The organism is Pseudooceanicola sp. DL12 (assembly GCF_056270665.1).
Genome location: NZ_CM149884.1, coordinates 3,630,672 through 3,685,412, shown reverse-complemented (window position 1 = coordinate 3,685,412; position 54,741 = coordinate 3,630,672). Strand labels below are relative to the sequence as shown.

The 54,741-nt window shown below is 63.2% G+C and carries 55 protein-coding genes, 1 tRNA gene and 1 pseudogene (1 of these 57 cut by a window edge); 38 read left to right on the top strand and 19 right to left on the bottom strand.

Annotated elements, in window-relative coordinates; all coding sequences use genetic code 11:
• On the top strand, positions 1-512 hold the 3' portion of the coding sequence (locus tag AC0WR5_RS17210) for a gamma-glutamylcyclotransferase family protein (protein ID WP_475864975.1). 58 nt of this gene lie to the left of the window's left edge; 512 of the gene's 570 nt are visible here — the last part of the coding sequence; its start codon lies beyond the left edge, outside the window; it ends in the stop codon at positions 510-512.
• A gap of 75 nt (positions 513-587) precedes the next feature.
• Here the strand turns inward: AC0WR5_RS17210 and AC0WR5_RS17205 are convergent, their stop codons facing one another.
• The 3 genes from AC0WR5_RS17205 to AC0WR5_RS17195 form a co-directional block, all read right to left on the bottom strand.
• Positions 588-1,592, bottom strand: a complete 1,005-nt coding sequence (locus AC0WR5_RS17205; protein ID WP_475864974.1) for a DUF6976 family protein — start codon at positions 1,590-1,592, stop codon at positions 588-590.
• Between the two features lie 250 nt (positions 1,593-1,842).
• Positions 1,843-4,362: an ABC transporter permease gene (locus AC0WR5_RS17200; RefSeq protein WP_475864972.1), complete on the bottom strand. Its 2,520-nt coding sequence runs from the start codon at positions 4,360-4,362 to the stop codon at positions 1,843-1,845.
• Positions 4,359-5,045, bottom strand: coding sequence for an ABC transporter ATP-binding protein (locus tag AC0WR5_RS17195; protein ID WP_475864970.1), 687 nt, complete (start codon positions 5,043-5,045; stop codon positions 4,359-4,361). The genes AC0WR5_RS17200 and AC0WR5_RS17195 overlap by 4 nt, the downstream gene beginning before the upstream one ends.
• A 76-nt stretch (positions 5,046-5,121) precedes the next feature.
• Between AC0WR5_RS17195 and AC0WR5_RS17190 the strand changes: the two genes are divergently transcribed.
• Positions 5,122-5,754 carry an arylesterase gene (locus AC0WR5_RS17190; RefSeq protein WP_475864968.1) on the top strand — a complete coding sequence of 211 codons (633 nt, stop codon included), beginning with the start codon at positions 5,122-5,124 and terminating at the stop codon, positions 5,752-5,754.
• Positions 5,755-5,765: 11 nt separating this feature from the next.
• Here the strand turns inward: AC0WR5_RS17190 and AC0WR5_RS17185 are convergent, their stop codons facing one another.
• The 3 genes from AC0WR5_RS17185 to AC0WR5_RS17175 form a co-directional block, all read right to left on the bottom strand.
• On the bottom strand, positions 5,766-5,972 hold the full coding sequence (locus tag AC0WR5_RS17185) for a cold-shock protein (RefSeq protein WP_475864966.1): 207 nt from the start codon (positions 5,970-5,972) through the stop codon (positions 5,766-5,768).
• A 174-nt stretch (positions 5,973-6,146) separates the two neighbouring features.
• Positions 6,147-7,340: a geranylgeranyl reductase family protein gene (locus tag AC0WR5_RS17180; protein ID WP_475864965.1), complete on the bottom strand. Its 1,194-nt coding sequence runs from the start codon at positions 7,338-7,340 to the stop codon at positions 6,147-6,149.
• 14 nt (positions 7,341-7,354) lie between these two features.
• Positions 7,355-8,137 (bottom strand): alpha/beta fold hydrolase, encoded by a 783-nt coding sequence (locus AC0WR5_RS17175; RefSeq protein ID WP_475864963.1) that lies wholly within the window; start codon positions 8,135-8,137, stop codon positions 7,355-7,357.
• A gap of 263 nt (positions 8,138-8,400) precedes the next feature.
• On the opposite strand from AC0WR5_RS17175, the gene trxC reads away from it, so the two are divergent.
• Positions 8,401-8,829 carry a thioredoxin TrxC gene (trxC, locus tag AC0WR5_RS17170; protein ID WP_475864961.1) on the top strand — a complete coding sequence of 143 codons (429 nt, stop codon included), beginning with the start codon at positions 8,401-8,403 and terminating at the stop codon, positions 8,827-8,829.
• A 47-nt stretch (positions 8,830-8,876) separates the two neighbouring features.
• Here the strand turns inward: trxC and AC0WR5_RS17165 are convergent, their stop codons facing one another.
• The gene (locus AC0WR5_RS17165) at positions 8,877-9,488 is read right to left on the bottom strand and encodes a L,D-transpeptidase (RefSeq protein ID WP_475864960.1); all 612 of its coding nucleotides are present in this window, start codon (positions 9,486-9,488) and stop codon (positions 8,877-8,879) included.
• A 282-nt stretch (positions 9,489-9,770) separates the two neighbouring features.
• On the opposite strand from AC0WR5_RS17165, the gene rfbC reads away from it, so the two are divergent.
• The 5 genes from rfbC (at position 9,771) to AC0WR5_RS17140 (ending at position 14,357) form a co-directional block, all read left to right on the top strand.
• The gene (gene rfbC, locus AC0WR5_RS17160; protein ID WP_475864959.1) at positions 9,771-10,331 is read left to right on the top strand and encodes a dTDP-4-dehydrorhamnose 3,5-epimerase; all 561 of its coding nucleotides are present in this window, start codon (positions 9,771-9,773) and stop codon (positions 10,329-10,331) included.
• Positions 10,331-11,368: a dTDP-glucose 4,6-dehydratase gene (gene rfbB / locus AC0WR5_RS17155; protein WP_475864958.1), complete on the top strand. Its 1,038-nt coding sequence runs from the start codon at positions 10,331-10,333 to the stop codon at positions 11,366-11,368. The genes rfbC and rfbB overlap by 1 nt, the downstream gene beginning before the upstream one ends.
• Positions 11,365-12,213: a dTDP-4-dehydrorhamnose reductase gene (gene rfbD / locus AC0WR5_RS17150; RefSeq protein ID WP_475864957.1), complete on the top strand. Its 849-nt coding sequence runs from the start codon at positions 11,365-11,367 to the stop codon at positions 12,211-12,213. Before rfbB ends, rfbD begins: the two co-directional genes overlap by 4 nt.
• A complete protein-coding gene (rfbA, locus tag AC0WR5_RS17145; RefSeq protein WP_475864955.1) occupies positions 12,210-13,091 on the top strand; it encodes a glucose-1-phosphate thymidylyltransferase RfbA in 882 nt (293 codons plus the stop codon). The genes rfbD and rfbA overlap by 4 nt, the downstream gene beginning before the upstream one ends.
• A 99-nt stretch (positions 13,092-13,190) precedes the next feature.
• Positions 13,191-14,357 (top strand): DUF2793 domain-containing protein, encoded by a 1,167-nt coding sequence (locus AC0WR5_RS17140; protein ID WP_475864954.1) that lies wholly within the window; start codon positions 13,191-13,193, stop codon positions 14,355-14,357.
• Positions 14,358-14,441: 84 nt separating this feature from the next.
• On the opposite strand, the gene AC0WR5_RS17135 is transcribed toward AC0WR5_RS17140, so the two are convergent.
• On the bottom strand, positions 14,442-15,242 hold the full coding sequence (locus AC0WR5_RS17135) for an ABC transporter permease (protein ID WP_475864952.1): 801 nt from the start codon (positions 15,240-15,242) through the stop codon (positions 14,442-14,444).
• A 24-nt stretch (positions 15,243-15,266) separates the two neighbouring features.
• Between AC0WR5_RS17135 and AC0WR5_RS17130 the strand changes: the two genes are divergently transcribed.
• Positions 15,267-16,559, top strand: coding sequence for a KpsE/RkpR family capsule polysaccharide export protein (locus AC0WR5_RS17130; RefSeq protein ID WP_475864951.1), 1,293 nt, complete (start codon positions 15,267-15,269; stop codon positions 16,557-16,559).
• 1 nt (position 16,560) lies between these two features.
• A complete protein-coding gene (locus AC0WR5_RS17125; protein ID WP_475864950.1) occupies positions 16,561-17,223 on the top strand; it encodes an ABC transporter ATP-binding protein in 663 nt (220 codons plus the stop codon).
• A gap of 61 nt (positions 17,224-17,284) precedes the next feature.
• Here AC0WR5_RS17125 and kdsA read toward each other — a convergent pair whose 3' ends face one another.
• Genes kdsA through AC0WR5_RS17110 form a run of 3 tightly spaced genes read right to left on the bottom strand, consistent with a single transcriptional unit; the run spans position 17,285 to position 19,925 of the window.
• Positions 17,285-18,124, bottom strand: a complete 840-nt coding sequence (kdsA, locus tag AC0WR5_RS17120; protein WP_475864948.1) for a 3-deoxy-8-phosphooctulonate synthase — start codon at positions 18,122-18,124, stop codon at positions 17,285-17,287.
• Positions 18,121-18,918, bottom strand: a complete 798-nt coding sequence (locus AC0WR5_RS17115) for a 3-deoxy-manno-octulosonate cytidylyltransferase (protein ID WP_475864946.1) — start codon at positions 18,916-18,918, stop codon at positions 18,121-18,123. Before AC0WR5_RS17115 ends, kdsA begins: the two co-directional genes overlap by 4 nt.
• 14 nt (positions 18,919-18,932) lie before the next feature.
• A complete protein-coding gene (locus AC0WR5_RS17110; RefSeq protein WP_475864944.1) occupies positions 18,933-19,925 on the bottom strand; it encodes a KpsF/GutQ family sugar-phosphate isomerase in 993 nt (330 codons plus the stop codon).
• A gap of 300 nt (positions 19,926-20,225) precedes the next feature.
• On the opposite strand from AC0WR5_RS17110, the pseudogene AC0WR5_RS17105 reads away from it, so the two are divergent.
• Positions 20,226-20,678 (top strand): annotated as a pseudogene (locus AC0WR5_RS17105) (transposase); the annotation flags it as partial.
• A 301-nt stretch (positions 20,679-20,979) separates the two neighbouring features.
• Here the strand turns inward: AC0WR5_RS17105 and AC0WR5_RS17100 are convergent.
• Both AC0WR5_RS17100 and AC0WR5_RS17095 read right to left on the bottom strand, forming a co-directional pair.
• Positions 20,980-21,056 (bottom strand) — tRNA-Arg (locus tag AC0WR5_RS17100).
• Positions 21,057-21,559: 503 nt separating this feature from the next.
• A complete protein-coding gene (locus tag AC0WR5_RS17095) occupies positions 21,560-21,871 on the bottom strand; it encodes an ETC complex I subunit (RefSeq protein WP_475864942.1) in 312 nt (103 codons plus the stop codon).
• Positions 21,872-22,089: 218 nt separating this feature from the next.
• Between AC0WR5_RS17095 and uvrB the strand changes: the two genes are divergently transcribed.
• The 9 genes from uvrB (at position 22,090) to AC0WR5_RS17050 (ending at position 30,656) form a co-directional block, all read left to right on the top strand.
• A complete protein-coding gene (gene uvrB / locus AC0WR5_RS17090) occupies positions 22,090-24,288 on the top strand; it encodes an excinuclease ABC subunit UvrB (RefSeq protein WP_475864940.1) in 2,199 nt (732 codons plus the stop codon).
• A 6-nt stretch (positions 24,289-24,294) separates the two neighbouring features.
• Positions 24,295-24,477 carry a hypothetical protein gene (locus AC0WR5_RS17085; RefSeq protein ID WP_475864939.1) on the top strand — a complete coding sequence of 61 codons (183 nt, stop codon included), beginning with the start codon at positions 24,295-24,297 and terminating at the stop codon, positions 24,475-24,477.
• Positions 24,478-24,481: 4 nt separating this feature from the next.
• The gene (locus AC0WR5_RS17080) at positions 24,482-24,967 is read left to right on the top strand and encodes a YdcF family protein (protein WP_475864937.1); all 486 of its coding nucleotides are present in this window, start codon (positions 24,482-24,484) and stop codon (positions 24,965-24,967) included.
• Between the two features lie 106 nt (positions 24,968-25,073).
• Positions 25,074-25,262: a PLDc N-terminal domain-containing protein gene (locus tag AC0WR5_RS17075; RefSeq protein ID WP_475864936.1), complete on the top strand. Its 189-nt coding sequence runs from the start codon at positions 25,074-25,076 to the stop codon at positions 25,260-25,262.
• A 264-nt stretch (positions 25,263-25,526) separates the two neighbouring features.
• Positions 25,527-26,456, top strand: coding sequence for a lipid A-modifier LpxR family protein (locus tag AC0WR5_RS17070; RefSeq protein WP_475864934.1), 930 nt, complete (start codon positions 25,527-25,529; stop codon positions 26,454-26,456).
• A 299-nt stretch (positions 26,457-26,755) separates the two neighbouring features.
• A complete protein-coding gene (gene rpsD, locus AC0WR5_RS17065; RefSeq protein WP_475864932.1) occupies positions 26,756-27,376 on the top strand; it encodes a 30S ribosomal protein S4 in 621 nt (206 codons plus the stop codon).
• 462 nt (positions 27,377-27,838) lie between these two features.
• Positions 27,839-28,930 carry a histidinol-phosphate transaminase gene (gene hisC, locus AC0WR5_RS17060; protein ID WP_475864930.1) on the top strand — a complete coding sequence of 364 codons (1,092 nt, stop codon included), beginning with the start codon at positions 27,839-27,841 and terminating at the stop codon, positions 28,928-28,930.
• On the top strand, positions 28,927-29,835 hold the full coding sequence (locus AC0WR5_RS17055; protein ID WP_475864928.1) for a prephenate/arogenate dehydrogenase family protein: 909 nt from the start codon (positions 28,927-28,929) through the stop codon (positions 29,833-29,835). Before hisC ends, AC0WR5_RS17055 begins: the two co-directional genes overlap by 4 nt.
• The gene (locus tag AC0WR5_RS17050) at positions 29,832-30,656 is read left to right on the top strand and encodes an extensin-like domain-containing protein (RefSeq protein WP_475864926.1); all 825 of its coding nucleotides are present in this window, start codon (positions 29,832-29,834) and stop codon (positions 30,654-30,656) included. The genes AC0WR5_RS17055 and AC0WR5_RS17050 overlap by 4 nt, the downstream gene beginning before the upstream one ends.
• A gap of 144 nt (positions 30,657-30,800) precedes the next feature.
• Here AC0WR5_RS17050 and AC0WR5_RS17045 read toward each other — a convergent pair whose 3' ends face one another.
• Positions 30,801-31,796: a DUF2125 domain-containing protein gene (locus AC0WR5_RS17045; RefSeq protein ID WP_475864924.1), complete on the bottom strand. Its 996-nt coding sequence runs from the start codon at positions 31,794-31,796 to the stop codon at positions 30,801-30,803.
• Between the two features lie 70 nt (positions 31,797-31,866).
• Between AC0WR5_RS17045 and AC0WR5_RS17040 the strand changes: the two genes are divergently transcribed.
• The 3 genes from AC0WR5_RS17040 (at position 31,867) to AC0WR5_RS17030 (ending at position 35,464) form a co-directional block, all read left to right on the top strand.
• Positions 31,867-32,391: a gamma-glutamylcyclotransferase gene (locus AC0WR5_RS17040; RefSeq protein ID WP_475869052.1), complete on the top strand. Its 525-nt coding sequence runs from the start codon at positions 31,867-31,869 to the stop codon at positions 32,389-32,391.
• A 67-nt stretch (positions 32,392-32,458) separates the two neighbouring features.
• On the top strand, positions 32,459-33,652 hold the full coding sequence (locus AC0WR5_RS17035) for a biopolymer transporter ExbB (RefSeq protein ID WP_475864922.1): 1,194 nt from the start codon (positions 32,459-32,461) through the stop codon (positions 33,650-33,652).
• A 3-nt stretch (positions 33,653-33,655) separates the two neighbouring features.
• Positions 33,656-35,464 carry a peptidoglycan -binding protein gene (locus AC0WR5_RS17030; protein WP_475864920.1) on the top strand — a complete coding sequence of 603 codons (1,809 nt, stop codon included), beginning with the start codon at positions 33,656-33,658 and terminating at the stop codon, positions 35,462-35,464.
• A gap of 249 nt (positions 35,465-35,713) precedes the next feature.
• Here AC0WR5_RS17030 and clpA read toward each other — a convergent pair whose 3' ends face one another.
• Together clpA and gloB are read right to left on the bottom strand one after the other, a co-directional pair.
• Positions 35,714-38,053, bottom strand: a complete 2,340-nt coding sequence (clpA, locus tag AC0WR5_RS17025; RefSeq protein WP_475864919.1) for an ATP-dependent Clp protease ATP-binding subunit ClpA — start codon at positions 38,051-38,053, stop codon at positions 35,714-35,716.
• A gap of 169 nt (positions 38,054-38,222) precedes the next feature.
• Positions 38,223-38,990 carry a hydroxyacylglutathione hydrolase gene (gene gloB, locus AC0WR5_RS17020; protein WP_475864918.1) on the bottom strand — a complete coding sequence of 256 codons (768 nt, stop codon included), beginning with the start codon at positions 38,988-38,990 and terminating at the stop codon, positions 38,223-38,225.
• A gap of 59 nt (positions 38,991-39,049) precedes the next feature.
• On the opposite strand from gloB, the gene AC0WR5_RS17015 reads away from it, so the two are divergent.
• From AC0WR5_RS17015 to AC0WR5_RS16990, 6 genes are all read left to right on the top strand, one after another.
• The gene (locus tag AC0WR5_RS17015) at positions 39,050-39,838 is read left to right on the top strand and encodes a class I SAM-dependent methyltransferase (RefSeq protein ID WP_475864917.1); all 789 of its coding nucleotides are present in this window, start codon (positions 39,050-39,052) and stop codon (positions 39,836-39,838) included.
• A 555-nt stretch (positions 39,839-40,393) separates the two neighbouring features.
• The gene (locus AC0WR5_RS17010; RefSeq protein ID WP_475864916.1) at positions 40,394-40,954 is read left to right on the top strand and encodes a F0F1 ATP synthase subunit delta; all 561 of its coding nucleotides are present in this window, start codon (positions 40,394-40,396) and stop codon (positions 40,952-40,954) included.
• Positions 40,954-42,492, top strand: coding sequence for a F0F1 ATP synthase subunit alpha (atpA, locus tag AC0WR5_RS17005; RefSeq protein ID WP_475864915.1), 1,539 nt, complete (start codon positions 40,954-40,956; stop codon positions 42,490-42,492). The genes AC0WR5_RS17010 and atpA overlap by 1 nt, the downstream gene beginning before the upstream one ends.
• 18 nt (positions 42,493-42,510) lie before the next feature.
• A complete protein-coding gene (locus tag AC0WR5_RS17000; protein ID WP_475864913.1) occupies positions 42,511-43,386 on the top strand; it encodes a F0F1 ATP synthase subunit gamma in 876 nt (291 codons plus the stop codon).
• Positions 43,387-43,405: 19 nt separating this feature from the next.
• On the top strand, positions 43,406-44,827 hold the full coding sequence (gene atpD / locus AC0WR5_RS16995; protein ID WP_475864911.1) for a F0F1 ATP synthase subunit beta: 1,422 nt from the start codon (positions 43,406-43,408) through the stop codon (positions 44,825-44,827).
• An 11-nt stretch (positions 44,828-44,838) separates the two neighbouring features.
• Positions 44,839-45,267, top strand: coding sequence for a F0F1 ATP synthase subunit epsilon (locus tag AC0WR5_RS16990; protein WP_475864910.1), 429 nt, complete (start codon positions 44,839-44,841; stop codon positions 45,265-45,267).
• 81 nt (positions 45,268-45,348) lie between these two features.
• On the opposite strand, the gene AC0WR5_RS16985 is transcribed toward AC0WR5_RS16990, so the two are convergent.
• Complete coding sequence (locus AC0WR5_RS16985) at positions 45,349-46,044, bottom strand: metal-dependent hydrolase (protein WP_475864908.1); 696 nt, start codon at positions 46,042-46,044, stop codon at positions 45,349-45,351.
• Positions 46,045-46,136: 92 nt separating this feature from the next.
• Here AC0WR5_RS16985 and AC0WR5_RS16980 point away from each other — a divergent pair, with 92 nt between their 5' ends.
• From AC0WR5_RS16980 to AC0WR5_RS16950, 7 genes are all read left to right on the top strand, one after another.
• Positions 46,137-46,811, top strand: a complete 675-nt coding sequence (locus tag AC0WR5_RS16980) for a ceramidase domain-containing protein (protein ID WP_475864906.1) — start codon at positions 46,137-46,139, stop codon at positions 46,809-46,811.
• Between the two features lie 32 nt (positions 46,812-46,843).
• A complete protein-coding gene (gatC, locus tag AC0WR5_RS16975) occupies positions 46,844-47,131 on the top strand; it encodes an Asp-tRNA(Asn)/Glu-tRNA(Gln) amidotransferase subunit GatC (protein ID WP_475864904.1) in 288 nt (95 codons plus the stop codon).
• Positions 47,131-48,618, top strand: a complete 1,488-nt coding sequence (gene gatA / locus AC0WR5_RS16970; protein WP_475864902.1) for an Asp-tRNA(Asn)/Glu-tRNA(Gln) amidotransferase subunit GatA — start codon at positions 47,131-47,133, stop codon at positions 48,616-48,618. Before gatC ends, gatA begins: the two co-directional genes overlap by 1 nt.
• 111 nt (positions 48,619-48,729) lie before the next feature.
• A complete protein-coding gene (locus AC0WR5_RS16965) occupies positions 48,730-49,485 on the top strand; it encodes a hypothetical protein (protein ID WP_475864900.1) in 756 nt (251 codons plus the stop codon).
• 12 nt (positions 49,486-49,497) lie between these two features.
• Positions 49,498-50,193 carry an N-acetylmuramoyl-L-alanine amidase gene (locus AC0WR5_RS16960; RefSeq protein WP_475864899.1) on the top strand — a complete coding sequence of 232 codons (696 nt, stop codon included), beginning with the start codon at positions 49,498-49,500 and terminating at the stop codon, positions 50,191-50,193.
• A gap of 456 nt (positions 50,194-50,649) precedes the next feature.
• A complete protein-coding gene (locus tag AC0WR5_RS16955) occupies positions 50,650-51,120 on the top strand; it encodes an OsmC family protein (RefSeq protein WP_475864898.1) in 471 nt (156 codons plus the stop codon).
• Between the two features lie 69 nt (positions 51,121-51,189).
• Positions 51,190-52,014 carry a TIGR00282 family metallophosphoesterase gene (locus AC0WR5_RS16950; RefSeq protein ID WP_475864897.1) on the top strand — a complete coding sequence of 275 codons (825 nt, stop codon included), beginning with the start codon at positions 51,190-51,192 and terminating at the stop codon, positions 52,012-52,014.
• 59 nt (positions 52,015-52,073) lie between these two features.
• Here the strand turns inward: AC0WR5_RS16950 and AC0WR5_RS16945 are convergent, their stop codons facing one another.
• Complete coding sequence (locus AC0WR5_RS16945; protein WP_475864895.1) at positions 52,074-52,796, bottom strand: M48 family metalloprotease; 723 nt, start codon at positions 52,794-52,796, stop codon at positions 52,074-52,076.
• A gap of 163 nt (positions 52,797-52,959) precedes the next feature.
• Here AC0WR5_RS16945 and AC0WR5_RS16940 point away from each other — a divergent pair, with 163 nt between their 5' ends.
• The gene (locus AC0WR5_RS16940) at positions 52,960-53,202 is read left to right on the top strand and encodes a hypothetical protein (protein ID WP_475864894.1); all 243 of its coding nucleotides are present in this window, start codon (positions 52,960-52,962) and stop codon (positions 53,200-53,202) included.
• 2 nt (positions 53,203-53,204) lie between these two features.
• Here the strand turns inward: AC0WR5_RS16940 and AC0WR5_RS16935 are convergent, their stop codons facing one another.
• Positions 53,205-53,465, bottom strand: a complete 261-nt coding sequence (locus tag AC0WR5_RS16935) for a DUF167 domain-containing protein (protein WP_475864892.1) — start codon at positions 53,463-53,465, stop codon at positions 53,205-53,207.
• 110 nt (positions 53,466-53,575) lie between these two features.
• Here AC0WR5_RS16935 and AC0WR5_RS16930 point away from each other — a divergent pair, with 110 nt between their 5' ends.
• Positions 53,576-54,688, top strand: coding sequence for a class II histone deacetylase (locus AC0WR5_RS16930; RefSeq protein WP_475864890.1), 1,113 nt, complete (start codon positions 53,576-53,578; stop codon positions 54,686-54,688).
• Positions 54,689-54,741 lie beyond the last annotated feature (53 nt).

Sequence of the window (54,741 nt, the reverse complement as noted above, 5' to 3'; positions counted from 1 at the left end):
TCTACGCGCCGGCCCACCGGGCCAAGGCGCGTGGTTGGCGGCGGCTGTGGCGCCATGCCGCGGGCCGGGATTTCGCAATATTGACGGCCGTGCCCAGCCCGGGAACCGATATCGAGGGGCTGATTGCCGCCGTTCCCGGTGCCGACTGGGCCGCGCTTGATCTGCGTGAAGCTGCCTATGACAGGCTGACTGTGGGCGCTGACGTGGCCCATCCGCTGTCATTGGCGGCCGAGATAGCGATCTACTCCATTCCGGAACACAAGCACCCGCCAGCCGAGACGTCGCGCCCGATCCTGCTGTCCTACCTTGATGTGGTGGTTCAGGGGTACCTGTGCGAGTTCGGAGAGGCAGGGGTGGCCCGCTTCTTCGACACGACGGACGGTTGGCAGGCCCCGGTGCTGAATGATCGCGCGGCGCCGCTCTATCCTCGGGCACAGGTCCTGGCCCCCGGCGAGGTCGCTCTTGTTGACGATCACCTGGAAGGACTTGGCTGCAGGATCGTGACGACCTGAGGTAGCCGCCCCGCACGAAAACGGGCGGGGCCTTTTGAGGCCCCGCCGCTGTCACCGTCCGGAGGAGGAGAGTGATCAGGCGGCAACAGAGCTCTTCAGCAGCTTGATTTCCACCCGGGCGAGCGACTGGTTCATCAGCGTATGCGCGATCTCTCCAAAGGTCGCGGGGCTTGTGAAGCTGCCGGTCTTGCGGCCTTCGAGCTCGCCGTAGAAATAATTCAGGATGCAGTTGCAGGAAATCTGCCGGGTGCCGTCGCCGGTGGCCTTCGCGGCAAAGATCGACGCATAGTCGCCAATCGGGCTGGCAAGGTGATAGCGCACGCCGGCCATGACCGGCGCGTAGAAGCAGACCTCGCCTTCGGAGCGGCTGACAGAGCGGAACGCGACGTTGATCCATTTTCCGTCGACCTCGGCCATCAGTGGGAGCTTTGTATCGATGGCCATGTCGTGAATGTAATTGGCGAGATCGACCTTTTTTCCAGCCACCCATGCAGAAGCGACGGCAAATCCGCCCTGGTCGAAGACGAAGGTGCGGGCCGGATCGAAGCGCGGTTCGAAGACGTTCACAACGCCCATTTCCGCATAGCGATCACTGGGCAGTTCGACATGCATCAGAACGACGTTGTCCTTGCTTGCCATACCGCTGCTGCCGTCAAACACCTTTGGCGTCCGGTGATCGATGTCTTCGAGGCGCACCGAGGAGACCCAGCCAATCAACGGTTGATCCGTGAGATTCGGCAGGCGGCTCGCCGAGAAGGCATAGGCGCGATGGGCCTCCGAGAACCCCGGGATCAGAATCACGGAAAAGCCGTTGTCGAAGTAGCCTTCGCTGATCTTGTCGAGATTGTGGGTCGGGACCGTCCGGATCAGGCAATCTGCCGCGCCCTCGATCGTTGTGCAGAGCAGGTCGGGGCTGTCGGAACAACCGCCCTTGTCTGTAAGAAGGTAATGCGACGTGCCGCCGATCCAATTGCCCGGCGGCAGTTGCCGCAGCGAGCGTTCGGCGCCGGCAATCAACATAACGCTCCCTTTGCGGATGCGTTCGGCGGCCTCGGTCGGGCTGAGAAGTTCATTCTTCATTGGCGTAACTCCCATCTTGCGGTGGCAGCTTCCATCGTCCGTTCCCGCTGGTGTCACGCGATCGGCATCGGCCGGTCGAGGGGCTGGAAACGGGCGGGCCCAAGGTTTCTGCTGGGTCTGGTCCGTCCGGGATCTCTTCGGACCCGGCGCGTCAGGCGGCTTTGATCTGATGCCTTAAGATTTCCGCGAAAGAGATTACCGAAAACTTGAATGAAAAGCGCTTTGCTTTTGAGGCAATTGTTTCAAAGCATCACTCGCTCGACCGCAGGATTTGCGCCGGGCGAACCGAAAGAGCCCGCCAGGCAAAGGCAAGGCCTGCGAGCAAGTTTGCCAGCACACCTCCAAGAACCACTGCGACGGCGTTTGGCCATATCACTGAATATTCCGTTTCGAAAACGAAATGGAAGACGGCCCAGCCCCCGGCCATGCCTGCGGCCAGGGCCACCACGCCAGCGCCTGCGCCCAGCAAGGCGCTGCGCAGGGCCAGGCTGGCCAGGATGCGGCCACGACTGGCGCCGAGTGTCTTGAGTACTGCGGCCTCGTAGACGCGGGCCCGTTGGCCCGAAAGCGCCGCTCCGACCAGAACGAGGAACCCGGTAAGCAGAGTGGCGAGCGCGCCATAGGACGTGGCTGCGGCGATGCCCTGCAGCAGCTCGCCGACGCGGTCGATGGCGTCACGGACGCGGATCGCGGTCACGTTCGGAAACGCGCGGCCGATGTCCCGCATGAGGGAGGCTTCGGATTCGGCGTCTGCATAGATCGTGGCGATCCAGCTGTGTGGTGCGCCGGCCAGAGCTGACTGGTTCATCACCAGGATGAAGCCCATGCCGGCGGTCGAGAAATCGACCTCGCGGAAAGAGGTTATCGTGCCAGTGATGTCACGGCCGAGGATGTTCACGGTCATCGTGTCGCCGAGCTGTAGGCCGAGTTCGGCGGCTTCTTCGGCGGCGAAACTGATCTGAGGATCCCCTGCATACCCCTCGGGCCACCACTCTCCGGCCGTCAGCGTGGTATTTTCTGGCATGGTGTCGGCGTAGGAAACGCCTCGGTCGCCACGAAGAACCCAGTGATCGCCGCCTACCTCGGTTGCCGGTCGGTAATTGATACCGGTGATCACGCCCCGCAGCATCGGTGCCCGATCCACCCGTGAAACGCCGGGGTCATTCTCTACTCGCGCCAGGAAGTCAGGCATCTGGTCAGGCTGGATATCGACGACGAAGTAGGAGGGGGCGCGGGTGGGAAGTTGGTCCGAAATGGCCGCGCGCATGTTGCCGTCGATCTGTCCCACTGCGGCGAGAACCGAGAGGCCGAGCCCGAGCGAAAGGACCACTGGCAGCGCTTCGTTCCGTGGTGCCGCTATTGCTGCGACAGCCCAGCGAAGTGCCGGGCGCCCACGGGCAGCCAGGCGCAAGGTCCGGGCCAGCGCCCGGATGCCGAGAGAAGCCAGGGCGAGCAGCAGCAGGGACGCGAGAATCCCGAGGGCCGTCCAGAACGTCAGCAGGGCAGCCCCGGAAAAAAGCGCGGCGGACCCTACCAACAGCGCGAGCAGCGCAGAGATCCCGGCGAGCATGACTGGTCGCGGCAGGCGGTGTCCGGTGGAGAAATCGTCCCGGAAGAGAGCTGCCGCACGAATTTCCGACGTACGGGCCAGGGGCCACAGTGTGAAGATCAGCGCTGTCAGTACCCCGTAGAGTGCCGCTTCTGCCAGTGGGGCGGGATAGATGGTGAAACGCGCCGGAATCGGCAGCTGTGCCTGAAGGATCGGGGCAAGGATCAGCGGCACGATTGCCCCCAGTACCAGTCCGATCAGGATCCCGAGCCCGGCGAGTATACCGATCTGCAGGAAGTATGTGAGGAAGATCAGCTGCCGCTCTGCGCCCAGGGTACGGAGGGTCGCAATGACCGGCGTCTTGGCCCCGAGGTACGCGCGCACGGCCGAAGACACGCCCACGCCACCAACGGCCAGCCCGGAAAGACCGACGAGGATCAGGAAGGCGCCCAGCCTCTCGACGAAGGTTGCAATCCCCGGGGCGCCGTTGCGGCTGTCCCGCCAGCGAATGCCACTGTCGGAAAAATGCCTGCGGGTCGCCTCTTCCAGCTCCTGCAGGCTGGTCTCGGGCATCAGCGTCATGCGATAGCGGCTGTCGAACAGGGTGCCGGGCGCAAGAAGCTGGGTACCCTGCAGGGCCTCGCGCAGGATGATCGTGCGGGGCCCGAGAGAGAAGCCGGAGGCATTTGCATCCGGTTCCTTCTCTAGCGCTCCGGTCAGCAGGAAATCCACACCGCCGAGCTGGAACGTATCCCCGATTGCCAGAGAGAGCCGGTCGATCAGTGCGGGGTCCATCACCGCACCGGGCAGGTCGCCGTTCCCGTCAAGCGCCTTTGCCAGCGGGATGTCCGGTGATAGGGTCACTTGGCCGACCAGGGGGTAGGCGCCATCGACGGCCTTGACCTGCGTCAGGGTCCGGTCATCGGAAACAGAGGCCATGGATCGAAATTCGGCAATCTCGGACAGGCCCGTGGCGCGCGCACCAAGCCAGGCGCGTTCTTCATCCGTTGCAAAACGGTAGGTCAGCGAAACCTCGGCGTCTCCGCCGAGCATCGCGGCGCCTTCAACTGCAAGCCCTGCCTCTATCGCCGAACGGACCGATCCCACACCGGCGATGGCGGCGACGCCGAGGGCCAGGCAGGCAATCAGGATTCGGAAGCCGGAGAGACCACCGCGCAGTTCGCGGGCGGCAAACCGGCTGGCAAGGTGGAGGGATGTCACGCGTCGACCTCTTGGTCGTCGAGCGCACCGTCGCGCAGTCGGATCACGCGGGAACAACGCTCCGCCAGCTCCGGAGCATGTGTGACCATGATCAACGTCGCGCCATGGCGGTCGCGCAGTGAAAAGAGCAGCTCCATGATGGCCTGTCCGTTGACTCCGTCCAGGTTGCCTGTGGGCTCGTCTGCAAGCAGAATCGCGGGGCGGGGAGCAGAGGCCCTGGCCAAGGCAACCCGTTGCTGTTCGCCCCCCGACATTTGGGCGGGGTAGTGATTGCAGCGATGGTCGAGACCGACCGCCTCGAGTTCCTCTCGGGCGCGCTCAAAGGCATCTCCGTGACCGGCAAGTTCGAGAGGGGTGGCGACGTTTTCCAGGGCGGTCATTGTGGGAATGAGGTGGAAGGACTGGAACACCACCCCCATATGATCCCTGCGGAAGCGGGCGAGGGCGTCTTCGGACATTTGTGTCAGGTCCTGCCCAAGCGCCGTGATCCGCCCGGAGGTGGCCCGTTCGAGCCCGCCCAAGAGCATTAGGAGAGACGATTTGCCAGATCCGGAAGGCCCTATGAGCCCCACTGTTTCGCCCTTCTCGACGGACAGATCAATTCCGTGCAGGATCTCGACCCGCCCGGCATTGCCATCAAGGGCCAACCGGACCCCACTCAGTTCCAAGATTGGATCGGTCATTACTCGCCTTCGTTCGGTCTCGCTTTCCCTTCGATATGGGCAGCTTCGCCACAGCGGCAAGGTGGCCGCTACAATCTTGGGTATTCTGGCGGGGTCGGCCAGCACGGCATCGGCTGATCCGGTGCGCTTCCTCGCCTTCGGAGACAGCCTGACCCAAGGCTATGGTCTGCCACAGGGGCAAGGTCTCGTGCCGCAGCTTCAGGCCTGGCTCGCGGCTCATGGCACTGATGTCGAGGTAATCAACGGCGGCGTGTCAGGAGATACCACGGCGGGGGGGCTGGCACGTGTCGACTGGTCGCTGAGCGACGATGTGGATGCGATGATGGTGCTGCTCGGAGGCAACGACCTGCTGCGCGGCACGGATCCCGCCGGAAGTCGCGAAAACCTCGATGGCATCCTCGCCGCGGGGCAGGCGCGGGGCATTCCGATGATGCTCGTCGGAATGCAGGCTTCGACCAACTACGGAGCGGACTACAAGGCCGCTTTCGACGCTATCTATCCCGATCTTTCGGAAAAGTATGATGCCGTTTTCGTGCCCAGCTACTATGGCACGATCACGGGAGGAGAAATGGACCCTGCCGCCTTGCAGGGCTATTTGCAGGCCGACGGGATACATCCGAATTCAGAAGGTGTCGCAAGGGCCGTCGCAACCCTCGGGCCCGCGGTTTTGACCCTTCTGGCCGAGGTGCCTGACAGTCCAAGCAACTGAGGGGTCTTCCTTCAGTCGATTTGCAGGTCGATGGCGGACTCACGCCCGTCACGCCCTTCCTTGATCTCGAAGCGAACACGCTGGTTTTCGGTCAGGCCGCTCAACCCGGATCGCTCCAGGGCAGAGGAATGGACGAATATGTCCTTGGCGCTGCCTTCAGGGGCGATGAAACCGTAGCCCTTGGTCGGATTGAACCACTTCACGACGCCGCTCTTCATAAGCGTAACTCCATAGGGAGGGCTCTGCCCGCGGTAGGCGGCAGACCGGCGCGGTCGGCTGTGCACAATGTGGTAAACACGTTAGAGGGTGGGGGCCCGAAACACATCCGGGCCGGGTCGCGCACGATGACCTTGCGTGATCATTCTGTGACCACGAGTGAGTCGGCGCAAGTGTTAACCTTTTGGGGCCTTACTCTGGCCTCCAGGCCAGACGGAACGCCAGGCAAAACTAGGCAACCGCCTGACAGTTGCTGCCATCATTTCGCCATATGTGACCTCGCCAGCCAGCAGATGCATGTAGAGGCTGCGGATGCTGCGCGAATTCCGAAAGGCACCAATGAAGGCTTTGTGCAGGACCGGCCTGTAAATGATCTGACGCAGCATCCGGGCCTGGAGCAGCGATTTGTGTATGGGACGGAGCGAGGTCTTGTAGTGCTCCAGCGCCGTGACAGATCGATTTGCCTTCAGTGCTTTGGCTGCGGCCAGGGCCGCGAGGTGCCCGCTCTCCATTGCCAGCGCTATGCCTTCTCCTGTGATCGGGTCCACCAGGCCGGCAGCATCTCCCGCCAGCAGGACCGTCCCCCGGCCGGGAACCTTGCGGAAGTCACCGAAGGGCAGGAATTGGCCCTTGCAGGCCATGCTGGGCTCCTGACCGAGCTCGTTCAGATAGTCTCGCATCGCGCCCTTGAAGTCGGGATTGGCGGGGACAAGCCCGCAAATTCCGATAGTAGAAGAGCCGGTTTTCGGGAAGTCCCAGCCATAGCCCCATTGGGCCGCAGCGAAATCGATCCTCAGCGGCGCCTTGGCATTGTTCTCTGAGGGCGGTGCCTCGACTTCGAGGCCAAAGGCTGTGCGGTTTCGGTTGAAACTTGTACCAAAGATTTGTTTTGCGACTTGCGAGTTTACCCCGTCTGCCCCGATCAGGATTTGGCCGGAGATGCGGCGCCCGTCTGCGAGGGTGATCGTGGGGCCCGTCAGGTCGATCTCGCTGACGCGTTGCCCTGTCAAATCGATCGCGCCGGAGGCCAGCGCTCGCGTGCACATCTCCGCGTCTAACTCGCGCCGCATGGTCAGGTGGAAGGGCGGAGTATCGTTGATCGTTCCAAGGTCCTGACCATGCGCGCGGAAGGTGATCGCATGGCGGGTCTCAATCAGGTGGTCCGGTATTCTCTCACCGTAGATCCGGCTGAACATTTGGTAGGATCTGCCAGTGAAACAGCCGCCGCAGAGCTTGTCTCTCGGGAAGCGGGCCTTGTCGACGAGCGCAACGGAAAGCCCCGCCTCTCGTGCGGTTCGCGCGGCGGCTGCCCCAGCAGGGCCGGCGCCCATCACGATTACGTCGAAATCGGCTTGGCAGTTTGCGCGCATGGCTACCTCTGAAATCATTCGAGATCGAAGAACGCCCGGATGTCGTCGAAAAGCCGACCGGATGTTGCGTAGAGCAGGTGGGCCTGTCCTTCGTAAATGTAGAACTTGTCGGCGTGAAGCCGGCTCGCGAAATGCTCCTCTCGGGTCAGCGGAAAGACTGGATCCTCGGAGCCGTGAAAGAAACCGATGCGCACGTTGTCCAGACCGGTCAGCGGCCGATCAAGTGACCACGCGAGCAAGCTGGCGGTGTGCGCCATGGTCAGCCGTGGTGACGGGGTGTTGAAGGCGCCTCCGTCGTGTTCCTTCTCCGCTTCGACGTCCTTGGCACTGACTTCGGCAAGCTCTTTGTTTTTGTAGTGATTTCGGCCATAGAGCAGAGTGCGGAAATTCTCGGCCCAGGCTTCTGCTGGGTTCAGGGAGCGCGCGCGGATCATGGCCTGCACGACATCCACCCCCCCCCGTGCCACGGACCAAAGTGAGGCTGGAAAGTCTCCTGCTGCCGCGACCAGAGCAAGGGAGATGTCCTGCGCCTCGATGCGGCGCGCGGCCTCCAATGCGATGGGTCCCCCAGTGGAGAAGCCGATGAGGTAAACCTGTTCTGCGCCGAGACCGTTGATAGCATCCGCGATCATCTGAGCAGAGCCTTCGATGTCCACGCGGTGATCCAAGGGCAGACCGTCGAGGCCGGGAAAACGATAGGCCACCACGGTGCTGTCCGGCACGTTCCATTCGAAAACCGGTGCGAAAATACCTATCGACGCGAATGCACCAGGCACCACGACAATGGCTTTATCCACGCCTGTTCGAGCATTTCCGTCATGGACCAGCGGAGTACGAGCTGCGCTCTCCGGTCCTGGTAGAGTGGTGCAGGCGGATAGGAACAGCACCAGGAGAAGGGCGTAGAGCGGTCTGAAGGGCGTCATTTTCGTCCTGGCGGGCTTCGGGCACATCGGCCATTTTACCCGCAGGTACGCCACATGCCAGAGACCTTTTCGGGGGGGATCTTTCGCGCACTGCCGTTACTACATATATTTGCTGTTGAATTTATGGAGTGAGGCCGATGGCTGGCAAGAAATTGACATGTTTGGAATGCGGTCAGGTCAACCGGGTACCGGAGGATCGACTTACCCAAGGACCGAAATGCGGCACCTGCGGAGCGGCACTCATGCCGGGCAAGGCCGTCGAGGTGGATTTCGCAACCTTTCAAAAGGCAGCGCGCACGGATGAGGTGCCTCTTGTCGTGGACTTCTGGGCCCCTTGGTGCGGTCCGTGCCGTATGATGGCGCCAGAGTATTCCAAGGCGGCCGGTGACCTGAAGGGGCAGGCGCGGCTGGTGAAGGTCAACACGGAAGAGCACCCGCAGGCCGGCCGTGTTTATGGAATTCGGGGCATTCCCACCATGGTCGGGTTCCTTGGTGGCAAGGAGCGGAAACGCCAAGCAGGCGCCCAGAATGGATCTGCCATCACCTCTTGGGTGAAAGCGATCTGAAAAGGCCCCAATATGCAAGACCGGGGCGCAGCGAGCGCCCCGCAGACTCAGAGCACCGTCACTTTCGTGCCGACAGGCACCTGGTTGTAGAGCGATATGACATCCTCGTTTCGCATCCGGAAACACCCGGAAGATGCGGCATGGCCGATGGAGTTCGGATCGATCGTGCCATGGATGCGGATGTAGGTATCTTTGTCACCCTGATACAGATAGAGGGCGCGGGCTCCGAGCGGGTTGCCGGGCCCTCCCGCCATTCTGTCGTTGTTGCCCTTGAACTTGCCATAGGCCGCCGGATCACGCTCTATCATCTCGGGAGTGGGCCGCCATGTGGGCCATTCCACCTTGCGCCGGATCTGGGCCGATCCGGTGAATCCCAAGCCAGGACGCGCGACGGCGATACCGTATCGCATCGCTTTGCCCGGTGCCGTCACCAGGTAAAGGAAGTAGGCGCGAGGCAGGATGACGATCTCGCCGGGTTGATAGGACGGCGAAATATCCACTTCCGTCGGGCGAAGGATATCAGGGGCGTCCGCCGCCATGACGATAGAGGGAAGGCATGCCGCGGCCGCGGCGCTGGCGAGGAAAGTCCGACGGTTTGGCAATTTACAAGTCTCCGGCAGTAATGGAATCGAGTGGGTACGCGAGCAGGTTTCCAGCATGCCCCTCATTGGAACAGCCAGATCATTTGTAGAGTTCCAGAAACGTCCTGTATAATCAGTAATGTGTTACCATTTTGCAACGTCAGGTGGTGCTGAAAAGTCGAAGACCTCTTCATGCGGCTTTGCATCTTTGAGGAGAACGGTCGAACTTGGAATTGGCGTGTTCAAGTAAAAGAAAAAATAAACTTCTTATCGATTATCACGAAGATCAGATGTCCTGTCCTTGTGGGCAAGTTGAACGAATTGAAGGAGGCGGGCCAGAAGGTCCGGGATGGGCTCTAGATGGAGATTTTGCCGACACAACTCCCAGAAGTCGTTATGTTTGTCCCTGCGCGGCATGGCGACGAACGTGGGTTCTTCAGTGAGAGTTGGAATGCCCAACGTATGGCAGAACAGGGCTTCGATCTTGCTTTTGTGCAAGACAACCACTCCTTCTCGCGGCGTGAAGGCACTTTGCGTGGCCTGCACTACCAGGCACCGCCACATGCACAGGGTAAGCTGGTACGCTGCGGGCGCGGTAGCTTGTTCGATGTTGCGGTCGATTTTCGAGAGGGATCGCCGACATTCGGCAAATGGGTTGGCGTGGAACTTAGTTTCGAGAATGGACGGCAGCTCTGGATACCGCCCGGATTCCTGCACGGATTCGTAACCAGAGAGCCTGATACGGAAATCATCTATAAATGCACGGCTCACTATGTGCCGGACTGCGACGGAGCCGTACGGTGGAACGATCCTACGCTTGCAATCGAGTGGGACGTCGACGCACCGCTCCTGTCGGAGAAGGATGCCAGCGCGCCTCTCTGGCAGGATTTTGCGAGCCCCTTTCGCTGGGAGGCAACGTGATGAAACTTCTCGTGACTGGAGGAGCGGGATTTATCGGTTCTGCGGTGGTGCGGCTTGCAATCAAGAAAGGCCATTCAATTGTCAACGTCGACTCGCTGACCTATGCCGCGTGCCTTGAGAATGTTGCTTCGGTTTCCGGATCAGCCAACTATGCCTTTGAACATGCCGATATTCGCGATGCGTCACGCATGGAAGGAGTGCTGGCCAAGTATCGGCCCGATGCCATAATGCACCTTGCCGCAGAGAGTCACGTCGATCGTTCCATAGATGGCCCCGGTCTATTTGTTGAAACCAACGTAACCGGTACGTTCAATCTGCTGCAGGCTGCGCGCGGGTACTGGCAATCACTCGGACGGCCAGCTTCCTTTCGGTTCCATCATGTTTCGACAGATGAGGTCTTTGGCTCCCTAGGAGCCGCCGGGTACTTCACAGAAAAGACGCCCTATGCCCCAAACAGTCCCTATTCGGCAAGCAAGGCGGCGAGCGATCACCTCGTGCGAGCCTGGTATGCCACCTACGGGCTGCCGGTGGTTCTCTCGAATTGTTCGAACAACTATGGACCTTACCAGTTTCCGGAGAAGCTTATCCCTGTCGTGATCCTGAAGGCGCTGGCTGGAGAGGCCATTCCAGTTTACGGGCACGGTACGAACGTTCGCGACTGGTTGTTCGTAGAGGATCATGCCGAGGCGCTACTCACTGTGGTTGAGCGTGGCGAGGTGGGGCAAAGCTACAATATTGGCGGGAATGCCGAGACGCGCAACATTGATCTGGTTCACAAGATTTGTGGCATCATGGATCGTGTACGACCGCGCCCAGGATCTTACGCAGAGCAGATAACCTTTGTTGGCGACCGGCCGGGGCACGATATGCGCTATGCCATTGATGCTTCCCGGATCCGCGACGAGCTCGGATGGAGGCCGTCTTTCTCTCTCGATGATGGGCTCGAGCATACGGTTGACTGGATGCTGCACAACGAGAGCTGGTGGAGGGCCTTGCAGCAGCGAGATGGGGTGGGCCAGAGGTTGGGCGTGGTATGAAGATTCTGGTCTTTGGGGGGCAAGGGCAGGTGGGGCAGGAGTTATCCCGGCATCCGGGTGTCACGGCACTGGATCGCGCTGGAGCCGACCTGTCACGAAAGGGAGACTGCGCCCATGTTATCGAGTTGTCGTCCCCAGACGTCGTAATAAATGTGGCTGCCTATACGGCAGTAGACAGGGCCGAGCAGGACGAGGCCCTGGCACAAGTCATCAATGGTGAGGCACCTGGAGAAATGGCGCGGACTTGCGCAGCGCTTGATATACCATTTCTGCACGTCTCGACGGACTACGTTTTCGATGGCAAAGGCAAACGGCCCCGGGATGAAACGGTTAGGCCAGCGCCACTGAATGCCTATGGCCGCGGAAAGTTGGCTGGAGAAAATGCCATTGCCCAAGCCGGGGGCAGATGGGCCATCATTAGAACGTCCTGGGTCTTTTCCGCCCGTGGATCAAACTTCGTCAAAACGATGTTGCGCCTCGGCGAGACACGCGAACATCTGCGTGTGGTTGCAGATCAGGTCGGGGGGCCCACTCCGGCAGCCGATATTGCTACGACTCTCTTGGCAATGGGGCGCGCCATGGCAGGCGGTCATCCCGGCGGGTTGTATCACTATGCCGGTCAGCCGGCGGTCAGTTGGGCGGAGTTCGCGAGGACAATTTTCTCGCAGGCAGGACAGAGCGTATCGGTCGAGGATGTTCCGAGCGCGGAATATGCCGTGACCGCCGAACGACCAGGCAATTCTAGGCTGGATTGTCGAAAGCTGACTCAGGATTTCGGCATACATCCGCCCGATTGGAGGGTAGGCCTTTCATTGGTGCTTCAGGAATTGGAGATCAAGGGATGAGCCGCAAAGGGATCATTCTCGCAGGTGGATCCGGCACGCGACTCTATCCCATCACGATGGGTGTTTCAAAGCAACTGCTACCGGTCTTCGACAAACCCATGATCTATTACCCGCTCTCAGTTCTTATGCTGTCAGGAATTCGAGAGATCGCGATCATTACTACGCCGGAGGACCAGTCTCAGTTTCGTCGCTTGTTGGGCGATGGTCAGCAATGGGGCTTGCGCTTTACCTATTTGGTTCAGGAGCGACCTGACGGGTTGGCACAGGCCTACCTGCTGGCCCGAGATTTTCTCCAAGGAGCCCCAAGTGCGATGGTCCTAGGGGATAACCTGTTCTTCGGCCATGGCCTGCCGGAACTGCTGAAAGAGGCTGATCGGAAAGAGATCGGAGGTACAGTTTTTGGGTATCGCGTTGCAGATCCAGAGCGCTACGGGGTCGTGGATTTCGATCCGGATGGACAGGTCAGGCACCTGATCGAAAAGCCCGAGGTCGCTCCATCGCCGTATGCTGTGACGGGGCTCTATTTCCTGGATGGTAGCGCTCCGGATCGGGCGGCGAATGTGCAGAAGTCTTTGCGCGGTGAACTGGAAATAGTCAGTGTCTTAGAGAGCTATCTCGTAGAAGGCTTGCTCTCGGTACAGCAGATGGGGCGGGGGTATGCTTGGCTCGACACCGGTACGCACTCCAGTCTTCTGGACGCAGGGAATTTTGTGCGCACGCTCTCAGAAAGGCAGGGCCAACAGATCGGCAGCCCTGATGAAATAGCGTTCGAGAGTGGTTGGATTGATGCAACCTTGTTGCGGAAGCGCGCAGAAATCTTCGGCAAGAACGCCTATGGAACCTACCTCATGAATTTGATCGAGACTGCGCGCCGGTAGGAGCTGTCTTGCTTCAAAGGCACCGTAACGGTGCCATATGATGAAATTTACGCGCTCCTTGGAAGCTGCATTCATTCAGCAGACTGAGGAGAGGCCCCCATGTCGGAAAAATCCGCCAACTTGTCCATGCCATTTCTGCTTCCGGCTCAGGCTCAGAAGCACCTGACGCACAACGACGCGCTGGAGATCCTGGATGCCATCGTGCAATTGGCCGTAGAGGAGCGAAGCCTCCTCGATCCACCATATTCTCCGCAGGAAGGCGACCGTCATATCGTCGCAGTAGGTGCGTCCGGCGATTGGGATGGGCATGCCGGCGAGATCGCTGTTTTGCAGTCTGGAGCCTGGGTATTCCACTCGCCTGCGGCGGGCTGGCGCGCATTTGTCAAAGATGAAGAGTGCTTTCTGACATATCGGGGTGGCGAATGGCGGGATGATGACGATCTTAAGGTGCTTGCCGGCATGCTGGGCATCAACACTTCGCCGGACGCGGTCAATCGCCTTGCCGTGGCTTCCGAAGCAACCCTGTTTACCCACAATGGCTCGGGGCATCAATTGAAGCTGAACAAGGCCGGTGCTGGTGACACCGTCAGCGTATTGTTTCAGAGTAACTGGCAAGGTCATGCGGAAATGGGGCTGTCAGGCAGTTCGGATTTTGCCATCAAGACATCACCTGACGGATCGGCCTGGACTGTAGCGCTTCAGCTGGATTCCGAAAATGGCCATGCCAGTGGTGCGGCGGTGCAAGGCGATGCGCTCGACAGTACCGGAGGACGTCTCATGAAAACTGGGGCATTCGGCCTAGGGGATCTCGCGACGGGCGCCGTAGCCCCGGGTGATGATGCAGATCTCTGCCTCGCCGCAGGTTTTTACAGCTTCTCCGCTTCCGGCGTCAATTGCCCTGTGCTCGACCCCTCAGGTGGCAGTCTGATTGTGATGCGCGGAGGGACTTCTACCGCTCGCCAGTTATTTGTCTCGGAAGAGGGTGCGCGTATCTGGAGCCGCGGGTACGCCAACGCGAGTTGGCAGCCTTGGGTGGAAATGATGACGCAGGCATCCATGATAGGTATGGTCTCGGAAGCCTCCGGTACTCCTACTGGTGCCGTAATCGAAAGTGGCTCCAATGGAGACGGTGAATATGTTAGGTGGGCGGATGGTACCCAGATTTGCACGAACTCGAATGCTCCTATTAGCTCGGACCCTGCTCCCTTCTCTGGAACGGTCACGAGTATTGATGGAGGCAAGTTGCGTATTGGTCGGTGGTTCTGACGCGTGGACGGACTGCTCCGTCGCCTTAGGCTGCGCGCATTCTTACAAAGGCGGCGCTACTCTCTTGCGTTCCATTTTTGGGGATCAAACTTGATTCAGGATCTTCCGATGAAAGCGTGAAAGGAAAAGCATTCCGACAGCGAGAAGGCTGAGCGAGAGGCCGGCCACGTAGCTCGTGCTGGCGTAGGGGGCGTCGTATTGTGCGTAAAAGCCGCGACGCATGATCCCAATAATATGGACGAGTGGGTTGAACCAGAGCCATTCCCGCCATGGAAGTGGAACGCTTTCGAAGGTAAAGAAGATTGCCGAGATCAGGAACATCGGTCGCATCAGGATTGACCATGCATGTATCCAGAAGCGCAATAGGCCCTGCAGAAGGCAGTTGACGGTGCCAACGCCCAGCCCCAAGAGGGCCATGAGGCCGTAAGCTTGGAATATCGAGGAGAGCTCGACAGTTGCGCGGCTAGGCAAAAAAAGCAGAATGCCCAACAGGATGATCTGCGCGACAATCAACTCGGTGAAGAAATTTACACTGAAGCGCGCAAGTATGGCGTCAAGCCAAGTCACTGCGGGATAGGCGAGCAAAGGGCGAGAGAAATCAATGCTCTGTGAAACCTTACCTGCGATGTGCATGAAGCCGAGGAAGGGTAGCATGCCTGTGGCGTAAAAGAGCGGGAAGCTGATACCCAAGGCTGGTGCGTGAAAGCCTATCGAGAAGATCACTGTCAACAGAGCAATTCCGCCCACTGGTTCGGCAATAGCCCATAGGTAGCCGCCAGGCGAGCGACCATAACTGGTTGCCATCTCGCGTAGCATCAGCGCGAGAATGGTCCGAAAGCTTGCAAAGCGCCTTTTCATCGGTTTTGGAAAGATGGCTGGGTTCATACGTGCTTCCGCGGACGTCGTGTAATGACGTTTACTTTTTGTGCTGATCTACCCTCTAAGTTGGCGCGGAAGAGTGAAAAAAGCGCGAACGAAGCTGTGACCCATCAGATCCGCCAAACAGAAATTACCTCCATGCGAAGGGAACATCCGCTGACATCCCGGCCAGTTGCGCCGCCTGTTTCAGCAAGCCGTGTCTGCAGACGGCATGTCATTTTGGCTTTGTCATTGCTAGGTCTGGTTCTACTGCCGCTCATGGTGTGTGGATGGTATCTTTGGGCGCGAGCCGCGGACCAATATGCGTCGACAGTCGCGTTTTCCGTGCGGAAAGAAGAACAGAGTGCCGCGATTTCCTTTCTTGGAGGGTTCAGCGACCTCGGCGGAACGGATAAGCGCGACGCCGATGTCCTGTACGAATTTCTGCAAAGTCAGGAACTTGTGGCGTCTTTGAACCGGCGTGTCGGAATCGCAAGAATGTGGTCTCTCCCGGGGCAGGATTGGCTTGATCCTGCACAGGATCCCATCTTTTCCTACGGTCCTGATGGAACGGTCGAAGATCTGGTTTCCTATTGGCGGCGGATGGTGCGTGTTGGATATGACGCCGGAACCGGATTGATCGAAATTCGCGTGTTGGCCTTTGCTCCGGACGACGCAACCATGATTGCTCATGCAATCCTGGATGAAAGTTCGAAACTTGTGAATTCGTTGAGCGCAATCGCGCAGGAAGATACGATCCGGGCCGCGCGCGAGGATCTGCGCCTTGCCGAGGCGCGATTGAAATCCGCGCGGCAGGAGGTGACCGCGTTTAGAAACGAGCATAGCCTTGTCGATCCTGGCGCGGACAGCGCAGCCCAGGCCGGCCTTCTCGGGCAATTGCAAGTGCAGTTGGCAGAGGCGATGATTGAGGCCGACATGTTGAAAGCAACCAGCTCCAAGGCCAGCGATCCACGTTTGCTGCAGACCCAGCTACGGATCGAGATGATCGAGCACAGGATCAGCGAAGAACGGGCAAAATTGGGCCTCTCCGGGGCTGGATCCTCGGATGCCTTGATGTCTGAGATTGTCGGGCGATACGAAGCCCTTGTCGTGGACCGCGAATTCGCGGAAGCGAGCTATACTGCTGCACTGGCCGCCTTTGATGCAGCTCAAGCTGAGGCGCGGCGGAAAAGCCGCTACCTCGCAGCCCATATTCAGCCAACCCGAGCAGAGAGTTCAAGATTTCCAGAACGAGGATTGCTCCTCGTCTATGTCGGTCTTTTCCTTTCATTCGGTTGGGGAATTCTGGTGCTGGGGGGCTATGCCATCAGGGATAGGCGGTAAGATGATCCAGCTGGAAGATTTAACCAAGGTCTTTCGCGAAGGCGACAAGCGCAAGGTTGTTACGGAGCGGGCTAACGTGACCTTTCCCACCGGGCGTTCGGTGGCCTTGCTCGGACGGAACGGATCAGGCAAGTCGACGCTCTTGAAGATCATTGCAGGCACGATGGAGCCAACGAGCGGTCGCGTTCGGTCTACCGGGTCGATCTCATGGCCTGTTGGCTTTGCTGGCTCTTTCCACCCTCAACTGACAGGAGCGCAAAATACTCGTTTCATTGCGCGGATCTATGGGGCAGACAGTGACGCGTTGCTTGATTTTGTTGAGGATTTTGCCAAGCTGGGTATGCATTTCAGAATGCCCTTTGGCACATATTCATCGGGCATGCGCTCCAGGCTAGCGTTCGGGGTCTCCATGGGGCTCAAGTTCGACACCTACCTTGTCGACGAGGTGACATCCGTCGGGGATGCAGCGTTTCGCGCAAGAAGTGCAGAAGTATTCAGGGACAGGTGTCGCAATTCCGGCGCGATCGTCGTGACCCACTCCATGGCGCAGGTCAGAGCTCTCTGCGACATGGGAGCTGTCCTTGAGAACGGTGAACTATCCATGTTCGAAGATCTTGAAGAGGCCATCGCACTTCACGAACAAAACATGGCAGCCGCCGCCTGAAATTGGTCATGGCTGCCAGCGGGGTCTGGGTTGGCCAAGCCCGCAGCCTTTCCAAGCGATTCTAGCTCAGCAGATGAAGCGACTGCTTGGTCATATCGTCATAGGCTCTCAATTGGCCGATCAGAGTTTCCATCTCCTCGATCGGAATCATGTTCGGGCCGTCTGACGGAGCATTGTTCGGGTCCTGATGTGTCTCAATGAACAGTGCTGAGACTCCTACGGCGACGGCCGCGCGGGCCAGGACGGGAGCAAACTCGCGTTGGCCGCCGGTGGTTGTTCCCTGCCCCCCCGGTTGCTGAACCGAGTGGGTGGCGTCAAAGACGACGGGATAGCCCGTTTGTGCCATGATCGGCAGACCACGGAAGTCAGACACCAGGGTGTTGTACCCGAAAGAGGTGCCGCGGTCGCAGAGCATGATCTTCTCGTTACCGGTACTTGCGATCTTGGCCGCAACATTGCCCATGTCCCAGGGTGCTAGGAATTGTCCCTTTTTCACGTTGATCGCACAGCCGGTTTCGCCGGCCGCCAGCAGAAGGTCCGTTTGACGGCACAGGAAAGCCGGAATCTGGATTACATCGACCACTTCGCCGGTCGGTGCGCATTGGTGCGCGTCGTGCACGTCGGTGATCACCGGGCAGCCGAACTCGCTGCGGATCTTGTCTAGGATTGTCAGACCTTCTTCGATCCCGATGCCGCGCTGGCTTGAAAGCGACGAGCGGTTCGCCTTGTCGTAACTGGCCTTGAAGATGAAGCGTGTGCCCGTTGGTTCACAGGCTTCGCCGATTCTGCCGGCCATCATGCGCGCATGATCGAGGCTTTCAAGCTGGCAGGGCCCTGCGATCAGGGCAAAGGGTTCGCTGCCGCCAATGCGGATATCTGCGACGTCTACGATCTTGGTCATTCGGTTTCCCATCCTTTCAGCGCCGCTTCGATGCGGGGGATATCGGTCGGGTTGTTCAGTTCCCAGAAAACGTGTCCGCGCGCTTCAACCTCGACACAGGTCACAGGTGTTCCGGTCTCGAGGAAGCGCAATTGCTCGAGACCTTCGAGCAATTCGAGCGGTGTCGAGGGCTGCGCCACATATGAAGAAAGGGCCTCGGGGCGATAGGCGTAGACGCCGACGTGGTGAAAGACGGGGACCGGATCCGGCATTTTTGCGGGGTCGACGTAAGGGATGACTTCCTTCGAGAAGTAGAGCGCGCGGTTGTCAGTGCCGAAAACGGCGGTCGTGCCGCCGACACGGCCATTGCGGCGGTCCTCGACGAAATTGTTGTAGGTCGTCGGGTCGCAGCGCAGAACCGGGGTCGCCATCGGAATCGTGGGGTCGGCCTTCATCGCCGCGATCAGGTCCTCAACGAACCATGGTGGTGTCAGCGGCGCATCGCCCTGAAAATTTACCACGAGATCGGCGGTTTCGCCGCACTTCGCGAGCGCATCGGCACAGCGTTCAGTGCCGTTCGCGCAATCTTCCGATGTCATGACGACCTCGGCGCCGAAAGCGCGGGCGTGACCGGCAATCCGGTCGTCGTCCGTTGCAACAAACACGGCGTCAACGCCTGCGATCCTGCTGGCTGCTTCCCAGCTCATCCGGATCAGTGTCTTCTGGCTGCCGTCCGGTTGTATCAGATTGGCCAGCGGCTTGCCGGGATAGCGGGTAGAGGCGTAACGGGCGGGGATGAAGACAATAGTTTTCATATGGTTGGTCCGGTTTACATGACGCCTGCGCGCAGCAGATCCTGGATGTGGAGTACGCCTTGAGGCACATCGTTCTCGTCCACGACCAGCAGCACGTTAAGCTTCCGCGCGTTCAGCAGGGCCATGACTTCGGGGGCCAGCATCTCTGGCGGTGCGGTCAGCGGATTGCGGGTGGCCACATCCATCGGGCGTTTCTGCATCAGCCCGTCGAGGTTGCGGCGAAGGTCACCATCGGTGATCACCCCGACCAGCTTTCCGCCGGTCGTCAGCCCGGCAATGCCGAAACCACCCTTGGACGTCATGGTTAGGACCACGTCTTCCATGCTGCTGTCGGCATCTAGCACGGGGAGGTCCTCGCCGGTGTGCATCAGATCGCGCACCTTGCTCATCTGGGCGCCAAGCCGACCGCCGGGATGGTACACCCGGAAATCCTCCGGCAGGAAATGGCGTTCTTCCATCAGGGCCACGGCCAGGGCATCACCGATCGCCAGCGTGAGCGTCGTGGAAGTTGTGGGGGCCATGCCGATGGAGCAGGCCTCGGGCAGATCGGGCAGGGTTAGCCGGTAATCGGCTGCCTGCATCAGGGTGCTGCCTGGTTTCGACGAAATTGCCGCGAGAGGGATCGAGAACCGCTGCGAGTGGTAGACCAGGTCGCGAAGTTCGGCGGTTTCACCGGAGTTCGAGATCAGCAGGCAGAAATCGGCGCGCGTTACCATGCCCAGATCGCCATGACTTGCCTCGGCGGGGTGCACGAATTGCGCGGGGGTGCCGGTAGAGGCCAGTGTGGCCGCGATCTTGCGGCCGATATGGCCGGACTTCCCGATGCCTGAGACGATGACGCGCCCCTTGGAGGTGAGGATACGCGCGATCGCGGGCGCGAAATCCTCGGGCATGTGATCTGCGAGATGCGCGACGGCGTCGGCCTCGGTGCGGAGCACCCGGCGCGCCGTTTCAAGCATCTTTTCCGTCGAGTCTGGGGAGGACAGCGGCTGCACAATGTCCGGCATTGCTAAATCTCCGATCTGACCGGCCGCCGGCCGGTACAGTATTGCCGTAAGAGCCCGTCAGTTAGCATGCATCCCCGCGTAACGCCATAGACCCGGCATGGCACGCGATGGGGCTGCGCTGCCCGGATGGGTGCAGATACTCCCTTTCCGCCGAATAAGGCCGGGTTGCAAAAAATCTCCGAAGCGAACGTGCCGTGATCACAGTTCTGCTTGACGGCAGATATACACGCAATCAGGCGCTGCCGGGCCTCCACCCTGATGAAGCGCACGGGCATCGAGACGCTGAACCGAAAGTCCAACACCTCGAAACCGGCGCCGTGCCACAAGATCTATCCATACCTGCTGCGAAATCTGGCTGTCACACGTCCCAACTGCGTCTGGGTGATGGATGTCACGTGCATCCCCCTCTCGGGGTCAGGCATGGCGCGGGGCTTCATTTACCTTGTTGCCGTGCTTGACCGGGCCACCCGCCGCATTCAGGCTTGGCCGGGATCGATCACGCTGGACTCCTCCGACTTCATCAAGGCTCTGGCGGATCGGAAGATCCAGATCAGCATGGACGAAAAAAGGCGCATGGCGCGATGACGTCTTCGCCGAAAGGTTGTGGTGGGGCATCAAGTAAGAGGCGGTCTGGCTTCGGGCCTACGCCAGCGTCTCGGAAGTACGAGCCGGTATCAGCCCTTGCATCAGCTTCTGCAACGGGCGCCGCCCCACGCATCGCTTGACGGCAGGAGCCCGGTTCAAGCCTACTTTATTCAGCTGCTGCCCGATCTGGCAGCAGCATTTACCGAGGTGGAAAACCACTCAGAAAACGTCCGTAGCCTGTTCAGGCAAACCGAGCCACCTCTCTCCGCCAATGATCAGGTGGTTGAGCTGACGAGGCTGCAATCGAGCTGTGTCGTGGGGGATCTCTGAGATGATCAGGAAGTTTCCGCGACGTGCCGGCAGCCTGTGCTGGTTTTCGATCCTTTATGCGCTTCTCCCCTTGACAGGGGGTGTGCATGAAAAACGCCAAGTCGTGCAAGCTTATGGTGCATTGGCATTTGTGGCGTGATGGCGACCCCGGAAGGACTCGAACCCTCAACCTGCCGATTAGAAGTCGGCTGCTCTATCCGGTTGAGCTACGGGGCCGCTGGCCTTGCTTTTCAGCGATACGTTCGAGAATAGCAAGGCTTGGGGAGCGTCATAATAGAACTATGAGGGCCAGCAGGATAAGCACAATTGCGGCGGCCAGGATGAGGTACCACGTGGATGGCTTCTGAAAGGTGTTCTTGAGCGCGTAGCATTTACCGCAATAATCGCCGCGGAAGCGCATCTTGTGGCCGCAATCGCTACAAGTGAAAGGTCTGAAAACCATATCAGTTTTAGTCCCCGAACTAACTGATTGTGAAAATTGGATCCCGCTCTCTAAAAAACTGGCGAGTATCCGTAGGGCGAAACTCTGCCAGCGACGTCTGGTCACGACAATGAACGACCGGGACGTTAACGGGCAAAGCCAAAAACGATTACTCGAAAACAGTGAAGCCAAGCCACTTAGATGAAAACCTCGGCAAGGCGTCTATGTACAGAGAAGCTTGCCCCAAAAGGCCGCTGCGCCCTGTGGAGGAGCAGCTGCCTTTCGGGGCTTGGCGATCTCAGTGCGTCCAGGCGCCGCGGCGGCCGGTTGCAAAATTCTCCCCGTATCCGCCAGGACGGATATTGGGCTTTCGTGTATGAGGTTCGGTAACGACAGCCTCGATGGCATGCTCTTTGGCGTATTCAAGAGCGGCTTCTTTGGTGTCGAAACGCAGGCGCACCTGTGTCTGCGTGTCTGCGGAGGAGGTCCACCCCATGAGCGGGTCAACCTCGCGCGCGGTAGCAGGGAAATACTCCAGAACCCAGCTATGGGTCTTGGCAGTGCCTGACTGCATAGCAGTCTTCGCCGGACGATAGATTCGTGCTTGCATGCGCGGCCTCATTTGTAACGATGTTGCTTATCCAAGATTTTATAGCCTTCTGCAAGTCAATGAAGGGTTTCGTGACTTCACGATGGGCGGAGCTGCCGCTTTTGCACAGGCGGTAGTGCCGTTTGCTGCTGACATCTGCTGTCAGCTACCTTGCACGACCGGGGTTGCGCCTGCAGGAAAACGGTCCAAGTCTATGGGGCAGTTCCCCCGGAGGTTCCATGCCCTACGCCCATTCCGACAAGTCGATGCCGATCCTGCACGCACCGGCGCCAGACGTGCGCACGCGCGAGAAGCTGGAAGGCGGCAAGCGACTGGTGATGCAGACCAGTTTCGAGCCCGCGGGCGATCAGCCGACGGCCATTGCCGAGCTGTCGCAGGGGGTCACGGAGGGTGAACGCGACCAGGTGCTGCTCGGGGCGACCGGGACCGGCAAGACCTTTACCATGGCGAAGATCATCGAGCAGACCCAGAGGCCCGCGATCATCCTTGCGCCGAACAAGACGTTGGCGGCCCAGCTCTATGGCGAGTTCAAGGGGTTCTTTCCCGACAACTCTGTAGAGTACTTCGTGTCCTACTACGATTACTACCAGCCCGAGGCCTATGTGCCGCGCAGTGACACGTATATCGAGAAAGAGTCTCAGATAAATGAACAGATCGACCGTATGCGCCACTCGGCCACGCGGGCGCTGCTGGAACGCGATGACGTGATCATCGTGGCCTCGGTCAGCTGCATCTACGGCATCGGCTCGGTCGAGACCTATGGTGCGATGACCCAGGATCTGAAGGTCGGCAAGGAATACGATCAGCGCCAGGTGATCGCCGACCTAGTGGCGCAGCAGTACAAGCGCAACGATCAGGCCTTCCAGCGCGGCAACTTCCGGGTGCGGGGTGACAGCCTTGAAATATTTCCGGCGCACCTGGAAGACCGCGCCTGGAAACTGAGTTTCTTTGGCGAGGAGCTTGAGAGCATCACCGAGTTCGATCCGCTGACCGGCGAGAAGACCGGCAGCTTCGAGCAGATCCGGGTTTATGCCAACAGCCACTACGTGACGCCCAAGCCGACGATGAACCAGGCCATCATCGGCATCAAGAAGGAGTTGCGGCAGCGGCTCGACCAACTGGTGGGCGAGGGCAAGCTGCTGGAGGCGCAGCGGCTGGAACAGCGCACCAACTTCGACATCGAGATGCTGGAGGCCACGGGCGTCTGCAACGGGATCGAGAACTACTCGCGCTACCTGACGGGGCGCGCCCCGGGCGAGCCGCCGCCCACGCTGTTCGAATTCATCCCCGACAACGCGATCGTCTTTGCCGACGAGAGCCACGTGTCGATCCCGCAGATCGGCGGCATGTACAGAGGCGACTACCGGCGCAAGTTCACCCTGGCGGAACACGGGTTCCGCCTGCCCAGCTGCATGGATAACCGGCCGCTGAAGTTCGAGGAATGGGACGCGATGCGGCCCCAGTCGGTCTATGTATCGGCGACGCCGGGCAAGTGGGAGCTCGAGCAGACCGGCGGTGTCTTTACCGAACAGGTCATCCGCCCGACCGGGCTGCTGGATCCGCAGGTCGAGATCCGCCCCGTCGAGATGCAGGTGGACGACCTGCTCGACGAGGTGCGCAAGGTCACGGCGCAGGGCTATCGCACGCTCTGCACGACGCTGACCAAGCGTATGGCCGAGGACCTGACGGAATACATGCACGAGCAGGGCATCAAGGTGCGCTACATGCACTCCGACATCGACACGATCGAGCGGATCGAGATCCTGCGCGATCTGCGGCTGGGCGCCTTTGACGTGCTGATCGGGATCAACCTGCTGCGCGAGGGCCTGGATATTCCGGAATGCGGGCTGGTGGCGATCCTCGATGCGGACAAGGAGGGTTTCCTGCGGTCCGAAACCTCGTTGATCCAGACCATCGGTCGGGCGGCACGGAACGCCGACGGCCGGGTGATCATGTATGCGGACAAGATCACCGGCTCGATGGAGCGGGCGCTGGCCGAGACGGAGCGGCGGCGCGAGAAGCAGATTGCCTATAACGAGGAACACGGGATCACGCCGGCGACGGTCAAGAAGAACGTCGATGACATCCTGGCGGGCCTCTACAAGGGCGACGTGGACATGAACCGCGTGACGGCCAAGGTCGACAAGCCCATGGCCGGTGCCAACCTGCAGGCACACCTGGACGGGCTGCGCGACAAGATGCGCAAGGCGGCCGAGAACCTGGAGTTCGAGGAAGCCGCCAACCTGCGTGACGAGATCAAGCGGCTGGAGGCGGTGGAGCTGGCCGTGGCCGACGATCCGATGGCGCGGCAGAGCGCGATCGACGCGGCCTCGGAGGCGGCAACCAAGACGCGCGGGCGCTCGACGGCAGGGCGTCCGGGACAGCGCGGCGGCAACGTAAAGCGGCGCAAGAGGTAGCGGGCGATGAACCGGGAGTGGCACGAGGCGCATCCGATGCCGCGCAATCCGACCGAGGAAGAGCGCCTGGAATGGCACCTGGCGCATGCGGCCCACTGCGGCTGCCGGGATATTCCGGCATCGATCCTGGCGCTGATGGAGGCGCGCGGGATCGCGCGCCCCGCGCGTGTCGGGCTGTCTGGCAAGTGAACCGGTGACGGTCACGGCAATTGTCCTCGGGGCCGGGGTCTGGCCCGGAGGGGTGGCATCGCCGGCCCTGCGCCGGCGGGCGCTGCACGCGGCGGGCCTGTTGCAGGCGGGCGAGGTGTCGCGTGCGGTGCTCTGCGGCGGGGTGGGGGATCATCCGCCCTCGGAAGCGCGGGTGATGGCCGAGCTGATCGAGGCCCGGGGCGTGCCGGCGGGGCGGCTCGTGCTCGAGGAGCACTCGACCGACACGATCAGCAATATCTCGAACGCGGTCGCGCTGTTGCCGGAGATGCGGCAGGTGGTGCTGGTGACGGATCACTACCATGCCCGCCGTGCGGGGCTGATCGCAAGGCATCTCGGGTTGACCGCGCGGGCCTCCTGCCCGGAGGCCGAGGGGCAGACGGCGCGGCGGATGTTGCGGGCCCGGGCACGGGAGAATTTCGCCATGCTTAAGGTGGGCATCTGGATGGCGACCGGCCACAAGTTGCGCTGAAGGGCCGAGGGGCGGAACCCGGAGCGCCCGCGGGCGTTGTTTTCCCAGAGACAAGACACCCCCGCAGGTCCGAGAGACCTTGAGCGCAAGCATTGGAGCCTGACCCATGGAATATGGACTTCTGGGACTTATCGTCCTGATCGCCGACATCTATGCCATCTACCAGACCGCAACTTCCTCGGCCTCGGCCGGGGCCAAGATCCTCTGGATCCTGCTGATCCTGATCCTGCCGGTTCTCGGGTTCATCATCTGGCTGGTCGCCGGCCCGCGCGGCGGCGGCAGCGTCCGGGTCTGACCGGACGCCGTCCGGCCCGCCGGGTGGCGCGCGCCGTGATGCAAGCTATTTCGAGGTCATCGCCAGAGCGGCGGTGGCCTCTTTTTGTGCATCCTGCGACGATTGGTATCGGCGGTGAGGCACCTGTAATGGATGTTTGGCAACACTTTCAAACCATTAAACTAATAGACCTGCTGGACAGTACGTTTGCACGCTAGTTTCCCCGGGGTGCGTCGCCGCAGAAGCGAGCCGCCCGAGTCCCCAAGAAATAGCAAGGAAACTGGAATGAAAAGCATCGTCTCTGCCGTGGTTGGCGTGATGTATTTTTCCTGTGTCGCGGCGCCGGCCCTGTCGCAGGAAGAGGCAACAGGCGGGCGAGACTGGCTGGGCTATGGCATCCTGGCCACGAATGACCTCTTCGGTGATGGCAAGGACCGCTGGCAGACGGGCTCGGTCGCCTCGAGCCGCGTCTGGGGCCCGGCCTGGACCGGGCATCTGCCCGAGCGGATCGGCGAGGTGCTGGAACTGCGCTTCAACGGCGCCCTGCGCGCCCCGGCCAGCCTGACGAACCCCGCCTCGGGCGACCGGCCCTATGCCGCGTCGCTGTCGCTTGGGGTTCATACCCACTTTGATTACAGCGGGTTCGAGACCGCGCTTGGCGCAGACATGGTCTTTACCGGTCCGGACACCGGTATTCCCTGGCTGCAGACCAAGATTCACGATGTGTTCGGTGAGCCGACTGCCTCGCGGGAAACCCGCGACGGGCAGGTCGGCAACGGCTTCCATCCCACGGCCGTCTTCGAGACCGGGCCGACGCTGGGCAGTGATACGGTGCGGGTGCGGCCCTTCGTTGAAGGACGCTGGGGTGACGAGAGCCTGGTGCGCGCGGGGGTCGACGTGACCTTCGGGCTGCTGGGCCATGACGAACTCTGGGTGCGCGAGCCGATCACCGGGCAGCGCTATCGCGTGGTAAAGGGCAAGGAAACCGGTTTCAACTTCGTGATCGGCGCTGACGTGGCACATGTCTACGATTCGATCTACCTGCCGGGGCCGGACGCCACGCCGCTGGAAACCCGCAAGCGGGCGCGCGCCGGCGTGAACTGGCAGGGCGAAAAATATCATGCGTTCTACGGGCTTACCTGGCTGGGCAAGGAATTCACCGGGCAGCCGGAAGACCAGGTCGTGGGCTCGATCCAGTTCCAGTGGGCGCTGTAGGCCGCGCACCGGAGAGACAGAGGTGAAAAGGGGCAGGGAAACCTGCCCTTTTTCGCGTCATGGGGGCATTGACTCTGCACCGCGGGCCTATATAAGCGCGGCTTCATTGGTGTTGGTGGCCCCCGCAAGGGGATGCCTGTCATGGTCGGAAACGGCCAAGAGGACAACGCCCTTTCAGTCCGCGATCGGACCGGAAGTGACGGAAAGGATTGGTTAACAGGTGGTTTACGCTACCTAAGTGGCTGGTTCTGAAGTCAATTTCGGGCGGGTCGAGGCGCAAAACAGAAAGGATATCAGCCGTGACCAAACGCACGTCTGCCAAGTACAAAATCGACCGCCGCATGGGCGAGAACATCTGGGGCCGCCCCAAGTCGCCGGTGAACCGCCGCGAATACGGCCCGGGCCAGCACGGCCAGCGCCGCAAGGGCAAGATGTCCGACTTCGGCCTACAGCTTCGCGCAAAGCAGAAACTGAAAGGTTACTACGGCGACCTGACCGAGAAGCAGTTCCGCCGCATCTTCGCGGAAGCTGAACGCGTCAAGGGCGACACCGGCGAGCTGCTCATCGGCCTGCTGGAGCGCCGCCTCGACACCGTCGTCTACCGCGCCAAGTTCGTGCCGACCGTCTTTGCCGCACGTCAGTTCGTCAACCACGGCCACGTCCTGGTGAACGGTCAGCGCGTGAACATCCCCTCCTACCGCGTGAAAGAGGGTGACGTCATCGAAGTGCGTGAAAAGTCGAAGCAAATGGCCGTTCTGCTGGAAGCAACCCAGCTGACCGAGCGCGATGTTCCCGACTATATCGAAGCCGACCACAACAAGATGAAGGCAACCTTCGTGCGCACCCCCGGCCTGAGCGACGTGCCCTACGCCGTTCAGATGGAACCGCACCTGGTTATCGAATTCTACGCGCAGAACTGATCCGGTTCAGCGCCGACATTCGGAAAGGGTCGTGCCCATGGCACGGCCCTTTTTTCATGCCCCGAAGGGCCGCGACGGCCCCGGAAAGGCGCGAAAATTAACCTTCGGTCCCGAAACCGGAAAAACATGAACCTTAAGAAAACCGCACCGCGCGTTGCGGGATCCACGTCGGTATCACGTCGGTATTACGTCGGTATCGCGTCGGTGGCGGATCCGGTTAACCGGATCGGGGCGCGGGCGTTGCGGAAAACCTTCCTTAACCGGACGGACCCCGTTCACGATTGCCGCGACGCGCTTCCAAGGCCCAGCATCCCGGCCCTGTGCCCCGCGACCGCAGCGGTCTTTTCGCTTCGCGTGATGCGCGAAAGCGCCACAGTGCTGACGGATCCCCAAAGTCACAAACTGTGGCTTTCATTGCCCTGCCGGCAGGGCTAGAACGACCCTCGTTGCAGAGGTGTAATTATGACCGACAAGATAGTTCCGCAGCCCGGCATCATGGAAATCGCGCTCTACCAGGGCGGGGCCTCCACGGTGGAAGGTGTGAGCGATGTTGTGAAACTCTCGTCGAACGAAAATCCGTTCGGCCCCGGTGAGCCCGCGAAGGAAGCCTTTCGCCGTGCCTCGCTGGAGTTGCATCGATACCCCAACACCGATCACGCCGACCTGCGGGCCGCCATCGGCGCACAATACGGCCTGGACCCCGACCGCATCATCTGCGGCGTGGGCAGCGACGAAGTGCTGCAGATGATCTGCCAGGCCTTTGCCGGGCCGGGCGACGAGGTTGTCTTTACCGAGCACGGTTTCGGCATGTACCGGATCCTGGCCCATGCGGTGGGCGCGACCCCGGTAGAGGTGAAGGAGCGCGAGCGCGTCACCGACGTGGACGCGATCCTGGCGGGCTGTACCGACAAGACCAAGATCGTCTTCATCGCCAACCCCAACAACCCCACCGGCACGATGATCGGTGCCAACGAGGTGGGCCGTCTTGCCGACGGGCTGCCCGAGGGGGCGATCCTGGTGCTGGACGGCGCCTATGCGGAATACGTCGAAGGCTTCGACGGCGGCGCGGGCCTTGTCGATGCGCGCGACAACGTGGTGATGACGCGGACGTTTTCGAAGATCTACGGGCTGGGCGGGCTGCGCATCGGCTGGGGCTATGGCCCCCGCGCGATCATCGACGTGATGAACCGCATCCGCCAGCCCTTCAACCTGTCCAATGCCCAGCTGGCGGCCGCCGAGGCTGCGGTGAAGGACCAGTCGCACGTCGAGCGCTCGCGCAGCGAGAACGCCCGGATGCGCGCCTGGCTGGCCGAGGCGCTGGCCGAACACGGGGTGCCCTCGGATACCTCCTGCGCGAACTTCATCCTGGCGCGCTTTGCCTCGGCCGCCGAGGCAGAGGCCTGTGACGAGTTCCTGAAGAAGCGCGGGCTGATCGTGCGCCGCGTGGCGGGCTACAACCTGCCGCATTGCCTGCGGATCACCGTGGGCGACGAGGCCTCCTGCCGGCGGGTGGCCCATGCCATCGGCCAGTTCAAGGCGGGAGCGGAGGCATGATCTATCCCAAGGTGACGCTGATCGGGCTGGGCCTGATCGCGTCGTCCATCGCCTGGGCCGCGAAACGCGGCGGCCTGGCCGGCGAGATTGCCGGCTATGACCGCTCCGACGAGGTGCGCGAGACGGCGCGGCGGATCGGCCTCTGCGAGGTCTACGACGACATCGGCGCGGCGGTGCGGGATGCCGACCTGGTGATCCTGGCGGTGCCGGTGGGCGCCATGGGTCGGGTGGCGGAGCAGATCGCGCCCTTCCTGAAACGGGGCGCAGTGCTCTCGGACACCGGCTCGGTCAAGAAGGCGGTGGTGAATGCCGTGGGCCCGCATGTGCCCGAGGGCGTGCATTTCATCCCCGCGCACCCGCTGGCGGGCACCGAGCATTCCGGCCCCGAAGCGGGCTTTGCCGAGCTCTTTGACAACCGCTGGTGCCTGCTGGTGCCGGTGGAGGCCCCGGACCCGGAGGCGGTGGGCAACCTGCGCGCCTTCTGGGAGGGCATGGGCGCTCATGTCGAGGAGATGGACCCGGAGCATCATGACCTGGTGCTGGCGGTGACCAGCCACACGCCGCACCTGATCGCCTACACGATGGTGGGCGTGGCCGACGACCTGCGCCGGGTGACCGATAGCGAGGTCATCAAGTATTCCGCCGCGGGTTTCCGGGATTTCACCCGGATCGCGGCCAGCGATCCAACGATGTGGCGCGATGTTTTCCTGTCGAACAAGGAAGCGACGCTGGAGATCCTGCAGCGCTTTACCGAGGAGCTGTTTCGGCTGCAGCGCGCCATCCGGCGCGACGACGGCGAGCTGCTGTTCGATTATTTCACCCGCACCCGCGCCATCCGGCGGGGGATCATCGAGGCCGGGCAGGATACCTCTGCCCCGGACTTTGGCCGCGGAGTGAGGAAATGAAGCGGCTTCTGCTCGGGGTGATGCTGCTGCTGCCGGTCATGGCGGATGCGGCAGCTCCCGAGCAGTCGGTGCGGCCCCGGGGCCGCCCGGAGGCGCTGCTGCCCGAGCCGCTGCCGAAACAGATCACCACCGAGGACCTGGCCGCCGCCGCGGCGCTGCGCCCGCCGGAGCCCGCGACCATGGGCGTGCAGGCGGAGCTGCCACCGGCGCCGCCCGGCGTGGAGATCGCCCTGAGGCCACGGGCGCGGCCCACGGAGGTGGTGCAGACCGCCCGGGCGGTGACCACCCAGCGGGCGCGGGGCGCCGTCTGTGGCGATCCGCGGATCCAGGGCGTGCCGGTCGGCCGGGTGAGTTCCGAGGTCTCGGGTTGCGGGATCCAGGACGCGGTACGCATCAGCTCGGTGGGGGGCGTGGCGCTCTCGACCCACGCGGTGATGGACTGCGGCACGGCGCGGGCGCTGGAGGCCTGGGTGGAAGCGGGGCTGAAGCCGGCGGTGGGCCGCTATGGCGGCGGCGTGCAGTCGCTGCGGGTGGCCGCGCATTACGCCTGCCGGCCGCGCAACAACCGCAAGGGAGCCAAGATATCGGAACATGGCAAGGGCCGGGCCATCGACATCTCGGCGATCCGCATGGTGGACGGCAAGGAGATCGTGGTGCTGAAGGACTGGGGCGGCGGTAAGACGGGCCGGATCCTGCGCAAGGCCCATGACAGCGCCTGTGGCCCCTTCGGCACGGTGCTGGGCCCCGAGGCCAACGCGCTGCACCGCGATCATTTCCATTTCGACACGGCCAGATACCGTAACGGCACCTACTGCCGGTAGGTGCGGGATCCGCCCGCGGGGCCGCGGGCGGGCCTCCGGCGGGGATATTTATGGCCAGATGAAAGAGCCCCCCCGAGGGGAGAGGGGGCGCCATCTGTCACCCTTGGCCCGGGCGGCGCAGGGCCGGGGATCAGCGCAGCCGGATCAGCGCAGCCGGATGACCGGGGCGGCGCCGAGGGGCAGCGGCCCGAGGTAGGTGCGGCCGTTCTCGAACTTCAGTGTGACGTCGAGCGATTGCGAATTGCCGCCGAGACCGGCCATCACCCCCAGCGTGCGGGTGATCGTGCGCGCCAGTTTCTCGTTCAGGGCGCCGACATCCACCGCGACCTGGATCATCTCGCGCCAGTTCCTGGCCTGCAGGTTGACGTCGCCTGTGGGAAGGCCGTTCGCATCGATCGCGAGGTCGGCATTGGCCTGCAGCGAGAGCTCGCCCCATTGCGCCCGGGCCTGGGTCAGCTGGATATGGGTGGGCTGCGGCCGGGCGTCGTTGATCGCGGTCATGTCCCAGGGCTTGGTGAAATCCACCGTGGCATCCACGCGCAGCTCCTGCATCGTGTCGGGCAGGGCGGCATCCTGGGTGAAGCGGTTCATCATCACCGCGGGCGGCGCCACGTCCTTGGCCAGCAGGCCGAGACGATAGGTGGTGGCGCTGTCCTCTTCCTGTTCCATGGCCAGCGAGAGCGTGCCGATGGAGGAGGGGTAATCGCCCTGGGAGGCGAGCTGATCCGCGGTGAGCGTGGCGCTCTGCAGTTGCAGTGCGCGGCCCGGGTGGACCTTGAGCGAGGCGCGCATGTCCTCGTTCACCACCGGAATCCGGCTGAGCGGCGTGGTGACCAGGATCTCCTGCGGGAAGACCGCGATCTGATGATGCGGCTTGTAGGAGAGCGAGGCGAGGGCGAACTGCGGCAGCGAGACGGCGATGCCGCTGTCGGGATCGGCGAGCTGCAGGTCCGTCCACGTGGCATCGAAGCGGTTCGGGAAGCCCTTGATGCGGAAGTCGGTATATTCGGCCTGCCAGCCCTCGGCCTGGCGGGCGGCGAACCAGCCCTCGATGCGGCTCTTGAGCAGGTGGGTTCCGACGAACCAGTAGCCGCACCACAACAGGGCGAGCACCAGGATGCCGACGAGAAGTTTTTTCATTTCAATGCCCCTTTCAGGCCGCGTCGCAGGGTGTTTATAGAGAGAGAAACCAAAAGGACCAATGCGCGCAATGTGGGTTTTCGGCTATGGATCGCTGTTGTGGAAACCGGGCTTCACCCCGGTCGAGCAGGTGGTGGCGCGCCTGCCGGGCTATGCGCGGTCGTTCTGCATGACCTCGATCCACCACCGCGGCAGCGAGGCCGAGCCGGGCCTGGTGCTGGCGCTGGACGAGGTGCATGACGCCGCCTGCACCGGGCTGGCGCTGCGCGCGGCCGAGGACGAGGCCGACCAGGTGCTTGAATACCTGAGGGAACGCGAGCTGGTCTCCTCGGCCTATATCGAGAAACGGCTGCAGGTCGAGCTGACCGACGGGCGCAGCGTCGAGGCGGTGACCTATGTGATCGATCCGGATCACGTGCAGTATTGCGGCGGCATGCCGCTCGAGGAGCAGGCCCAGATCATCGCCCGGGCCCATGGCGGCATGGGGCCGAACCGTGACTACCTGTGGAATACCGCGCGGCATCTGGACGCACTCGGGCTGGGTGACGAGGAATTGACCTGGCTCGCGGCGCGGGTGCACGCGATCCGGGGGTAAGTCTTTCATTGTCCGCGCAAAAGCCCTAGGCTCCGCGTGACGTCACACAATACCGGGACATCTCCGAATGGAGCACCAGGACCGCGAGGCCAGGCCTCAGTTTTCCCAGCCGATCCGCCAGATCATTTCGATGCTGATCGTGCTGGCCCTGAGCGGGATCGGGGCCTTCATGGCGGCGCCGCAGGTGCTGCCGGTCTTCGAGGCGAACCCCTATCTGAACGGCTTTATCGCCTGCGTCTTCGTCTTTGGCGTGCTGGCCTGTTTCTGGCAGGTGGCGCAGCTGATCAGCTCGGTCCGCTGGATCGAGGGCTTTGCCACCGGAGAGACCACGCCGGGCGACATGAGCCGGGCGCCGCGGCTGCTGACGCCGCTGGCGGTGCTGCTGGGCGGGCGCAACCAGCGCATGCAGATCAGCAATTCCTCGGCCACCTCGATCCTGGAATCGGTGGCGACGCGGATCGACGAGGCCCGCGAGATCACCCGCTACATCACCTCGCTGCTGATCTTCCTCGGGCTGCTGGGCACCTTCTATGGCCTGGCCACGACGGTGCCGGCGCTGGTCGACACGATCCGCAGCCTGGCGCCGCAGGACGGCGAACAGGGCGTGGATGTCTTCAAGCGGCTGATGTCGGGCCTCGATTCGCAGCTGAGCGGCATGGGCGTGGCCTTTGCCTCGTCGCTGCTGGGGCTGGCGGGGTCGCTGATCGTGGGCCTGCTGGAGCTGTTCGCGGGCCACGGGCAGAACCGGTTCTACCGCGAGCTGGAGGAATGGCTGTCGACGATCACCCGGCTGAGCTTCTCTGACAGCGAGGGCGGCGTGGACCAGGGCACGCTGGTCGCGGTCTTTGACAACATGGCCGACCAGATGGCGGGCATCCAGCAGATGTTCATGCGCACCGACGAGAGCCGCGCCGAGGTGGATGCCAAGCTGTCGAGCCTGGCCGACACGATCGAGCGGCTGACCGACCGGATGGCGGCGCAGAACGCCGACAACGGCCAGATTGCCAATGCCCTGACGCGGATCGCCGACGGGCAGGAGCAGCTTGTGGCGCGGATCACCGAGGCGGGCATGGCCGACGGCCTGGATGCCGAGAGCCGGATGCGCCTGCGGTCGATGGACGTGCAGCTGCTTCGGATCCTTGAGGAAATCAGCGCCGGGCGGCACGAGGCCATGGCCGAGCTGCGCAGCGATATCGCCTCGCTCAGCCGGGTGATCTCGCAGCAGGCGCGGAGCCGGCAGATGCCGGACCGGGAGAGCTGATCCATGGCGCTGTCGCGGCGATCAGGGGCAAGATTGCAGGCCAACATCTGGCCCGGCTTCGTGGATGCCATGACCGGGCTGCTGATGGTGCTGATGTTCGTGCTGACCATCTTCATGGTGGTGCAGTACACCCTTCAGGAGACGATCACCGGGCAGGAGAGCGAGCTCGACGACCTTACGAGCGACCTTGCGGCGCTGTCGAAGGCGCTGGGGCTGGCGCGGGACCGTTCGGCGCAGCTGGAGAGCCAGGTGGGCAGCCTGACCGCGACGCTGGACGACCGGCAGGCGCGGCTGGACGCCCAGGCGGCGATGATCGCCTCGCTGACCCAGGCGCGGGATGCGGCGCAGGCGGACCTGGGCGCGGCGCGGGCGCAGATCACCGATTTCGAAGCCCAGGTGGCAAGCCTGCTGGCCGAGCGCAACGCGGCGCAGGGGCAGGTGGCGGACCTGACGGAGGAGCGGGATCAGCTCGTCGATGACAAGGAGGCGCTGAACCTGGCCGTGGCCAAGGCGCGCGACGAGATCGACGCCCAGGCCGAGGAGGCGCGGCTGGCCGCGGCCAAGCGCGAGGCACTGGAGGCGCTGGTGGCCTCGCTGAAGGCGGAGCAGGCGGATGCGGAGCAGCAGGCGGGGGCGCTGAACGCGCAGCTGGAGGATCTGCAGGCGCAGCTGAGCGAAGAGGAACAGGCGCGTCTGGCAGAGGCTGCGGCGGCCGAGGCGCTGCGCGACAAGCTGAAGGATTCCCAGGCGGAGCTGACGGCGATGACCCTGGCGCTGGAGCAGCAGCGCAAGAAGGCCGAGGACACGCTGACGATGCTGGCGGCGGCGCAGGCGGCCGAGGACGACCTGAACGACAGGCTGGCGGCGGCGCTGCTGGCGCAGCAGGAGGCCGAGGCGCAGCTTCAGGCGGCTCCGGACGCGGCCGCGCTGCGCGATCAGCTTGCCGCGGCGCAGGCCGACGAGGCCGAGGTGCGCAAGCAGCTTGAGGCGGCGCTGGCGGCGAAGCTGGCCGCCGAGCAGGAGGCCCGCGACCAGATGAGCGAGGCCGAGAAGCAGCAGGCGCTTCTCTCGGCGGCCAATGCGGCGCTGGACGATGAAGAGGCGAAATCGGCCGAGAGCCAGAGGCAGCAGGCGCTGCTGAATCAGCAGGTGGCCGCGCTGCGCACGCAGCTGGGCAGCCTGCAGGCGCTGCTGGATGACTACAAGGACCGCGAGGCGGCGAGCCAGGTGAAGATCGAGAGCCTTGGTGCGGACCTGAACGCGGCGCTGGCCCGCGCGGCCGCGATGGAGAAGCGCGAGAAGGAGCGGTTGGCCGAGGAGGCCGAGCAGTTGCGGCAGCAGAACGACGAGCTGGAGAAGTACAAGTCCGACTTCTTTGGACGGATGCGCGAGATCCTGGGCGGCCAGGACGGGGTGCGGATCGTCGGCGACCGCTTCGTCTTCTCCTCCGAGGTGCTCTTTGCGCCGGGTGAGGCGGTGCTGTCGGACGAGGGCAGGGCCCAGATCGACCAGGTTGCCGGCATCCTGCGCGAGATCAGCGGCGAGATTCCCGAGGGCATTGACTGGATCCTGCAGGTGGATGGGCACACCGACGACACGCCGCTGTCGGGCTTTGGCCAGTACAAGGACAACTGGGAGCTCAGCCAGGCGCGGGCCCTCTCGGTGGTGCGCTACATGTCGGAGAGCCTGGGCATTCCGCCCGAGCATCTCTCGGCCAATGGTTTCGGGCAGTACCAGCCGATCGCCAAGGGCGACAGCGAGGAGGCCCGGGCGCAGAACCGGCGGATCGAGCTGAAGTTCACCGAACGGTAACGCGGCGGCTGGCCGGGGCACGGCCGTATTTCCGGAAAGATGAACAGCAGGGGGCGCATGGGGGATCACCGTGCGCCCTTTGAGTATTTCATGAAAGATGAAATGGGCGGGGGCTCGCGCCCGATCTGACATGCCTGCGCCGGAGGCCTGCCTGCCGGGCGGAGGTTTCAGGAAGGCTTGGCGGCGAGGGCGACGAAAAAAAGGGCGGGGAAATCCCCGCCCTTTGGTGTTTTCGATCCGGCGTGCGGCCTATTCTGCGGTGAGCAGGGGCGGCTTGTTGCCCGAGAGGCGCAGCTTGTCGGGGCCGTTCATCTGCAGGTCCAGCTTGCCATCCTTGACGGCGACCTTGACGACGCCGCCCTTGGCCAGCTTGCCGAAGAGCAGTTCCTCGGCGAGTGGCTTCTTGATGCTTTCCTGGATCACGCGGCCAAGCGGGCGGGCGCCCATCTTGTCGTCGTAGCCCTTGTCCGCCAGCCATTCGGCCGCCGGGCGGGTGAGCTCGATCGAAACGCCGCGATCCATGAGCTGGGCCTCGAGCTGAAGCACGAACTTCTCGACCACCTGCAGGATGACCTCTTTCGGCAGCGGGCCGAAGGAGATGACCGCATCGAGACGGTTGCGGAATTCCGGCGTGAAGGTCCGTTCGATGGCGGCGGTATCCTCGCCCTCGCGACGGTCCCGGCCAAAGCCGATGGCCGATTTCGCCTGTTCGGTGGCGCCGGCGTTCGACGTCATGATCAGGATCACGTTGCGGAAGTTCACGGTGCGGCCGTTGTGGTCGGTCAGCTTGCCGTGGTCCATCACCTGCAGCAGGATGTTGTAGACATCCGGGTGCGCCTTTTCGATCTCGTCGAGCAGCAGCACGCAGTGCGGGTGCTGATCCACGCCATCGGTGAGCAGGCCGCCCTGATCAAAGCCGACATAGCCCGGAGGCGCGCCGATCAGGCGGGAGACCGCGTGTTTCTCCATGTATTCCGACATGTCGAAGCGCAGGAGCTCGACGCCGAGGGTATCGGCAAGCTGCTTGGCCACTTCCGTCTTGCCGACACCGGTGGGGCCGGCAAAGAGGTAGTTGCCGATGGGCTTCTCGGGTTCGCGCAGGCCGGCACGGGCCAGCTTGATTGCCGAGGAGAGCGCGTCGATCGCGGCATCCTGGCCGAAGACCACGCGTTTCAGCGAGCCCTCGAGATCCTTCAGCACCTCGGCGTCGTCCTTGGTGACGCTCTTCGGAGGGATGCGCGCGATCTTGGCGATCACGGCCTCGATGTCCTTGGTGCCGATGGTCTTGCGACGCTTGGATTCCGACACCAGGTGCTGCGCGGCGCCGGCCTCGTCGATGACGTCGATGGCCTTGTCGGGCAGCTTGCGGTCATTGATGTAGCGGGCGGAGAGCTCCACCGCGGTACGGATCGCGTCGTTGGTGTACTTGATCGAGTGGTGTTCTTCGAAATAGGGCTTGAGGCCCTTGAGGATCTTGACCGTGTCTTCGACCGAAGGCTCGTTCACGTCGATCTTCTGGAAGCGCCGCGACAGCGCGCGGTCCTTCTCGAAGTGCTGGCGGAACTCCTTGTAGGTGGTGGAGCCCATGCAACGCAGCTTGCCGCCGGCGAGCGCCGGTTTCAGCAGGTTGGAGGCATCCATCGCGCCGCCGGAGGTGGCGCCGGCGCCGATCACGGTGTGGATCTCGTCGATGAAGAGGACGGCATCGGGATGCGCCTCGAGCTCGGAGACCACCGATTTCAGGCGTTCCTCGAAGTCGCCGCGATAGCGGGTACCCGCGAGCAGCGCGCCCATGTCGAGCGAGAAGATCGTGGTGCTGGAGAGCACGTCCGGCGTTTCACCGGCCACGATCTTGCGGGCGAGCCCCTCGGCGATCGCGGTCTTGCCGACACCGGGATCACCCACCAGAAGCGGGTTGTTCTTGCGCCGGCGGCACAGCACCTGGATGCAACGCTCGACCTCGGAGGCGCGGCCGATCAGCGGATCGACATCGCCCTCCCGGGCCTTCGCGTTCAGGTCGACACAATATTTGCCCAGGGCGGACTCCTTACCATCGGCCTCGGCTGAGGAGGCGGAGCTGTTGCTGGTGCCGCTCTGACGATCCTCGTCGGAGGCACCGGTGACAGGACGGCTCTCGCCATAGGCGGGATCCTTGGCAACGCCATGGGCGATGAAATTCACCGCGTCATAGCGCGTCATGTCCTGTTCCTGAAGGAAATAGGCGGCGTTCGATTCGCGCTCTGCGAAGATGGCGACGAGGACATTGGCCCCGGTCACCTCGGTTCGGCCCGAGCTTTGGACGTGGATGGCGGCCCGCTGGATGACGCGCTGAAATGCGGCGGTCGGAACCGCTTCGGACCCGTCGACATCGGTGACGAGGTTGGAAAGCTCCTCGTCCACGAATTCGACAAGAGTTTGTCGCAATTCCTCGGTATCCACCGAGCAGGCTTTCATCACGCGTGCGGCGTCGGGCTCGTCGATCAGGGCCAGAAGCAGATGTTCAAGCGTCGCGAACTCGTGGTGGCGGGCGTTGGCCTGCGCCAGAGCTGCGTGGATAGCCTGTTCCAGGGTGGTCGAGAATGAAGGCACTGTGGTGCTCCTTTTCGATCTGTGTCGGAGCGGGGATCTTGGGCCCCGGGTCCAACCATGGCCTCATAGTCTTAAAGTTTGGTCGATCTCGGCCATGCTTCAAGGTTTTTCTGCGGCAGCGCGATCACAAAACACTGCATTGACGGGGTTCGCGTTACAAATCGGCGTTTCAGAAGGCGTCCTTTCTGCGCCTTACCTCGGCAAATACCTCTTGCGGGTCAGCGTCGGAAAGGCCCACGGATTCGGCGACCGAAGGCAGATGGCACCGAAGAAAGGGGTTGGTTTCCAGCTCTTCCGAAAGACGGGAGGGAACGGTTGCGCGGCCGGCATCGCGTGCGGCTTTCACCGCTGCTGTACGCGATATAAGCATGGGATTTTCCGGTTCAATCGTCAGGGCGAATTTCCCGTTGGCGGTCGTGTACTCGTGCCCGGAGGCGATCACGGTCTCGGGTGGCAGCGCGGCGAGCTTGCACAGGCTGGCGTACATCTGCGGGAAGGTGCCCTCGAAGACCCGGCCGCAGCCGAGCGCCATCAGGCTGTCCGCGGTGAAGGCGATGCCGCTGACGGGGAAGTGGAAGGCCAGGTGGCCGATGGTGTGCCCGGAAACGTCGAGGACGGTGCCGGTCTCGTCTCCGAGGGTGAGCGTGTCGCCCTCCTCGAGCGCGACATCGAGCGGCGGCAGGCGATGGGCGTCGGCCTTGCCGCCGGAAACGCGGGCGGGGTGGGTCGCCAGCACCTCGGCCAGGCCCTGCACGTGGTCGGCATGGTGGTGGGTCAGCCAGACCTGCGAGAGGGTCCAGCCGCGCGCCGAGAGCGCCGCGAGGATCGGCGCGGCCTCGGGAACGTCGACAAGCGCGGTTTCGCCGCTCGCTGGATCATGCAGCAAATAGGCATAGTTATCGCTGAGACAGGGAACGGTCACGAGCTCAAGGGCCATGGTCAAATTGTCCTTCCTTGATATTGTGTCGATTGAAACCCATCCCGGAGCGGCTTGCAATGCATCTGGACGTGCAGGATCTGCGCAACTTCTATTACAGGTCCACCCTGGGCCGCGCTGCGCAGAGCGTCGTACGTGGCCGCATGCTTGAACTCTGGCCCGAGGCGAAGGGCCAGACGGTGGTGGGCTACGGCTTTGCCGTGCCGCTGTTGCGGCCCTACCTGACCGATGCGCGCCGGGTGATCGGGCTGATGCCGGCGCCGCAAGGGGTGATGCCCTGGCCCGCCGGAATGCCGAACGTCGCGGTCCTGTGCGAAGAGGTGCTCTGGCCGGTGGATACGGGCAAGGTGGACAAGCTGGTGGTGATGCATGGCCTGGAAACCACGGATCATCCGACCGAATTGTTGCGCGAATGCTTTCGGGTTCTTGGCCCGGGGGGCAAGGCGCTGTTCATCGTGCCGCACCGCGCGGGCCTGTGGTCGCGCACCGACCGCACCCCCTTCGGCTATGGCAGGCCCTACAGCCAGGGGCAGCTCGAAGGGCTGCTGAAGGCGCACAGCTTCCTGCCCGAACGGCATCTGCCGACGCTCTACCAGCCGCCCTCGCAGCGGCGCTTCTGGCGCAAGACGGCGGGATTCTGGGAACGGCTCGGCGGTGCCATGTCGATGGTCGTCTCGGGCGGGGTGCTGATGGTGGAGGCCAGCAAACGGGTGCAGGCTCCGACCGGCCCCGGAGAGAAGGTGCGCAGCAGCGGGCTGAGGGTGCTGGGAGGGCTGCGCGCGCCGACGCCGGAAACCGCCACCTGGCAGCGCCATCCGCGGCGCCCCGAGGGCGGGCCGCTGCGCTGATCTCTGGAGTGCGCCGGGAACCGGCCGGAGCCCGGTTCAGAGCCCGGTCTGGAGCCCGGTCCGGAGCCCGTGGGAGGCCGCCCGAAAAAGGCATTTAGTCTGTTTTCGTACTATCTTGGAAAAGGGGCGAAAGGGCCGCGAGTCAGCCGGAGCGGGTGCGAAAAAACCCGCAAATGCGTGTTCCGTGCAACGTCTTTTAACGAGATTCTAACGTGTCGTAAAAATGCACATGTCGGCCCTGATCCGCCTGTTTGAAGCCGAATCCTTGATTATGCAGAAACTTGGGGTCAAGGTGAAATCCCAAAAAGGTGAACAATATCTGGCGCTTTGCCCAGATTGCGGACTGTTGGCGGGGGGTGGAACTGGCCTGTTAGTCTCTGAAAACACTGGAAAACAAGGCCGTTTTCTGTTTGCGATAACCCTTTCAAGCGGGTTGATGGGGGGTCGGGCCTCTGCTACACCCACGCCGATTTTGATGCTTTGGCGATGCCAGGGCTGCAAACCCCCTGCGCCGCCCGAATTGGCGGCTCGGGGCCAGATATCGGAAGGGTGGACGTGTCCGAACCAGCTTCGATCTCCTATGGCATTGCCTCGCGCTATGCTCAGGCCGTTTTCGAGATTGCCCAAGAGAAAGGCAAGCTGACGAACCTTGAAACGGGCGTCGCGGCGCTCAAGGACGCTCTCGAGACCAGCGACGATTTCAAGGAAGTGATTTCTTCTCCGGTGATCAGCCGGCAAGACCAGGAGAAGGCGATCGACGCCGTTTCGGCGCACCTCGGGCTGATCCCCATGCTGCGCAAGACGCTGGCGCTGATGGCCCAGAAACGGCGCCTCTTCGTGCTGCCGCATTTCGTGCGTCGCCTGGAAGAGCTGATTGCCGAGGACAAGGGCGAAATCACCGCCGAGGTGACCACGGCCGCTCCGCTGAGCGCCGAGCAATCGGAAAAACTGTCGGCCATGTTGGCCGAGACGGTCGGCAAGACCGTCAAGCTGAACACGGCCGTCGATGAGACCCTCATCGGTGGCCTGATCGTAAAAGTGGGTTCGAGGATGGTCGATACGTCGGTCCGCTCGAAGCTGAACGCACTCCAGAATGTCATGAAAGAGGTCGGATAATGGGAGTCCAAGCAGCCGAAATCTCTGCTATCCTGAAGGAGCAGATCAAGAGCTTTGGCCAAGATGCCAAGGTGGCCGAGGTGGGCCGCGTGCTTTCCGTCGGTGACGGTATTGCCCGTGTTTATGGCCTCGACAACGTTCAGGCCGGCGAGATGGTGGAATTCCCGGGCGGAATTCGCGGCATGGCACTGAACCTCGAAACCGACAACGTCGGTGTCGTGATCTTCGGTACCGACCGCGACATCAAGGAAGGTGACACCGTCACCCGCACCAACTCGATCGTGGACGTTCCGGTGGGCGACGCCCTGCTGGGCCGTGTCATGGACGGTCTGGGCAACCCGCTCGACGGCAAGGGCCCGATCGAATACGTCGAGCGCAAGGTCGCCGACGTCAAGGCCCCGGGCATCATCCCGCGGAAGTCGGTGCACGAGCCGATGGCAACCGGCCTGAAATCGGTCGACGCCATGATCCCGATCGGCCGTGGCCAGCGCGAGCTGATCATCGGTGACCGTCAGACCGGCAAGACCGCCGTGGCGCTCGACGCGATCCTGAACCAGAAGTCCTACAACGACGCCGCCGGCGATGACGAGAGCAAGAAGCTCTACTGCATCTACGTTGCTGTCGGCCAGAAGCGCTCGACCGTGGCGCAGCTGGTGAAGAAGCTCGAAGAAACCGGTGCCATCGAATACACGATGGTGATCGCGGCAACCGCCTCCGATCCCGCACCGATGCAGTACCTGGCGCCCTACACCGCGACCGCGATGGCGGAATTCTTCCGCGACAACGGCCGTCACGCGCTGATCATCTATGATGACCTGTCCAAGCAGGCCGTGGCCTATCGCCAGATGTCCCTGCTGCTGCGTCGTCCGCCGGGGCGTGAAGCCTACCCGGGTGACGTGTTCTACCTCCACTCCCGCCTGCTGGAACGTTCGGCCAAGATGAACGAAGACTTCGGCTCGGGCTCGCTGACGGCCCTGCCGATCATCGAAACCCAGGGCGGCGACGTGTCGGCCTTCATCCCGACCAACGTGATCTCGATCACCGACGGCCAGATCTTCCTGGAAACCGAACTGTTCTACCAGGGCATCCGCCCCGCCGTGAACACCGGTCTGTCGGTGTCGCGCGTTGGCTCCTCGGCCCAGACCAAGGCAATGTCCTCGGTTGCCGGCCCGGTGAAACTGTCGCTGGCCCAGTACCGCGAAATGGCGGCCTTCGCCCAGTTCGGTTCCGACCTCGATGCCGCAACCCAGCGTCTGCTGAACCGCGGTGCCCGTCTGACCGAGATGATGAAGCAGCCGCAGTACGCGCCGCTGACCAACGCGGAAATCGTCTGCGTGATCTTCGCTGGCACCAACGGTTACCTGGACAATGTTCCGGTGAACGAAGTGGGCCGTTTCGAAGCGGAACTCCTGAAGTTCCTGCGGACCTCCAAGCCCGAGATCCTGCAGTGGATCACGGACGAGGATCCGAAGATCAAAGGCGAACCCGCGGACAAGCTGAAGGCAGTGCTCGACGAATTCGCAGCTGACTTCGCCTGAACCCGAGGGAGGTAACACATGCCTTCTCTGAAGGATCTAAAAAACAGGATCGCGTCGGTCAAATCGACCCGCAAGATCACCAAGGCCATGCAGATGGTTGCCGCGGCGAAACTTCGCCGCGCGCAGGAGGCCGCAGAGAACGCCCGCCCCTATGCGGAACGTTTCGACGCGGTCCTCGGCCAGCTTGCCGCCTCGGTGGGCGGGTCGGACTCTGCGCCGAAACTGCTGGCTGGCACCGGCAAGGATGATGTCCACGCCGTGGTCGTCATGACGGCCGAGCGTGGTCTTTGCGGCGGGTTCAACACGAACATCGTCAAGAAGGCCCGCACGCTGATCGAAAGCCTTCGGTCCGAGGGCAAGACAGTGAAGGTCATCACGGTCGGCAAGAAGGGCCGTGAGCAGATGAAGCGTACCTATGGCGATCTGATGATCGACCACGTGGATCTGAGCGACGTGAAGAACCTGGGCTACAACAACGCCCAGGACATCGCGCGCGGCCTGCTCTCGCGGTTCTACGACGGCGAGTTCGACGTGGCGACGATCATCTATGGTGAATTCCATTCGGTGATCAGCCAGGTCCCGACGGCACAACAGGTGATCCCGGCAAAGTTCAAAGAGGGCGAGGCCGATGCGCCGAGCACGCTCTATGATTACGAGCCCGGCGAAGAGGAAATCCTGCGTGACCTGCTGCCCCGCGGTGTGGCCACCCAGATCTTTGCCGCGCTGCTGGAGAACGCTGCCTCGGAACAGGGTGCCCGGATGTCCGCCATGGACAACGCCACCCGCAACGCCGGCGAGATGATCGACAAGCTGTCCATCGAGTACAACCGTACCCGTCAGGCCGTCATCACCAACGAGCTGATTGAAATTATTTCGGGCGCCGAGGCGCTCTGACCGAACCGGAGACAACGACATGGCAATGAAAGGCAAAGTGACCCAGGTCATCGGCGCCGTTGTGGACGTGCAGTTCGAAGACGGCCTGCCGGCCATCCTGAATGCGCTGAACACCGACAACAACGGCAACAAGCTGGTTCTGGAAGTTGCCCAGCACCTCGGCGAGAACACCGTTCGCACGATCGCCATGGACGCGACCGAAGGTCTCGTCCGCGGCCAGGCGGTGGAAGACACCGGCGGGCCGATCTCGGTGCCCGTGGGCACGGCCACCCTGGGCCGCATCCTGAACGTCGTCGGCGAACCCGTTGACGAAAAGGGCCCGGTCGAAGCCGACGAATACCGCCCGATCCACGCTCCTGCGCCCGATTTCGCCGACCAGGCGACGGAAGCAGAGATCCTGGTGACCGGCATCAAGGTCATCGACCTGCTGGCGCCCTACGCCAAGGGCGGCAAGATCGGCCTGTTCGGCGGTGCCGGCGTGGGCAAGACGGTTCTGATCCAGGAGCTGATCAACAACATCGCAAAGGTGCACTCGGGCCTGTCCGTGTTCGCCGGTGTTGGCGAGCGGACCCGTGAAGGCAACGACCTCTACCACGAAATGATCGAATCCGGCGTTCTGACCCCGGACAACCTGGTCGATTCCAAGATCGCCCTGGTCTATGGCCAGATGAACGAACCGCCGGGTGCCCGTGCCCGTATCGCCCTGACCGGCCTGACCCTGGCCGAACAGTTCCGCGATGCGACCGGGACCGACGTTCTGTTCTTCGTCGACAACATCTTCCGCTTTACCCAGGCCGGTTCGGAAATGTCCGCACTGCTGGGCCGTATCCCGTCCGCCGTGGGTTACCAGCCGACGCTGGCCACCGACATGGGCGCGATGCAGGAACGGATCACCTCGACCAAGAACGGTTCGATCACCTCGATCCAGGCCGTCTACGTTCCCGCGGATGACCTTACCGACCCGGCACCGGCCACGACCTTCGCGCACCTCGACGCGACGACGGTTCTCAACCGTGCCATCTCGGAACTGGGTATCTACCCGGCCGTTGACCCGCTCGACTCGACCTCGCGCCTGATGGACCCGCTGGTCATCGGCGAAGAGCACTACAACGTTGCCCGTGACGTGCAGGGTATCCTTCAGCGCTACAAGTCGCTGCAGGACATCATCGCGATCCTCGGCATGGACGAACTGTCGGAAGAGGACAAGCTGACCGTGGCCCGCGCCCGGAAGATCCAGCGTTTCCTCTCGCAGCCGTTCGACGTGGCAAAGGTGTTCACCGGTGCCGACGGCGTCCAGGTTCCCCTGGAAGACACCGTCAAGTCGTTCAAGGCAGTCGTGGCCGGTGAATACGACCACCTGCCCGAAGCGGCCTTCTACATGGTCGGCGGTATCGATGAAGTGCTCGCCAAGGCTGAGAAGCTGGCCGCGGAAGCCGCGTAAGGGGCTGAACAATGGCAAACACCATGGACTTCAGCCTCGTCTCGCCGGAACGGAGCCTCGTCTCCGGACCGGTGAGCGAGGTGCACATTCCGGGGACGGACGGTGATCTGACGGCAATGCCGGGCCATGCGCCGCTGATCACCACCCTGCGCCCCGGCGTGCTGCATATCGTGGGCCCCCAAGGTGAGGACGATTACGTCGTCACCGGCGGCTTCGCCGAGATCTCGGCGGAGGGCGTCTCCGTGCTGGCCGAAAAGGCCCTGCACCAGAAGGAGATGAGCCAGGACATCCTGAACGACTGGGTCAACGAGGCTCGGAAGGTCTGGAAGGATGCCACCGACGATACGGCAGTCGCGCATGCGGCCAAGCTGGTCGCCGACATGGTCGCCATGGGCGGTCACATCGGCCTCGACCCGGATCACGCGAACTACATCGACTGATCCTGTCGAAACGATCAAAGCGAAAAGGCCCCGGAGGTTCCTCCGGGGCCTTTTTGCATGGCGGGTGGTGGGGCAGGGCGCTCAGATCTCGATCGCCTGCAGGACCTCGGGTTCGATGACGTTGACGCCGGGCAGCCCCTCGACCAGCTTCTCTGCGCTCTGCTCGAGCAGCGGGAAGGTGCGGTAGTGCATGGGGATCACCGTCTTGAAGTCGAAGAACCTCTTGGCGGCGTAGGCCGCGCCCTTCATGTCCATGGTGAAATGGCCCCCGGCACAGAGGATGCCGATGTCGGGCTTGTAGAAGTCGCCGATGATTTCCATGTCGGCATTGATGGCCGTGTCGCCGGAGAAATAGATGGTGTGGCCTTCCCCCTCGATGATGAAACCGGCTTCGGTGCCGAGATAGACCTTGCCCAGTTCGGGATCATTGAGGGAGGAGGAGTGCAGCGCGCGGACCATGGTGACCTTGACGTTGCCGAGATCAATGGTGCCGCCCATGTTCATGCCGACGGTCTTCAGCCCGTGCTTGGTCTCGAAATAGGCCGCCAGTTCGACAATGCCGTAGGCTTCCAGGCCGGTTTCCTTGCCGATGGCGGGGAGGTCGGCAGTGTGGTCTTCGTGGCCGTGGGTGATGAAGATATGCGTGGCGTCCTTCAGCGCCTCGTCGCGGCGATCCTTGGGGAAGACCGGGTTGGTGTCGACCCAGGGATCGATCAGCAGGACCTTGTCCTCGATTTCCAGACGGAACGCGCCATGTCCGAGCCAGATGATTTTCATGTTGAACCTCCGAAAGATTGCGTCGAGCCTGCCATGAGGCCGGCGTCCTTGCCTGCCTCAGCCTAGCGCGGATGACGCCGAAGGAAAGAGCGATGAACTGGTCGGAGCAAATAGATTCCTACTGCGAAAGACTGGGCCCCGGGCTCTGGGCGGAACCGCTCAACGCCTTGACGAACATCGCCTTTGTCATTGCCGCCATGGTGATGTGGCGACGCGCCGGTGACAATGTGATGGCCCGCGCCATGTGCATGGTTCTTGCCGTGATCGGTGTCGGTTCGGGGCTGTTCCACACCCTGGCGACCGCCTGGGCCGGGCTGGCCGACACGCTGCCGATCCTGGTCTTCATCCTGCTCTATGTCTTTGCCGCGACCCGCGATTACTGGCGTCTGTCGGGCTGGGCGGGATTGGCCGCCGTGGTGCTCTTCGTGCCCTACACGGGCGTGCTCGCGCCGCTCTTTGCGCAGCTGCCGGTCTATGGCGTGAGCGCGGCCTACATGCCGGTGCCGCTGCTGATCGGGGCCTATGCCATCGGCCTGCGCCGCCGCGCGCCCGCCACGGCGCGAGGCCTCGGGGTCGGGGCAGCGCTGCTGCTGCTGTCGCTGACCTTCCGCTCGCTCGACATGGTCACCTGTGGCGCCACGGCTGGCATCGGAACCCATTTCATGTGGCATATCCTGAACGCGGTGATGCTAGGATGGATGATCGAGGTCTATCTAAGGCACATCCGGGGCGGCCAGATGCTTGCGGGCGCTGCGTCTGGACGCTAAACCCGTGCCGATCCAAGCGAGAGAGGCTTTCCATGTCGATCGACACTGCAACCGCCGCACGGGTTGCGAAACTGGCCCGTATCAAGGTGGAAGACGACGCGCTGCCGGCGCTGGCCGAGGAATTCAACAATATCCTCGGGTTCATCGAGCAGCTGAACGAAGTTGACGTTGAGGGCGTTGAGCCCATGACCTCGGTCACGCCGCAGCGCCTGAAGCGCCGCGAGGACGTGGTGACCGAAGGCGACCAGCAGGACAAGATCCTCTCGAACGCGCCCGACGCCCGCGAGGGCTTTTTCGCCGTGCCGAAGGTGGTGGAATAATGACCGAACTGAATACGCTGACCATTGCCGCCGCCCGTGACGCGCTGCGCAAGGGGGAAACGACCTCCGAGGCGCTGACCGAGGCCTGCCTGGGCGCGATCGAGGGCTCGGGCGCGCTGAACGCCTTTGTCCACAACACGCCCGAGCTGGCGATGGAGCAGGCCAGGGCCGCCGATGCCCGCATCAAGGCCGGCGATGCGCCTGCCATGTGCGGCATCCCGCTCGGCATCAAGGACCTGTTCTGCACCCGGGGCGTGCCCTCTCAGGCGGCTTCGAACATCCTCGCCGGCTTCAAGCCGGAGTATGAATCCACCGTCACCCAGAACCTTTTCGATGCGGGTTCGGTGATGCTGGGCAAGCTGAACATGGACGAGTTCGCCATGGGGTCCTCGAACGAGACCTCGGCCTATGGCAACGCGGTGAACCCATGGCGCCGTGGCAACGACGAGGCCGCGCTGACGCCTGGCGGCTCCTCCGGCGGCTCTGCCGCTGCCGTGGCGGCCGACCTCTGCCTGGCTGCGACCGGCACCGACACCGGCGGCTCGATCCGCCAGCCCGCGGCCTTTACCGGGATCACCGGCATCAAGCCGACCTACGGGCGCTGCTCGCGCTGGGGCGTGGTGGCCTTTGCCAGCTCGCTCGATCAGGCCGGGCCGATGACCAAGGACGTGCGCGACGCGGCGATCATGCTGACCACCATGTGCAGCCATGATCCCAAGGATTCCACCAGCGCGGACATCCCCGTGCCTGATTTCGAAGCCGCGCTGACCGGCGACATCCGGGGCAAGACCATCGGTATTCCCCGTGAATATCAACTCGATGGCATGCCCGACGAGATCGAGCAGCTCTGGACCCGCGGCAAGGAAATGCTGGCGGATGCGGGGGCAAAGGTGGTCGACATCTCCCTGCCGCACACCAAGTATGCCCTGCCGGCCTACTACGTGATCGCGCCGGCCGAGGCTTCTTCCAACCTGGCGCGCTATGACGGTGTGCGTTATGGCCATCGCGCCAAGCTGAGCGCCGGTGACGGCATCACCGAGATGTACGAGAAGACCCGCGCCGAAGGCTTTGGCGAAGAGGTGCAGCGCCGCATCATGGTGGGTACCTATGTGCTCTCCGCCGGGTTCTACGATGCCTATTACAACCGTGCACGCCGGGTGCGCACGCTGATCAAGCGCGACTTCGACGAGGCCTTCGCCGCCGGTGTCGACGCGATCCTGACGCCCGCCACCCCCTCGGCCGCCTTTGGCCTGGGCGAGATGAAGGATGCCGATCCGGTGCAGATGTACCTGAACGACGTCTTCACCGTGACGGTCAACCTTGCCGGCCTGCCGGGCATCTCGGTGCCGGCCGGCCTGAGCAAGGAAGGCCTGCCGCTGGGGCTGCAGCTGATCGGCCGCCCCTGGGAGGAAGGCGATCTGCTGAACACCGCCTATGCGCTGGAACAGGCAGCAGGTTTCGTTTCCAAGCCTGCCAAATGGTGGTAAATCCCGCGCACATGGCCGTGAGGAACGGGTAACACGGCCCCGTCCGGCTTGTCCGGACGGGCGCCTGCGGTCATACATCTGAGGATACGGGCAGGAAGAAGAGATATGGCAATGCGCGAACTGTTACTGGGTGTGGCCCTCCTGGGCCTGGCCTCCTGCATGTCGACGGATCCCAGCGGGTCCGCGGGCTATGTCGGGTCGAGCCAGTATCAGCGCGAACGCGACATGATCCTTCAGGCCGGCGGTTCGGGCGGGCTGAATGCTGCCCCGGGCGTCTCGACCCAGACGCTGGACGGCACCGGTCAGCCACTTTCGGCCATCAGCACGCTGCCCGCGGGCGCCTCGACCACGCCGGCGACGGCGGGTGATCCGGACCTGGCCGCACTGACCAGCGACACCCAGGCCGCGCTCTATGGCGACAGCGCCGCGGCCCAGTCCGGCACCGTCCCGCAGCAGCCGCTGGGCGAGGCCGTGAACGCGCTCGGGATCTCGAACGAGAACAATTTCGAGGCAGTCGATGCCCAGCGGAGCATCGCGCAGGACAAGGAATTCATTGCGGAAAACCGTGCCCGCTATGAACAGATCCAGCCGACGGCCCTGCCGGAGCGGACCTCGACCGGCCCGAACATTGCCGCCTATGCGCTGCAGACCAGCAACGCCGTGGGCGAGCCGCTGTACAACCGCACCAACATCCTGTCGCAGACCCGCTACAACCGCAGCTGCTCCAAGTACCCCTCGCCGGACCTGGCGCAGGCGGATTTCCTGAGCAAGGGCGGGCCGCGGAGCGACCGCATGGGCGTGGACCCCGATGGCGACGGCTTTGCCTGTTCCTGGGATCCGGCGCCCTTCCGCAAGGCGGCCGGCTGAGGACGCAGGCGGATGACCTCCGGACGGCAGGAGGGCGCCCTTTGGCATCCCTCGCCCAATGTCGGGGCGCGGCGCCTGGCGGCGCTGCCCGACATGGTCGTTCTGCACCATACCGCCATGGAGAGTGCGGAGGCCGCGCTGCAGCGGCTCTGCGAAACCGAGCCGCCCGCGGGGCTGTCGCCGGTCTCCTGTCATTACCTCATCGCCGAGGACGGCCGGCTGTGGCAGCTGGCCTCGGAGGCTGACCGGGCCTGGCACGCAGGGGCCGGGCAATGGGGCGGGGTGACGGACGTGAACTCGCGTTCGATCGGTATCGAGCTGGCCAACCCGGCGCCCAATCCCTTTGCCGAGGCGCAGATGGCGCGGCTGGAATGGCTTTTGCCCCAGATACTTGAGCGCTGGTCGATCCCGCCCGAGCGGGTGATCGGCCATTCCGACATGGCCCCCGAGCGCAAGAGCGACCCGGGGCCCAAGTTCGACTGGCGCCGGCTGGCGCGGCAGGGGCTGTCGATCTGGCCCGATGACCGCGCCGAGGAACAGGGCGATGCCTGGGCCGACCTGCGCCGCATCGGCTATCCCGAGGCCGACCGCGAGGCGCTGCTGGCGGCCTTCCGCATGCGCTTCCGCCCCTGGGCGCGCGGGCCGCTGTCGCGGGAAGACCGGATCGCGGCGCGCGACCTGGCGCGGCGGTTTCCGGCGCGGCGCTAGTTCCCCTTAACGAGATCTGACCGGGAGCGTTCCGCGGTGCGGTGGCCATGCAGGCGAATCACCGCCCGGAGCCATGGTTAACAGGGCTTTCGGGGCAAAAATGCGCTGTCGGTATCACGTCGGTATCACGTCGGTATCGCGTCGGTGCGGATCCGGAAAATGGCCGGGTTAACGCGCCGTCCGGTCCGATGTTCGATCCCTGTCCGGGATCGGCCTCCGGCGGGAGTATTTCGGGAAAGATGAAAGGGCGTGGCGCTCTTCATCATCTGGCCAGAAATATCCCTGTGCAAGGGCGGCCCCAGGCGCGTCGCCGGCCGGGAAGGCGGCGCGGGTGGGATCTCCGTATTTGGGGAAAGATGAAGGGCCGGGCTGTGCGCGGGGCGTGATTGACCGCGGGCCCCGGGCCGGGCTTTCTGAGCGCCGTAACCTGGAGGGGCATACCCTGGAGGAATCGCCATGAGCGAGTTTACCGCGACCGTGCGCTGGACCGGGAACCGGGGCGAGGGGACGGCGCATTACCGCGCCTATGACCGGAACTGGGTGGTGGCGACGCCGGGCAAGCCCGAGATCACCTGTTCCAACGATCCGAAGCTGGGCGGTGATCCGGGCCTGCACAATCCCGAGGACATGCTGCTCTCGGCGCTGTCGGCCTGTCACATGCTGTGGTACCTGCATTTCGCCTCGGAGGCGAGGGTGCGGGTGCTGGCCTACGAGGACAGCCCCCTTGGCCTGGGCGAGGAGGGCGAGGGCGGCGCCGGGCGGTTCCTCTCGGCCGAACTGCGGCCGCGGATCACCGTGCCCGAGGGCACCGACCTGCATGAGGCCGCCGCGCTGCACCGCAGGATCCACGAGGTCTGTTTCATCGCCCGGTCGGTGGCCTTTCCGGTAACCTGCCGCCCCCGTTACAGGGTGGCGGCGGCGGCCTAGGGCCATTGCGGCGGCCAAGGGTGCGGTTTGGCTTGCCAGACGGGCGCCGGAGGCTTAGGCCCATGCCCCATGAGAATTCTGTTTCTGGGTGATGTCATGGGGCGCGCGGGGCGCACCGCCGTGGCCGAGGAGCTTCCCCGCCTGCGCGCGGCCTGGAAGCTGGATTTCGTCGTGGTCAATGGCGAGAACGCCAGCCATGGGGCCGGGCTGACCGGGGAGCATGCCAAGGGGCTGCTGGCCGCGGGCGCGGACGTGGTGACACTGGGCGATCATGCCTTCGATCAGCGCGACATGCTGCAGTACATCGAGAGCGAGCCGCGCATCATCCGGCCGCTGAACTATGCCAAGGAGGCGCCGGGGCGCGGCTATCGCGTGTTCGAGGCCACCCAGGGCCGCAAGGTGCTGGTGACGCAGGTTCTGGGCCAGGTCTTCATGAAGCGGCCCTTCGAGGATCCCTTCAGCCACGTGGAGGCGGTGCTGAAGAAGCATCCGCTCGGCGGGCTGGTGCAGGCCTCTCTGGTCGATGTGCACTGCGAGGCGACCAGCGAGAAGATGGGCATGGGCCACTGGTGCGACGGCCGCGCCAGCGTGGTGGTGGGCACCCATACCCATGTGCCCACGGGCGATGCGCAGATCCTGTCGAAGGGCACGGCCTATCTGAGCGACGCGGGCATGACCGGCGATTACGATTCGGTCATCGGCATGGAGAAGGCCGAGCCGATGCGGCGCTTCGTGACCGGCATGGTGAAGAGCCGCTTTACCCCGGCCGAGGGGCCGGCGACGGTGTCCGGCCTCTATGTCGAGACCGACGACCGCACCGGCAAGGCGACGCGGGTGGAGATGGTGCGCCACGGCGGGCGGCTGCAGCAGGCGGGCCCATCGCCGGTGGAGTGACCGCCTGTGGATTTGCTGGCGTCAGTGTGATCGGCGTTTTGGGGAATCCGCAGTGCGGCTCAGGAACCGGCCACGGCCTTCCTGACCATCGCCATGCGTTCCGCATTCGAGGGATGGGTGGAGAGGTATTCGTCGCCCGGGTCCGGCAGGCGCAGGAAGTAGAGCGCCCCGTGCAGCGGGTCGTAGCCGCCGCGCTGCGACAGCTGGGCGCCGAGGTAATCGGCCTCAAGCTCGAACTGCTTGGAAAAACGCCGGGCGCCCAGGGCGGCGCCGATCTCGGTGGCACGGGCGATATCGGCCTTTGACGCGCCCGAGAGCTCGGCCGCCTCGGCATAGATCCGGGCGCCGTCGTCGGCGTAATTCTGCTGTTGCGCGAGGTGGTTGCGGATGTGGTGCGAGGCCTCGTGGCTGAGCACCAGGGCAAGTTCGTCGGGATTGCGCATGTCGGCGATCAGCGAAATCGTGAATATCAGCACCGGCTGACCGTTGTCATCCACCGTCTGGAAGGCATTGGCGGGCTCACGCGGGCGGGTGTCGACCACGACCTGGTAGTCGCACTTGCGGTCCTTGCGGGTGCGGCGGCAGGCCTGTTCGATCACCGGCTCCATCCGGTCGACCACCTGGGCGAACTGTCGTGCGGCGGTGTCGGGATCGAGGCGGGGGCCGGGGCCCGCGCTGCTGTCGGTGGCACTGTCCGGGGCGCTCGGGGTCTCTGCGGGCAGGCCCGCACAGCCCGCCAGGGCCATCAGGCAGAGCGTTGCCGCCAGTTTCAGAACATTCATGCCCGGCCTCCGGTGTTGCGGCTTGCGCTACCGCTTTTGCGCCTCAGGTGCGCCTCAGGTTCCGGTCAGTGTAAGGCCTTGGCGCCGGTCTTGCAGTTGGAAAATGCGACCTTGCCGAATTCTTGCATTTCCCGTGAAGCATGAAACGGCTAGGTTTCCAGCCATGTTTACCATCGAACACGAATTCGACTGCACGATTGTCACCCTGGTGGATGACGGCCCGGCGCCGCTCCAGGAGGACGTGGTGATCAATGCCTTCGAGGAATGCATCACCGTCGAGCAATACGATGCCCGCACCGACGAGGTGCGCCGCATCACGCTGTCGATGGCCCAGCTGCGCGACCTGAGCGCGGCGCTGAACCTGCCCGAGGGCAGCTATACCCTGACCCCGTCCAGGCAGGACTGAGCTCACTCCACCCGGAAGACCTTGTCGCGCGCGGTCTGGCCGCGCACCAGCGTCAGGGCCGATTTCGGCACGCCGAGCGCCTTGGCCAGAAGCTTCTGGACGGCGGCATTGGCCTTGCCGTCCTCGGGCACCGTGGTGACGTAGACGCGCAGCATCTCCTCGCCCGGCTCGATGCGGTTGCGCGAGGCCTTTGGCGTGACGCGCAGGGCGATCTCGGTGCCGGGGACGGCCAGGTGGCTGAGATCGGGCAGTTTTTCGGCCATGGAGTCCTCGGGCAGTGGGCGGTGTTCTGCCGGGACGGGCTGCGGGGTTGCATGCCCGGCGTCGGCGCACCAGTCTGCCCGGGAGAAAACAGGCAGGAGAGGGCAAGTCAATGATCGCGGGCAAGACGGGGTTTTTCTGGGACGAGCGGTGTTTCTGGCATTCGGGTGGAAATTACGCCCTGACCATGCCGGTGGGCGGCCTGGTGCAGCCGCTGGCGGCGGGAGGCCTGCCGGAGAGCCCCGAGACCAAGCGGCGGCTGAAGAACCTGATGGATGTCACCGGCATTACCGCCGATCTGCACGTCTCGAGCGCGCCCGAAGCCAGCCGCGAGGACCTGCTGCGGGTGCATCCCGCCGCCTACCTCGATGATTTCAAGGCGATGAGCGACGCCGGCGGCGGCGAACTTGGCCTGCGCACGCCTTTCGGGCAGGGCGGCTACGAGATTGCCGCGCTCTCGGCCGGGCTGTCGGTGGCGGCGCTTGAGGCGGTGCTGACGGGCGCGGTGGGCAATGCCTATGCGCTGAGCCGGCCGCCGGGGCACCACTGCCTGCCCGACTGGCCCAACGGTTTTTGCCTGATGGCCAATATCGCCATTGCCATCGAGGCGGCGAAGGCGAAGGGCCTTGCGGGCCGCGTGGCGGTGATCGACTGGGACGTGCACCACGGCAATGGCACCGAGCATATCTTCTACGAGCGCGACGACGTGCTGACGATCTCGATCCACCAGGAGAAGAACTATCCGCTGGATACCGGGGATATCGCCGACCGGGGCCGTGGCGCGGGCGGGGGGTTCAACATGAACATCCCGCTGCCGCCGGGCGTGGGCCACGTGGGATACCTGGAAGTGATGGAGAAGATCGTGGTGCCGGCGCTGGAGCGGTATCAGCCGGATGCCATCGTGGTGGCCTGCGGTTTCGACGCGGGGATCTTTGATCCCATCGCGCGGATGCTCTGCACGGTCGAGACCTATGGCGAGATGACCGCGATGGTGAAGGAAGCCGCAGGGCGCCTGTGCGACGGCAAGCTGCTGATGGTGCACGAGGGCGGCTATTCCGAGGTCTACGTGCCCTTCTGCGGCCACCGGGTGATGGAGGTGCTCTCGGGCTCCGACAAGCGGGCCGAGGACCCGATGGCCAAGACCGTGGCGATCCGCCAGCCGAACGCGCGTTTCGATGCCTATATCAGCGGGGTGATCGACGAGATGGCGGAGGTGTTCGGGTAGGAGTTGCAACCCAGGGTTGCAATCCGACGTGGGCCGGTGCAGGTTGGAAAGAC

Coding starts and splice junctions, on each gene's coding strand:
- AC0WR5_RS17205 (WP_475864974.1), bottom strand. CDS start 1,592: ATGAAGAATGAACTTCTCAGCCCGACCGAGGCCGCCGAACGCATCCGC.
- AC0WR5_RS17195 (WP_475864970.1), bottom strand. CDS start 5,045: ATGACCGATCCAATCTTGGAACTGAGTGGGGTCCGGTTGGCCCTTGAT.
- AC0WR5_RS17185 (WP_475864966.1), bottom strand. CDS start 5,972: ATGAAGAGCGGCGTCGTGAAGTGGTTCAATCCGACCAAGGGCTACGGT.
- AC0WR5_RS17180 (WP_475864965.1), bottom strand. CDS start 7,340: ATGCGCGCAAACTGCCAAGCCGATTTCGACGTAATCGTGATGGGCGCC.
- trxC (WP_475864961.1), top strand. CDS start 8,401: ATGGCTGGCAAGAAATTGACATGTTTGGAATGCGGTCAGGTCAACCGG.
- AC0WR5_RS17165 (WP_475864960.1), bottom strand. CDS start 9,488: ATGCTGGAAACCTGCTCGCGTACCCACTCGATTCCATTACTGCCGGAG.
- rfbC (WP_475864959.1), top strand. CDS start 9,771: ATGGAGATTTTGCCGACACAACTCCCAGAAGTCGTTATGTTTGTCCCT.
- rfbB (WP_475864958.1), top strand. CDS start 10,331: ATGAAACTTCTCGTGACTGGAGGAGCGGGATTTATCGGTTCTGCGGTG.
- rfbD (WP_475864957.1), top strand. CDS start 11,365: ATGAAGATTCTGGTCTTTGGGGGGCAAGGGCAGGTGGGGCAGGAGTTA.
- rfbA (WP_475864955.1), top strand. CDS start 12,210: ATGAGCCGCAAAGGGATCATTCTCGCAGGTGGATCCGGCACGCGACTC.
- AC0WR5_RS17140 (WP_475864954.1), top strand. CDS start 13,191: ATGTCGGAAAAATCCGCCAACTTGTCCATGCCATTTCTGCTTCCGGCT.
- AC0WR5_RS17135 (WP_475864952.1), bottom strand. CDS start 15,242: ATGAACCCAGCCATCTTTCCAAAACCGATGAAAAGGCGCTTTGCAAGC.
- AC0WR5_RS17130 (WP_475864951.1), top strand. CDS start 15,267: ATGACGTTTACTTTTTGTGCTGATCTACCCTCTAAGTTGGCGCGGAAG.
- AC0WR5_RS17125 (WP_475864950.1), top strand. CDS start 16,561: ATGATCCAGCTGGAAGATTTAACCAAGGTCTTTCGCGAAGGCGACAAG.
- kdsA (WP_475864948.1), bottom strand. CDS start 18,124: ATGACCAAGATCGTAGACGTCGCAGATATCCGCATTGGCGGCAGCGAA.
- AC0WR5_RS17115 (WP_475864946.1), bottom strand. CDS start 18,918: ATGAAAACTATTGTCTTCATCCCCGCCCGTTACGCCTCTACCCGCTAT.
- AC0WR5_RS17110 (WP_475864944.1), bottom strand. CDS start 19,925: ATGCCGGACATTGTGCAGCCGCTGTCCTCCCCAGACTCGACGGAAAAG.
- AC0WR5_RS17095 (WP_475864942.1), bottom strand. CDS start 21,871: ATGCAAGCACGAATCTATCGTCCGGCGAAGACTGCTATGCAGTCAGGC.
- uvrB (WP_475864940.1), top strand. CDS start 22,090: ATGCCCTACGCCCATTCCGACAAGTCGATGCCGATCCTGCACGCACCG.
- AC0WR5_RS17085 (WP_475864939.1), top strand. CDS start 24,295: ATGAACCGGGAGTGGCACGAGGCGCATCCGATGCCGCGCAATCCGACC.
- AC0WR5_RS17075 (WP_475864936.1), top strand. CDS start 25,074: ATGGAATATGGACTTCTGGGACTTATCGTCCTGATCGCCGACATCTAT.
- AC0WR5_RS17070 (WP_475864934.1), top strand. CDS start 25,527: ATGAAAAGCATCGTCTCTGCCGTGGTTGGCGTGATGTATTTTTCCTGT.
- hisC (WP_475864930.1), top strand. CDS start 27,839: ATGACCGACAAGATAGTTCCGCAGCCCGGCATCATGGAAATCGCGCTC.
- AC0WR5_RS17055 (WP_475864928.1), top strand. CDS start 28,927: ATGATCTATCCCAAGGTGACGCTGATCGGGCTGGGCCTGATCGCGTCG.
- AC0WR5_RS17050 (WP_475864926.1), top strand. CDS start 29,832: ATGAAGCGGCTTCTGCTCGGGGTGATGCTGCTGCTGCCGGTCATGGCG.
- AC0WR5_RS17045 (WP_475864924.1), bottom strand. CDS start 31,796: ATGAAAAAACTTCTCGTCGGCATCCTGGTGCTCGCCCTGTTGTGGTGC.
- AC0WR5_RS17040 (WP_475869052.1), top strand. CDS start 31,867: ATGTGGGTTTTCGGCTATGGATCGCTGTTGTGGAAACCGGGCTTCACC.
- AC0WR5_RS17035 (WP_475864922.1), top strand. CDS start 32,459: ATGGAGCACCAGGACCGCGAGGCCAGGCCTCAGTTTTCCCAGCCGATC.
- AC0WR5_RS17030 (WP_475864920.1), top strand. CDS start 33,656: ATGGCGCTGTCGCGGCGATCAGGGGCAAGATTGCAGGCCAACATCTGG.
- gloB (WP_475864918.1), bottom strand. CDS start 38,990: ATGGCCCTTGAGCTCGTGACCGTTCCCTGTCTCAGCGATAACTATGCC.
- AC0WR5_RS17015 (WP_475864917.1), top strand. CDS start 39,050: ATGCATCTGGACGTGCAGGATCTGCGCAACTTCTATTACAGGTCCACC.
- atpA (WP_475864915.1), top strand. CDS start 40,954: ATGGGAGTCCAAGCAGCCGAAATCTCTGCTATCCTGAAGGAGCAGATC.
- AC0WR5_RS17000 (WP_475864913.1), top strand. CDS start 42,511: ATGCCTTCTCTGAAGGATCTAAAAAACAGGATCGCGTCGGTCAAATCG.
- atpD (WP_475864911.1), top strand. CDS start 43,406: ATGGCAATGAAAGGCAAAGTGACCCAGGTCATCGGCGCCGTTGTGGAC.
- AC0WR5_RS16990 (WP_475864910.1), top strand. CDS start 44,839: ATGGCAAACACCATGGACTTCAGCCTCGTCTCGCCGGAACGGAGCCTC.
- AC0WR5_RS16985 (WP_475864908.1), bottom strand. CDS start 46,044: ATGAAAATCATCTGGCTCGGACATGGCGCGTTCCGTCTGGAAATCGAG.
- AC0WR5_RS16980 (WP_475864906.1), top strand. CDS start 46,137: ATGAACTGGTCGGAGCAAATAGATTCCTACTGCGAAAGACTGGGCCCC.
- gatC (WP_475864904.1), top strand. CDS start 46,844: ATGTCGATCGACACTGCAACCGCCGCACGGGTTGCGAAACTGGCCCGT.
- gatA (WP_475864902.1), top strand. CDS start 47,131: ATGACCGAACTGAATACGCTGACCATTGCCGCCGCCCGTGACGCGCTG.
- AC0WR5_RS16965 (WP_475864900.1), top strand. CDS start 48,730: ATGCGCGAACTGTTACTGGGTGTGGCCCTCCTGGGCCTGGCCTCCTGC.
- AC0WR5_RS16960 (WP_475864899.1), top strand. CDS start 49,498: ATGACCTCCGGACGGCAGGAGGGCGCCCTTTGGCATCCCTCGCCCAAT.
- AC0WR5_RS16955 (WP_475864898.1), top strand. CDS start 50,650: ATGAGCGAGTTTACCGCGACCGTGCGCTGGACCGGGAACCGGGGCGAG.
- AC0WR5_RS16950 (WP_475864897.1), top strand. CDS start 51,190: ATGAGAATTCTGTTTCTGGGTGATGTCATGGGGCGCGCGGGGCGCACC.
- AC0WR5_RS16945 (WP_475864895.1), bottom strand. CDS start 52,796: ATGAATGTTCTGAAACTGGCGGCAACGCTCTGCCTGATGGCCCTGGCG.
- AC0WR5_RS16940 (WP_475864894.1), top strand. CDS start 52,960: ATGTTTACCATCGAACACGAATTCGACTGCACGATTGTCACCCTGGTG.
- AC0WR5_RS16935 (WP_475864892.1), bottom strand. CDS start 53,465: ATGGCCGAAAAACTGCCCGATCTCAGCCACCTGGCCGTCCCCGGCACC.
- AC0WR5_RS16930 (WP_475864890.1), top strand. CDS start 53,576: ATGATCGCGGGCAAGACGGGGTTTTTCTGGGACGAGCGGTGTTTCTGG.